General features: G+C 70.8%; 52 protein-coding genes and 1 riboswitch (2 of these 53 only partly in view). Of the genes, 35 read left to right on the top strand and 17 right to left on the bottom strand.

Annotated elements, in window-relative coordinates; genetic code table 11:
- The 4 genes in view from ACFWSK_RS06050 to ACFWSK_RS06035 are tightly spaced (at most 39 nt apart) and all read left to right on the top strand, a layout consistent with a single transcriptional unit that may run on beyond the window.
- On the top strand, positions 1-570 hold the 3' end of the coding sequence (locus ACFWSK_RS06050) for a CaiB/BaiF CoA transferase family protein (protein ID WP_383782475.1). It extends 585 nt beyond the left edge of the window; 570 of the gene's 1155 nt are visible here — the last part of the coding sequence; its start codon lies off the left edge, out of view; it ends in the stop codon at positions 568-570.
- Positions 571-579: 9 nt separating this feature from the next.
- Positions 580-1722, top strand: coding sequence for an acyl-CoA dehydrogenase family protein (locus ACFWSK_RS06045; RefSeq protein ID WP_383782473.1), 1143 nt, complete (start codon positions 580-582; stop codon positions 1720-1722).
- 36 nt (positions 1723-1758) lie between these two features.
- Positions 1759-2973, top strand: a complete 1215-nt coding sequence (locus tag ACFWSK_RS06040; RefSeq protein WP_383782471.1) for an acetyl-CoA C-acetyltransferase — start codon at positions 1759-1761, stop codon at positions 2971-2973.
- A gap of 39 nt (positions 2974-3012) precedes the next feature.
- Complete coding sequence (locus ACFWSK_RS06035; protein ID WP_383782469.1) at positions 3013-5184, top strand: 3-hydroxyacyl-CoA dehydrogenase NAD-binding domain-containing protein; 2172 nt, start codon at positions 3013-3015, stop codon at positions 5182-5184.
- A 31-nt stretch (positions 5185-5215) separates the two neighbouring features.
- On the opposite strand, the gene ACFWSK_RS06030 is transcribed toward ACFWSK_RS06035, so the two are convergent.
- A complete protein-coding gene (locus tag ACFWSK_RS06030) occupies positions 5216-5947 on the bottom strand; it encodes a MerR family transcriptional regulator (protein ID WP_383782467.1) in 732 nt (243 codons plus the stop codon).
- A gap of 341 nt (positions 5948-6288) precedes the next feature.
- Between ACFWSK_RS06030 and ACFWSK_RS06025 the strand changes: the two genes are divergently transcribed.
- The 4 genes from ACFWSK_RS06025 (at position 6289) to ACFWSK_RS06010 (ending at position 11270) form a co-directional block, all read left to right on the top strand.
- The gene (locus tag ACFWSK_RS06025) at positions 6289-6921 is read left to right on the top strand and encodes a TetR/AcrR family transcriptional regulator (protein ID WP_383782465.1); all 633 of its coding nucleotides are present in this window, start codon (positions 6289-6291) and stop codon (positions 6919-6921) included.
- Positions 6922-7024: 103 nt separating this feature from the next.
- Positions 7025-7930, top strand: a complete 906-nt coding sequence (locus tag ACFWSK_RS06020) for an oxygenase MpaB family protein (RefSeq protein ID WP_383782463.1) — start codon at positions 7025-7027, stop codon at positions 7928-7930.
- Between the two features lie 144 nt (positions 7931-8074).
- Positions 8075-9418 carry a M14 family metallocarboxypeptidase gene (locus ACFWSK_RS06015; protein ID WP_383782461.1) on the top strand — a complete coding sequence of 448 codons (1344 nt, stop codon included), beginning with the start codon at positions 8075-8077 and terminating at the stop codon, positions 9416-9418.
- Positions 9419-9491: 73 nt separating this feature from the next.
- Entirely contained in the window at positions 9492-11270 is a 1779-nt protein-coding gene (locus ACFWSK_RS06010) for a BCCT family transporter (RefSeq protein WP_383782459.1), read from the top strand.
- Positions 11271-11364: 94 nt separating this feature from the next.
- On the opposite strand, the gene ACFWSK_RS06005 is transcribed toward ACFWSK_RS06010, so the two are convergent.
- The gene (locus tag ACFWSK_RS06005; RefSeq protein ID WP_383782457.1) at positions 11365-12288 is read right to left on the bottom strand and encodes an FAD-dependent oxidoreductase; all 924 of its coding nucleotides are present in this window, start codon (positions 12286-12288) and stop codon (positions 11365-11367) included.
- A gap of 120 nt (positions 12289-12408) precedes the next feature.
- Here ACFWSK_RS06005 and ACFWSK_RS06000 point away from each other — a divergent pair, with 120 nt between their 5' ends.
- On the top strand, positions 12409-14046 hold the full coding sequence (locus tag ACFWSK_RS06000) for an ABC-F family ATP-binding cassette domain-containing protein (protein ID WP_383782455.1): 1638 nt from the start codon (positions 12409-12411) through the stop codon (positions 14044-14046).
- A gap of 90 nt (positions 14047-14136) precedes the next feature.
- On the opposite strand, the gene ACFWSK_RS05995 is transcribed toward ACFWSK_RS06000, so the two are convergent.
- The 3 genes from ACFWSK_RS05995 to ACFWSK_RS05985 all read right to left on the bottom strand — a co-directional run bounded on the left by ACFWSK_RS05995 (position 14137) and on the right by ACFWSK_RS05985 (position 17822).
- Entirely contained in the window at positions 14137-16605 is a 2469-nt protein-coding gene (locus ACFWSK_RS05995; RefSeq protein ID WP_383782453.1) for a Tex family protein, read from the bottom strand.
- Between the two features lie 152 nt (positions 16606-16757).
- Positions 16758-16886 carry an LPFR motif small protein gene (locus ACFWSK_RS05990; protein WP_362838937.1) on the bottom strand — a complete coding sequence of 43 codons (129 nt, stop codon included), beginning with the start codon at positions 16884-16886 and terminating at the stop codon, positions 16758-16760.
- Between the two features lie 72 nt (positions 16887-16958).
- On the bottom strand, positions 16959-17822 hold the full coding sequence (locus ACFWSK_RS05985; RefSeq protein WP_383782451.1) for a hypothetical protein: 864 nt from the start codon (positions 17820-17822) through the stop codon (positions 16959-16961).
- A 136-nt stretch (positions 17823-17958) separates the two neighbouring features.
- Here ACFWSK_RS05985 and ACFWSK_RS05980 point away from each other — a divergent pair, with 136 nt between their 5' ends.
- Together ACFWSK_RS05980 and ACFWSK_RS05975 are read left to right on the top strand one after the other, a co-directional pair.
- Positions 17959-18921: a GlxA family transcriptional regulator gene (locus ACFWSK_RS05980; RefSeq protein ID WP_383782449.1), complete on the top strand. Its 963-nt coding sequence runs from the start codon at positions 17959-17961 to the stop codon at positions 18919-18921.
- Positions 18922-18952: 31 nt separating this feature from the next.
- Complete coding sequence (locus ACFWSK_RS05975; protein WP_383782447.1) at positions 18953-19588, top strand: DJ-1/PfpI family protein; 636 nt, start codon at positions 18953-18955, stop codon at positions 19586-19588.
- Here ACFWSK_RS05975 and ACFWSK_RS05970 read toward each other — a convergent pair.
- Entirely contained in the window at positions 19575-20372 is a 798-nt protein-coding gene (locus ACFWSK_RS05970) for an enoyl-CoA hydratase/isomerase family protein (protein WP_383782445.1), read from the bottom strand. The genes ACFWSK_RS05975 and ACFWSK_RS05970 overlap by 14 nt on opposite strands.
- 80 nt (positions 20373-20452) lie before the next feature.
- Here ACFWSK_RS05970 and ACFWSK_RS05965 point away from each other — a divergent pair, with 80 nt between their 5' ends.
- Together ACFWSK_RS05965 and ACFWSK_RS05960 are read left to right on the top strand one after the other, a co-directional pair.
- On the top strand, positions 20453-21091 hold the full coding sequence (locus ACFWSK_RS05965; protein ID WP_383782443.1) for an HdeD family acid-resistance protein: 639 nt from the start codon (positions 20453-20455) through the stop codon (positions 21089-21091).
- A 136-nt stretch (positions 21092-21227) separates the two neighbouring features.
- Complete coding sequence (locus tag ACFWSK_RS05960) at positions 21228-21683, top strand: ATP-binding protein (protein WP_383782441.1); 456 nt, start codon at positions 21228-21230, stop codon at positions 21681-21683.
- Between the two features lie 21 nt (positions 21684-21704).
- Here the strand turns inward: ACFWSK_RS05960 and idi are convergent, their stop codons facing one another.
- The 4 genes from idi to galE form a co-directional block, all read right to left on the bottom strand.
- The gene (gene idi, locus ACFWSK_RS05955; protein ID WP_383782439.1) at positions 21705-22298 is read right to left on the bottom strand and encodes an isopentenyl-diphosphate Delta-isomerase; all 594 of its coding nucleotides are present in this window, start codon (positions 22296-22298) and stop codon (positions 21705-21707) included.
- 168 nt (positions 22299-22466) lie between these two features.
- On the bottom strand, positions 22467-23735 hold the full coding sequence (locus tag ACFWSK_RS05950) for a GNAT family N-acetyltransferase (protein ID WP_383782436.1): 1269 nt from the start codon (positions 23733-23735) through the stop codon (positions 22467-22469).
- Positions 23736-23967: 232 nt separating this feature from the next.
- Positions 23968-24909 carry a cation diffusion facilitator family transporter gene (locus ACFWSK_RS05945; RefSeq protein ID WP_383782434.1) on the bottom strand — a complete coding sequence of 314 codons (942 nt, stop codon included), beginning with the start codon at positions 24907-24909 and terminating at the stop codon, positions 23968-23970.
- A 201-nt stretch (positions 24910-25110) separates the two neighbouring features.
- Complete coding sequence (gene galE / locus ACFWSK_RS05940) at positions 25111-26094, bottom strand: UDP-glucose 4-epimerase GalE (protein WP_383782432.1); 984 nt, start codon at positions 26092-26094, stop codon at positions 25111-25113.
- 378 nt (positions 26095-26472) lie between these two features.
- Between galE and ACFWSK_RS05935 the strand changes: the two genes are divergently transcribed.
- From ACFWSK_RS05935 to ACFWSK_RS05850, 18 genes are all read left to right on the top strand, one after another.
- Positions 26473-28155, top strand: coding sequence for a DUF5941 domain-containing protein (locus tag ACFWSK_RS05935; RefSeq protein WP_383782611.1), 1683 nt, complete (start codon positions 26473-26475; stop codon positions 28153-28155).
- A complete protein-coding gene (locus tag ACFWSK_RS05930) occupies positions 28152-28889 on the top strand; it encodes a phosphocholine cytidylyltransferase family protein (protein ID WP_362838958.1) in 738 nt (245 codons plus the stop codon). The genes ACFWSK_RS05935 and ACFWSK_RS05930 overlap by 4 nt, the downstream gene beginning before the upstream one ends.
- Positions 28877-29938, top strand: coding sequence for an iron-containing alcohol dehydrogenase family protein (locus ACFWSK_RS05925; protein ID WP_383782430.1), 1062 nt, complete (start codon positions 28877-28879; stop codon positions 29936-29938). The genes ACFWSK_RS05930 and ACFWSK_RS05925 overlap by 13 nt, the downstream gene beginning before the upstream one ends.
- On the top strand, positions 29916-30695 hold the full coding sequence (locus tag ACFWSK_RS05920; protein ID WP_383782428.1) for a CDP-alcohol phosphatidyltransferase family protein: 780 nt from the start codon (positions 29916-29918) through the stop codon (positions 30693-30695). The genes ACFWSK_RS05925 and ACFWSK_RS05920 overlap by 23 nt, the downstream gene beginning before the upstream one ends.
- An 8-nt stretch (positions 30696-30703) precedes the next feature.
- The gene (locus ACFWSK_RS05915; protein WP_383782426.1) at positions 30704-31576 is read left to right on the top strand and encodes a glycosyltransferase family 2 protein; all 873 of its coding nucleotides are present in this window, start codon (positions 30704-30706) and stop codon (positions 31574-31576) included.
- Positions 31577-31683: 107 nt separating this feature from the next.
- Positions 31684-32613 (top strand): ABC transporter permease, encoded by a 930-nt coding sequence (locus tag ACFWSK_RS05910; RefSeq protein WP_383782424.1) that lies wholly within the window; start codon positions 31684-31686, stop codon positions 32611-32613.
- The gene (locus tag ACFWSK_RS05905) at positions 32606-33391 is read left to right on the top strand and encodes an ABC transporter ATP-binding protein (RefSeq protein ID WP_383782421.1); all 786 of its coding nucleotides are present in this window, start codon (positions 32606-32608) and stop codon (positions 33389-33391) included. The genes ACFWSK_RS05910 and ACFWSK_RS05905 overlap by 8 nt, the downstream gene beginning before the upstream one ends.
- Positions 33392-33810: 419 nt before the next feature.
- Positions 33811-34731 carry a squalene synthase HpnC gene (gene hpnC / locus ACFWSK_RS05900; protein ID WP_383782419.1) on the top strand — a complete coding sequence of 307 codons (921 nt, stop codon included), beginning with the start codon at positions 33811-33813 and terminating at the stop codon, positions 34729-34731.
- Positions 34732-34760: 29 nt separating this feature from the next.
- Entirely contained in the window at positions 34761-35681 is a 921-nt protein-coding gene (gene hpnD, locus ACFWSK_RS05895) for a presqualene diphosphate synthase HpnD (RefSeq protein ID WP_383782417.1), read from the top strand.
- A 139-nt stretch (positions 35682-35820) separates the two neighbouring features.
- Positions 35821-37209: a hydroxysqualene dehydroxylase HpnE gene (gene hpnE / locus ACFWSK_RS05890; protein ID WP_383782414.1), complete on the top strand. Its 1389-nt coding sequence runs from the start codon at positions 35821-35823 to the stop codon at positions 37207-37209.
- Complete coding sequence (locus ACFWSK_RS05885; protein ID WP_383782412.1) at positions 37206-38297, top strand: polyprenyl synthetase family protein; 1092 nt, start codon at positions 37206-37208, stop codon at positions 38295-38297. The genes hpnE and ACFWSK_RS05885 overlap by 4 nt, the downstream gene beginning before the upstream one ends.
- Before the next feature lie 107 nt (positions 38298-38404).
- Positions 38405-40405, top strand: coding sequence for a squalene--hopene cyclase (shc, locus tag ACFWSK_RS05880; protein ID WP_383782410.1), 2001 nt, complete (start codon positions 38405-38407; stop codon positions 40403-40405).
- A complete protein-coding gene (locus ACFWSK_RS05875) occupies positions 40405-41058 on the top strand; it encodes a 1-hydroxy-2-methyl-2-butenyl 4-diphosphate reductase (protein WP_383782408.1) in 654 nt (217 codons plus the stop codon). Before shc ends, ACFWSK_RS05875 begins: the two co-directional genes overlap by 1 nt.
- 6 nt (positions 41059-41064) lie before the next feature.
- The gene (hpnH, locus tag ACFWSK_RS05870) at positions 41065-42084 is read left to right on the top strand and encodes an adenosyl-hopene transferase HpnH (protein WP_383782406.1); all 1020 of its coding nucleotides are present in this window, start codon (positions 41065-41067) and stop codon (positions 42082-42084) included.
- 97 nt (positions 42085-42181) lie between these two features.
- Positions 42182-44092, top strand: coding sequence for a 1-deoxy-D-xylulose-5-phosphate synthase (gene dxs, locus ACFWSK_RS05865; protein ID WP_383782404.1), 1911 nt, complete (start codon positions 42182-42184; stop codon positions 44090-44092).
- Complete coding sequence (locus ACFWSK_RS05860) at positions 44089-45486, top strand: aspartate aminotransferase family protein (RefSeq protein WP_383782402.1); 1398 nt, start codon at positions 44089-44091, stop codon at positions 45484-45486. The genes dxs and ACFWSK_RS05860 overlap by 4 nt, the downstream gene beginning before the upstream one ends.
- A 63-nt stretch (positions 45487-45549) precedes the next feature.
- A complete protein-coding gene (locus ACFWSK_RS05855; protein ID WP_383782399.1) occupies positions 45550-46158 on the top strand; it encodes a helix-turn-helix domain-containing protein in 609 nt (202 codons plus the stop codon).
- Positions 46159-46184: 26 nt separating this feature from the next.
- On the top strand, positions 46185-46358 hold the full coding sequence (locus ACFWSK_RS05850) for a DUF6126 family protein (RefSeq protein ID WP_383782397.1): 174 nt from the start codon (positions 46185-46187) through the stop codon (positions 46356-46358).
- A gap of 14 nt (positions 46359-46372) precedes the next feature.
- On the opposite strand, the gene ACFWSK_RS05845 is transcribed toward ACFWSK_RS05850, so the two are convergent.
- Complete coding sequence (locus ACFWSK_RS05845) at positions 46373-47185, bottom strand: tyrosine-protein phosphatase (RefSeq protein WP_383782395.1); 813 nt, start codon at positions 47183-47185, stop codon at positions 46373-46375.
- A gap of 589 nt (positions 47186-47774) precedes the next feature.
- Positions 47775-47933: riboswitch (cyclic di-AMP (ydaO/yuaA leader) on the top strand.
- Positions 47934-47937: 4 nt separating this feature from the next.
- On the opposite strand from ACFWSK_RS05845, the gene ACFWSK_RS05840 reads away from it, so the two are divergent.
- Positions 47938-48918: a peptidoglycan DD-metalloendopeptidase family protein gene (locus ACFWSK_RS05840; RefSeq protein ID WP_383782393.1), complete on the top strand. Its 981-nt coding sequence runs from the start codon at positions 47938-47940 to the stop codon at positions 48916-48918.
- Between the two features lie 186 nt (positions 48919-49104).
- Complete coding sequence (locus tag ACFWSK_RS05835) at positions 49105-49959, top strand: SGNH/GDSL hydrolase family protein (protein WP_383782391.1); 855 nt, start codon at positions 49105-49107, stop codon at positions 49957-49959.
- Here the strand turns inward: ACFWSK_RS05835 and ACFWSK_RS05830 are convergent.
- Genes ACFWSK_RS05830 through ACFWSK_RS05810 form a run of 5 tightly spaced genes read right to left on the bottom strand, consistent with a single transcriptional unit; the run spans position 49945 to position 55153 of the window.
- Entirely contained in the window at positions 49945-50826 is an 882-nt protein-coding gene (locus tag ACFWSK_RS05830; RefSeq protein WP_383782389.1) for an STM4011 family radical SAM protein, read from the bottom strand. The genes ACFWSK_RS05835 and ACFWSK_RS05830 overlap by 15 nt on opposite strands.
- Before the next feature lie 7 nt (positions 50827-50833).
- Entirely contained in the window at positions 50834-52219 is a 1386-nt protein-coding gene (locus ACFWSK_RS05825; RefSeq protein ID WP_383782387.1) for an STM4012 family radical SAM protein, read from the bottom strand.
- Positions 52216-53028, bottom strand: coding sequence for an STM4013/SEN3800 family hydrolase (locus ACFWSK_RS05820; protein WP_383782609.1), 813 nt, complete (start codon positions 53026-53028; stop codon positions 52216-52218). Before ACFWSK_RS05820 ends, ACFWSK_RS05825 begins: the two co-directional genes overlap by 4 nt.
- A 34-nt stretch (positions 53029-53062) precedes the next feature.
- Positions 53063-54196 (bottom strand): STM4014 family protein, encoded by a 1134-nt coding sequence (locus ACFWSK_RS05815; protein ID WP_383782385.1) that lies wholly within the window; start codon positions 54194-54196, stop codon positions 53063-53065.
- A gap of 6 nt (positions 54197-54202) precedes the next feature.
- Entirely contained in the window at positions 54203-55153 is a 951-nt protein-coding gene (locus ACFWSK_RS05810) for an STM4015 family protein (protein ID WP_383782383.1), read from the bottom strand.
- Between the two features lie 174 nt (positions 55154-55327).
- On the opposite strand from ACFWSK_RS05810, the gene ACFWSK_RS05805 reads away from it, so the two are divergent.
- Together ACFWSK_RS05805 and ACFWSK_RS05800 are read left to right on the top strand one after the other, a co-directional pair.
- The gene (locus tag ACFWSK_RS05805) at positions 55328-55654 is read left to right on the top strand and encodes a hypothetical protein (RefSeq protein WP_383782381.1); all 327 of its coding nucleotides are present in this window, start codon (positions 55328-55330) and stop codon (positions 55652-55654) included.
- 82 nt (positions 55655-55736) lie between these two features.
- Positions 55737-56738: a DUF6745 domain-containing protein gene (locus ACFWSK_RS05800; protein ID WP_383782379.1), complete on the top strand. Its 1002-nt coding sequence runs from the start codon at positions 55737-55739 to the stop codon at positions 56736-56738.
- A 56-nt stretch (positions 56739-56794) separates the two neighbouring features.
- Here the strand turns inward: ACFWSK_RS05800 and ACFWSK_RS05795 are convergent, their stop codons facing one another.
- On the bottom strand, positions 56795-57099 hold the 3' end of the coding sequence (locus ACFWSK_RS05795) for a TetR/AcrR family transcriptional regulator (RefSeq protein ID WP_383782377.1). It continues 307 nt past the right edge of the window; the window shows 305 of its 612 coding nt (coding positions 308-612); its start codon lies beyond the right edge, outside the window — the gene reads right to left on this strand; the stop codon is at positions 56795-56797.

Genomic DNA, 57099 nt, shown 5'->3' with positions numbered 1-57099 from the left:
GACGCGGCGATCGTCGACGGCGCCGCCCATCTCGCCACGATGATCCACGGAATGCTGGCGGCCGGCAGCTGGCAGGACCGGCGCGGCTCGAACCTGCTGGACGGCGGCTGCCCCTTCTACGGCACCTACGAGACCGCCGACGGGCAGTTCATGGCGGTGGGACCGCTGGAACAGCGGTTCTACGAGGAGTTCATCGCGCTCCTCGGGATCGCGGAGAAGGCTCCGGACCGGGCGGACCCCACCCGCTGGGGCGAGCTGCGCACCGCTGTCGCCGAGCGGTTCCTGACCCGTACGCGTACGGAGTGGACCGAGGTCTTCGAGGGCACGGACGCCTGCGTCGCCCCCGTCCTGTCGCTCCGCGAGGCCCCGCACCATCCGCACCTCGCCGCCCGCTCCACCTTCGTCGAGCACGGCGGACTCACCCAGCCTGCGCCCGCACCCCGCTTCTCCGCCACACCGGTCTCCGTGCGCCGCGGGCCGGCCGTACCGGGCGCCGACACCGAGGACGTGGCCCGCGACTGGGACGTACCGGGCATCCGCACCAGCTCCACCGACGACGACCGGCTCTAGGGGGCCTCAGTGCAGCGGCAGATCTTCACCGAAGAACACGACGCGTTCCGCGAAACCGTCCGTACCTTCCTCACCAAGGAAGTCCTCCCGCACTACGAGCAGTGGGAGAAGGACGGCATCGTCTCGCGCGAGGCGTGGCTCGCGGCCGGACGGCAGGGACTGCTCGGTCTCGCCGTCCCCGAGGAGTACGGAGGCGGCGGCAACGCCGACTTCCGCTACAGCGCCGTCCTCGCCGAGGAGTTCACCCGGGCGGGTGCCCCCGGTCTCGCCCTCGGTCTGCACAACGACATCATCGGCCCCTACCTCACCGGGCTGGGCACCGACGAGCAGAAGCGGCGCTGGCTGCCCGGCTTCTGCGGCGGCGAGATCATCACGGCCATCGCGATGACCGAACCGGGCGCGGGCTCCGACCTCCAGGGCATCCGCACCACCGCCGAGGACAAGGGCGACCACTGGCTGCTCAACGGCTCGAAGACGTTCATCTCCAACGGCATCCTCGCCGACCTGGTGGTCGTCGTCGCCAGGACCACGCCCGAGGGCGGCGCGAAGGGGCTGTCCCTGATCGTCGTCGAGCGCGGCGCCGAGGGCTTCGAACGGGGACGCAACCTCGACAAGATCGGCCAGAAGTCCCAGGACACCGCCGAGTTGTTCTTCAACGACGTCCGGGTCCCCAAGGAGAACCTCCTCGGTGAGCGGGACGGCGCGTTCATCCACCTCATGACCAACCTGGCCCAGGAACGGATGGGCATCGCGGTCGCCGGGATCGCCGGCGCCGAACACCTCCTGGAGATCACCACCCGGTACGTCAAGGAACGCGAGGCGTTCGGCCGGCCGCTCTCCAAGCTCCAGCACATCCGGTTCGAGATCGCCGAGATGGCCACCGAATGCGCCGTCACCCGGACCTTCCTCGACCGCTGCATCGTGGACCACTCGGACGGCGTGCTCGACGCCGTACACGCCTCGATGGCCAAGTGGTGGGCCACCGAACTGCAGAAGCGCGTCGCCGACCGCTGCCTCCAACTCCACGGCGGATACGGCTATATGGCCGAATTCCCGGTCGCCAGGGCGTTCACCGACGGCCGCATCCAGACCATCTACGGCGGCACGACCGAGATCATGAAAGAGATCATCGGCCGCTCGATCCTCGCCTGACCTCCGCTGCGCAACCACCCTCGAAAGGCTGCTGTCTTGAGTACCGAAGCGTTCGTCTACGACGCGATCCGCACCCCGCGGGGCCGCGGCAAGGCCAATGGCGCCCTGCACGGCACCAAGCCGATCGACCTGGTCGTCGGCCTCATCCACGAGATCCGCGACAGGTTCCCGAACCTCGACCCTGCGGCCATCGACGACATCGTCCTCGGTGTGGTCAGCCCGCTCGGTGACCAGGGCTCCGACATCGCCCGCATCGCCGCCATCGCGGCCGGGCTCCCCGACTCCGTCGCGGGCGTCCAGGAGAACCGCTTCTGCGCCTCCGGCCTCGAAGCGGTCAACCTGGCGGCGGCCAAGGTGCGCTCCGGCTGGGAGGACCTCGTCCTGGCCGGCGGCGTCGAGTCGATGTCGCGCGTGCCGATGGGCTCCGACGGCGGCGCCTGGGCCATGGACCCGATGACCAACTACGAGACCGGCTTCGCCCCGCAGGGCATCGGTGCCGACCTCATCGCCACCATCGAGGGCTTCTCCCGCCGCGACGTCGACGAGTACGCGGCCCTCTCCCAGGAGCGCGCGGCCGAGGCGTGGAAGGCCGGCCGCTTCGGCCGCTCCGTCGTCCCCGTCAAGGACCGTAACGGTCTCGTCGTCCTCGACCACGACGAGCACATGCGGCCCGGCACCACCGCCGACTCGCTCGCCTCGCTCAAGCCGTCCTTCGCCACGATCGGCGAGATGGGCGGCTTCGACGCGGTCGCGCTCCAGAAGTACCACTGGGTCGAGAAGATCGACCACGTCCACCACGCGGGCAACTCCTCCGGCATCGTCGACGGCGCCGCCCTCGTCGCCATCGGCTCCAAGGAGGTCGGCGAGCGCTACGGCCTCACCCCGCGCGCCCGGATCGTCTCCGCCGCCGTGTCCGGCTCCGAGCCGACCATCATGCTCACAGGGCCCGCGCCCGCCACCCGCAAGGCGCTCGCCAAGGCCGGGCTGACCATCGACGACATCGACCTCGTCGAGATCAACGAAGCCTTCGCCGGCGTCGTCCTGCGCTTCGTCAAGGACATGGGTCTCTCCCTGGACAAGGTCAACGTCAACGGCGGCGCCATCGCGCTCGGCCACCCGCTCGGCGCCACCGGCGCGATGATCCTCGGCACGCTCGTCGACGAGCTGGAACGGCGCGACAAGCGGTACGGCCTCATCACCCTCTGCGTCGGCGGCGGCATGGGCATCGCCACCGTCATCGAGCGTCTCTGACCGTCCCCGGCCACCCCTGCTTACGGAGAAGACAAGCCAATGACCGAGAGCACGACCATCCGCTGGGAACAGGACGGGACCGGCGTCGTCACCCTCGTCCTCGACGACCCCGACCAGTCCGCCAACACGATGAACCAGGCGTTCAAGGACTCCATCGCGGTCATCGCCGACCGCGCCGAGGCCGAGAAGGACTCCATCCGGGGCATCATCTACACCTCCGCCAAGAAGACCTTCTTCGCGGGCGGCGACCTCAAGGACATGATCAAGGTCGGTCCCGGGAACGCCCAGCAGGCGTTCGACACCGGAACGGCCATCAAGCGCTCCCTGCGCCGCATCGAGACCCTCGGCAAGCCCGTCGTCGCCGCCATCAACGGCGCGGCGCTCGGCGGCGGTTACGAGATCGCGCTCGCCAGCCACCACCGCATCGCCCTCGACGTCTCCGGTTCCCGGATCGGGCTGCCCGAGGTCACCCTCGGCCTGCTGCCCGCGGGCGGCGGTGTCACCCGCACCGTACGGCTGATGGGCATCGCCGACGCGCTGCTCAAGGTCCTGCTCCAGGGCACCCAGTACACCCCGCAGCGCGCGCTGGAGAACGGTCTGGTCCACGAGCTCGCGGCCACCCCCCAGGACATGCTCGCCAAGGCACGCGCGTTCATCGACGCGCACCCCGAGTCGCAGCAGCCCTGGGACGTCAAGGGGTACAAGATCCCCGGCGGCACCCCGTCCAACCCGAGGTTCGCCGCCAATCTGCCGGCCTTCCCCTCCAACCTGAAGAAGCAGATCGCGGGCGCCCCCATGCCCGCGCCGCGCAACATCCTCGCCGCCGCGGTCGAGGGCTCGCAGGTCGACTTCGAGACCGCGCTGACCATCGAGGCCCGCTACTTCACCGAGCTGGTCACCGGCCAGGTCTCGAAGAACATGATCCAGGCGTTCTTCTTCGACCTCCAGGCCGTCAACTCCGGGGCCAGCCGCCCCAAGGGCATCGCGGAGCGCCCGGTCCGCAAGGTCGCCGTGCTCGGCGCGGGGATGATGGGCGCGGGCATCGCGTACTCCTGCGCGCGCGCCGGCATCGACGTCGTGCTCAAGGACGTCAGCACCGAGGCCGCCGCCAAGGGCAAGGCGTACAGCGAGAAGCTGCTCGCCAAGGCGCTCTCCCGGGGCCGTACGACCGAGGCGAAGCGTGACGAACTGCTGGCCCGGATCACCCCCACCGGCGACCCGGCCGACCTGGCGGGCTGCGACGCGGTGATCGAGGCCGTCTTCGAGGACACCTCGCTCAAGCACAAGGTGTTCCAGGAGATCCAGGACATCGTCGAGCCCGACGCGCTGCTCTGCTCCAACACCTCCACGCTGCCCATCACCGTCCTCGCCGAAGGCGTGTCGCGGCCGGTGGACTTCATCGGGCTGCACTTCTTCTCGCCCGTCGACAAGATGCCGCTCGTCGAGATCATCAAGGGCGAGCGGACCGGCGACGAGGCCCTGGCCCGTGCCTTCGACCTGGTGCGCCGGATCAAGAAGACGCCGATCGTCGTCAACGACTCGCGCGGCTTCTTCACCTCGCGCGTCATCGGCCAGTTCATCAACGAGGGCGTCGCCATGATCGGCGAGGGCGTCGAGCCCGCCTCGGTGGAGCAGGCCGCGGCGCAGGCCGGCTACCCGGCCAAGGTGCTCTCCCTGATGGACGAGCTGACGCTGACCCTGCCCCGTAAGATCCGCAACGAGACCAGGCGGGCCGTCGAGGAGGCGGGCGGCACCTGGGCCGGGCACCCCTCGGACGGGGTCATCGACCGGATGGTCGACGAGTTCGGGCGCCCGGGACGCAGCGGCGGCGCGGGCTTCTACGAGTACGACGAAGCGGGCAGGCGGACCAGGCTCTGGCCCGGCCTGCGCGAGCACTTCGCCAAGCCCGGTGCGGACGTCCCCTTCGCCGACATGCAGGAGCGGATGCTCTTCTCCGAGGCACTGGACAGCGTCCGCTGCCTGGAGGAGGAGGTCCTCATCACGGTCGCCGACGCCAACATCGGCTCCATCATGGGCATCGGCTTCCCCGCCTGGACCGGCGGAGTGCTCCAGTACATCAACGGATACGAAGGCGGCCTGCCCGGCTTCGTGGCGCGCGCACGGGAACTCGCCGAGAAGTACGGCGACCGCTTCCTGCCGCCCGCCCTGCTCGTGGAGAAGGCGGAGAAGGGCGAGACCTTCCACGACTGACCCGCTCCGTGCGGGCCGCGCTCGTCCGGTGCTACCGCGCCGTGAACGCGGCCCGCAGCTCTTCCTTCAACGAACGCCGGAACGCGGTCACCAGGGCCTGCACCACCATGGGCTGCATATGGGCCGACAGCGACTTCATCGCCGCGACGTGCTCCGGATCGGACTCCCGCTCCCGGTACGGGCTCCACACCTCGTCCCGGAACAGCCGGGTCAGCTCCTGCGCCGCCGAGCGGGTGTGCTCCAGCAGCACCGTGCGCGCGGCGAGGATCGTCTCGTGCGCGATCGGTACGTCCAGGAGTTCCACCCCGAGCCGGAGCAGCCCCGGATCGACCCGGTAGCCGTCCCCGCCGGCCTCGGGCCGCTCCAGCACGGCCATCGCCGTCAGCAGATCCAGATCCGGCTCCGAGAGCGCCCGCCCCGCGCGCCGTTCCAGCTCGGCCCGCGTCATGTCCTCGGGCTTGTCCGGAGCCCAGGACGCCACCAGCGCCCGGTGGATCGCCAGGTCCCGCGCGCTCAGATCGGGCGGCAACTGCTCCAGATACCGTTCGATCGCGGCCAGCGTCATGCCCTGGTGCTGGAGCTCCTCGATCAGGGCCAGCCGCGCGAGGTGGTCGCGCCCGTAGTGTCCGACCCGGCGCGGTCCGATCACCGGCGGCGGCAGGAGCCCCCGGGTGCTGTAGAAACGCACGGTGCGGACAGTGACCCCGGCGCGCGCCGCAAGCTCGTCGACGGTGAGCGTCGGCTCCTCGGTCCCGGTCGCCATGTCTGCTCCTCGCTGCTCACGCTCGTACCGCCGGGTAGCACATGACCTGCGTACCCATAGGTTCAACAGTATTGCTGTCTCACCACTGTTGTGAAAGTGCGCGGCGGTATTCGGCGGCCCGCGGGCGACGACGGAGGGGCCGGCTGTCAGAGGCACCCCCTACCGTGGTCCAGGATCGAGCCGCTGATCGGGCAGCGCCTGGTGAAGCGGGGCATATCCGTCACCGTGTACGACTACGACTGACGCACCCGGCGTACGCCACCTGGTGTCCGAATGTCTCCATGTCCATGTGTCGACCTGGCTATCGTGGAGAGAACCTGGGGCGAATCGGGGGAGGGCCCATGGCGCGACGGAGTACGAACGAGGAGTTGCTCGCCCGCGCGCTCACGGAGACGCCGCCGTCCGACGCCCTGAGCGAGCAGATACTCGACGCGGCCCGTGAGCAGTTCATGAACCACGGCGTCCGGCGCACCACCGTCGACAGGATCGCCGCACGTGCCAGGGTTTCCCGGCTCACCGTCCTCCGCCGGATCGGTGGCCGCGACGACCTGCTGGCAGCCTGTCTGCTGCGCGAGTACCGCCGTTTCGTCGTGGACGTGGACGAGGTGATCACCGCCCTGCCCACCCGGGAGGAGCGGCTCGTGGAGGGCTTCGTCGCCGTCCTGGAACACGTCCGCGAACACCCGCTCGTCGCCGGGTTGCTGCGGATCGAGCCGGAGACCGTGCTCCCCCTCCTCACCGCGGAGCACGGCCCCGTCCTGCTCGCCCTGCGGGGCTACCTGGCGGACCGGCTGCGCCACGGCGAGTGTGCGGCGCGGGGGCGGCCGGAGACCGATACCGCACCTGCCGCCGAGCTGGCGGTGCGGATCATCGTCTCCTTCCTGCTCAACCCGGCGGGTTCCTTCGCCATCGACGACGACGCGCAGCTCCGGCTCCTCGCGCGCCGCTGTCTGGTGCCCCTGCTGGCCGGCTGACGGACAGGGGCGGCCCTGCCCCGGCGCACCCGCGATCGCATACTGGAACACATACGGGCCGGTCACGGGGACCGTACGCCCGTCGAGTGCCAGGAGCCCCCGCATGGACAGCGCGGCAGCCGAGGTGTCGGACGAGGGCGAGGCCCCCGCGCCGCCCCCGCCCGGCGGAGTGCTGTGGAGCCTGACCGGTGACATCCGCTCCCTGCTGATCCTGCCCGCCGCCCTCACCCTCCAGGTCGCCCACCCGGCGGTCGGCGCGGGCGTCGACGAACACTCCGTCTTCCGCACGGACCCGTGGGGGCGCGGCGAGCGCTCCCTGCGCTCGCTCCAGCTCTGGGTGTACGGAGGGGACGCGGCGGCCGAGGAAGGACGCCGGCTCCGCCTGTTGCACCGGACCATCCGGGGGACCGACACCCGGGGCCGCCGCTACCACGCGCTGACCCCCGCGAACTACGCCTGGGTGCACGCCACCGGCTTCCCCGTGTACCGGCACGCGGCGCGCTATCTGGTCCGTCCCATGACCGAGGCGCAGGAGCGGGCCCTGTACCGCGAATGGCTCCAGGTGGGCCGGATACTCGGCATCCACGACCGGGACATGCCGCAGACGGTCGAGGAGTTCTGGCCGTACTACCGCAGGATGCTCGCCGAGGAGGTCGAGGCGACCGCCGTCGTCCGCGAACTGGTGGCCTCCGACGCGACCGTCCCCCCGCCGGACCGCGGCCCCCTGCCCGTACGGCTCCTGCTCCGGGTCCTGTGGCCCGTACTGCTGCCTCCCCTGGCCCGGTTCCGCGGCTTCGTCACCGTCGGCCTCATGCCTCCGGAGGCCCGGGCGGCGATCGGACTGGAGTGGACACCGCGGGACGAGCGGAGGCTGCGTCAGTTCTGCGGCGTCGTCCGCACGGTGGTCCCCGTCCTTCCCGAGCGACTGCGTTACCTGCCGCTCGCCCGCAGGGCGCGGGCGGCGCACCGGCGGGCGGACGGCGGACGGCCGGCCCCGTCGGGCCGGTAACCGACCGGCTTCACCGGCGCCCCGGCACATCGCCGGGTGATCGCCCCCTGTTGCACAGGAGTTGACCGAGGTACCTTCCGCACACGCTGATACGTGCGCGGGCACCGTCGTGCCCGCCCACCGCATCCCGGGAGGCAGTCGCAGATGACCCCTCGCATCGCCCGTGCACTCCGCAGCACCCGAACCAGGGGCGTGACCCGCAGTCGCCGCACCGGAGTGCGCGGCTTCGCCCTGACCGTCGCCGCGGCGGCTCTAGCCGTACCGTTCGCCACCGTCCCCGCCGAGGCCGCGCACTCCGAGCCCCGGACCGGATTCGAGACGAGCAACGGGGCCCGCTGGACGGGGCAGCCGGAGGAGCAGGAGTTCCTCGCCGCGGTCGACCGGGCGAGCGACCGCGTCGCGATCGAGCGCATCGGCACGACGAAGCAGGGCCGCCCCCTGCAACTGGTCCGCATCGGCGCCCACCGCCCGGCGGCCCACACGATGCTGCTGATCTGCAGTCAGCACGGCGACGAACCGTCCGGCCGCGAGGCGTGCCTCTCGACCGTCCGGGATCTCGCCTTCGCGCGGGACCGGGCGACCGGCACCTTCCTGTCCCGTACGAACGTGCTGGTCCTGCCCACCGCCAACCCCGACGGACGGGCGGCGAACACCCGCGGCAACGCGGACGGCGTCGACATCAACCGTGACCACATCGCGCTGCAGACCGTCGAGGGCCGGGCCATGGCCGGGGTCATCCGCGACCAACGGCCGGATGTGATCTACGACTTGCACGAGTACGGGGCCACCCCGCCGTACTACGACAAGGACCTCTTCGTCCTCTGGCCCCGCAACCTCAACGTCCACGACGGGGTGCACGACGCCTCGCAGACCCTGTCCGACCGGTACGTCAGGCCGGTGGCGGGGGAGGCGGGCTACAGCAGCGGTATCTACGGAATCTGGACCGACCCGGTCACCGGGGACCCCATCAAGCAGACCGCGGGCGACGGGCAGGAGCGCATCCTGCGCAACGCCTCGGGCATCAAGCACGCGGTGGGCCTGCTCATCGAGTCCCGCGTCGACGCGCTCTCCGCCGCCGAGAAGGCCGACCAGGCCCTCAACCAGCGGCGCAGGGTCGAATCCCAGCAGGCCGCACTCGACGGCCTGTTCGCCTTCGACGACGAGCGGCGCGGCCGGATCGAGGCAGCCACCACGGCATCCCGTCTCGCGGGCTTCGCCGACCGGGGACCCGTCCACCTCGCCGGCGCGGACAACGACCCGGCCGAGCCGGACGAGATCCTCCAGGACCCGCCCTGCGGCTACCGGCTCACCGCCGCCCAGTACGCCGAGGTGGGGGACGAGCTGGCCCTGCACGGGGTCGCTTCCCGGTCCGAAGGTGACGGAGCGTACGTACCGCTGCGGCAGCCGGCACGCAATCTCGTTCCGCTCCTCCTCGACGAGCGGGCGACATATCACCTCACAAGCGGTCAAGCCGTTACGGCTTGTTGATCCCGGAAGATGCCCGTCCTGTGTGGTACTGCCTACGGAGAGCGATTTTCGGACTCCGTGAAAGGTGCCATTTGTGTCGCAGGACGATCAGAGAACGGATGGGCGGGGGGAGCTGCCGGTCACGGCAGACCTCCCCGCCGAACCGCACCACGGCCGGAGTCCCACGACCGACCGGGTGGTCTTCGGAGTCACCGCGGTATTCACCCTCGCATTCGTGGTCTGGGGTGCCGCGGCCACCGATTCGCTGGAGAGCGTCTCCAGCACGTTGCTCAACGGGCTGATCCACAACGGCGGCTGGGCCTTCATGCTCGCGGCCTCCGGGTTCGTCGTCTTCGCCCTGTGGCTCGCGGTCAGCCGGTACGGGAAGATCTCGCTCGGACAGGAGGGCGAGGAACCCGAGTTCCGGACCGTCTCCTGGGTCGCGATGATGTTCAGTGCCGGTATGGGCATCGGTCTGATGTTCTACGGAGTGAGCGAGCCGCTCGCCCACTTCGTCAATCCACCGCCCGGCACCCACCCCACCGACGACGCCGAAGCGATGCAGACGGCGATGGCCACCACCCTCTTCCACTGGACGCTGCACCCCTGGGCGATCTACGCGGTGGTCGGCCTCGCCATCGCGTACAGCACCTACCGGCGGCGCAGGCGCCAGACGATCAGCGCGGTCTTCGAGCCGCTCATCGGCGAACGGCGAGCTCGCGGTGCCCTGGGCCGGGTCATCGACATCCTCGCCATCTTCGCCACGCTCTTCGGCTCCGCGGCCTCGCTGGGGCTCGGCACCCTCCAGATCGGCAGCGGCTTCCAGGAGCTGGACTGGATGGAGAAGACGGGCACCGGCCTGCTCGTCGCGATCATCGCCGTCCTGACGGTCGCCTTCGTCGCCTCGGCGGTCTCCGGCGTGGAGAAGGGCATCCAGTGGCTGTCCAACATCAACATGGTGCTCGCGCTGATTCTCGTCCTCTTCGTCTTCATCGCCGGTCCCACGATCATCGTGCTCGACCTGCTGCCGACCTCGATCGGCGCGTACTTCGGTGATCTGGCGCAGCTCGCAGGCCGCACCGAGGCCACCGGCAAGGGCGAAGTGGCCGACTGGCTGGCGAGCTGGACGGTCTTCTACTGGGCCTGGTGGATCTCCTGGACGCCCTTCGTGGGCATGTTCATCGCCAGGATCAGCCGCGGCCGGACCATCCGTCAGTTCGTCGGCGGCGTGATCCTCGTGCCCAGCACCGTCAGCCTGGTCTGGTTCGCGGTCTTCGGCGGTTCGGCGATCAGGCTCCAGGAAGCCGGCAGGCTGGGCGAGGCCGACACCCCGGAGGCCCAGCTCTTCGGCGTGCTCCAGGAGTTCCCCATCCCCACGGTCATGAGCATCCTGGTGATGATCCTGGTCGGGATCTTCTTCGTCTCCGGCGCCGACGCCGCCTCCATCGTGATGGGCACGCTCTCCCAGAAGGGCGTCCTCGAACCCGCCACCTGGGTCGTGGTCTTCTGGGGCGTCGTCACCGGCGCCGTGGCCGCCATCATGCTGCTCATCGGCGACGGCAAGGGCGACGCGCTCGCCGGGCTCCAGAACCTCACCATTCTGGTGGCCGCCCCGTTCACCGTCGTCATGGTCGGCATGTGCGTCGCCCTCATGCGGGACCTGCGGCAGGACCCGCTGATCGTCCGGCGCGAATTCGGGGTCGAAGCGGTCGAGTCGGCGGTCATCGAGGGCCACGCCAAGTACGACGGCGACTTCGAGATCCGGATCGGTCCCGGCACCAGCCAGATCACCACGGAGCGCATGAACAAGGGGGCCGCCACCGGCACGGCGGACAGGCCCGGCACGGCGGACAAGACCGACCCCGACGCCTGACGCCCCCAGCCGTGGCCCGTCGCGGAAGCGGAAGCGGAAGCGGCCCGGCACACCGGGACGCGGAAGCGGCCCGGTACGCCACCCCGGCGGTGGCTCAGCCCACCAGCCGGGCCGCCTCCCGCGCGCAGCCCCAGGCGACCGTCACCCCGGCGCCTCCGTGCCCGTAGTTGTGCACGAGGCGCCCGCCCCCGGGCATCGGCCCGGCCTCGATTCGCACCCCGGCGTCCCGGGAAGGCCGCAGCCCCACCCGGTGTCCGATGATCCGGGCCCCGGCGATCTCCGGCCTGATCCGGGCACATCGCGCCACGATCTCCTCGGCCGTGCGGGCATCCGGTTCCGTGCGCCGGTCGTCCACCTCGGCCGTGCCCCCGAGCACAAGGCCCCAGGGCTGGGGAAAGAAGTACGTCGTGGCGCTCGACGCGGGGTCCGCCTCCGTGAACCACTCGTCGATCCCCGGGTTCTCCACCACGGTCAGCTGACCTCGCACCGGCCGCACCCCGGCATCCGGAACCAGGTCGCGCGCGCCCAGTCCGGTGCAGTTGACGACGGCCGGCGCCTCGGCCGCCGCCTCCTCGAAGCTCGACGCCGACCGCCGCTCGACCGTGCCCCCGGCAGCCGCCAGACGCCGCTCCAGCCAGCCCAGATGCGCCGGCATGTCGAGGAGCGGCAGTGTCGCCCGCAGCCCGTCCGCCACCTCGGCCGCGGCCCGGAGCTGCCGGGCCCACGGCCCGAGCCCGGCGAACCGCTCGCCCCGGTGCACCCCGGCGACCAGGCGTACGCCGGTCTCCCCGGGTTCGGCGGCCAGTTCCTCGTACACCCGCAGGGTCGCCAGTGCCCAGTCCCCGACCAGCGCCTCGGGCTCGATCCGGTAGGGCCACCACAGCGCGCCGGCCACCGAGGAGGTCGTCGTCGCGGCCGGTTCGCGCGACCAGACCCGGACCCGGCGGCCGGACTCCGCGAGGACCACCGCGGTGGTCAGCCCGATCACCCCGCTCCCCACCACGATCACGTCCGCCATCGCTGTCACCCCTGCCGCTCCGGTTCCGACCGCACTCCTGGGCCGGGACGCTAGCGGATCTCCGCGTAAACCGGTCGGGCTGGTCGGACCTCCGCGGACGCCGATTAGGATCGAGCCCTGATGACTGCCACTCTCGTCGCCAAGGATCTCGCCGCCGGACACGGCGACCGCACTCTCTTCGCAGGGCTCGACCTCGTCGTCGCGCCCGGCGACGTGATCGGTCTCGTCGGAGTCAACGGTGCCGGTAAATCGTCCCTGCTCCGTCTCCTCGCCGGGCTCGACCGCCCGGAGGAGGGTGAGCTGCGCCTCTCCCCGCCCACCGCCACCGTCGGGCATCTCCCGCAGGAGCCCGAGCGGCGCCCGGACGAGACGGTGCGGGCGTTCCTCGCCCGCCGTACCGGGGTCGCCGATGCCCAGGAGGCGATGGACGCCGCGACCCAGGCCCTCGTCGACGGAGCGCCGGGCGCGGACGACGCGTACTCCGAGACGCTGGAGCGCTGGCTCTCCCTCGGCGGCGCCGACCTGGACGAGAGGGCCGAGGAGGTCGCCGCCGACCTCGGCCTGACCGTCGGCCTGGACCTCCCGATGACGGCGCTCTCCGGCGGCCAGGCCGCCCGCGCCGGACTCGCCTCGCTCCTGCTGTCCCGGTACGACATCTTCCTGCTGGACGAGCCCACCAACGACCTGGACCTGGACGGCCTGGAGCGCCTTGAGCGCTACGTCGCGGGACTGCGCATGGGCACGGTCGTCATCAGCCACGACCGCGAGTTCCTGATGCGCACGGTCACCAAGGTCCTGGAGCTGGACCTGGCCCAGCAGGAGATCAACCTGTACGGCGGCGGCTACGCGGCCTATCTGGAGGAGCGCGACCGCGCCCGCAGGCACGCCCGCGAGGAGTTCGACGAGTACGCCGACAAGCGGTCCGCCCTGGAGAACCGCGCGCAGACGCAGCGGTCCTGGATGGACAAGGGCGTCAAGAACGCCCGCCGCAAGGCCACCGACAACGACAAGATCGGCCGCAAGTTCCGCAGCGAGTCGAGCGAGAAGCAGGCCGCCAAGGCCCGGCAGACGCAGCGCATGATCGAGCGCCTCGACGTCGTCGACGAGCCCCGCAAGGAGTGGGAGCTCCGGATGGAGATCGCCTCCGCACCGCGCTCCGGTTCGGTCGTCGCCTCCCTCCGCGACGCCGAGGTGGTCCTGGGCGACTTCGCGTTCGGCCCGGCGACGCTGCAGATCGACTGGGCGGACCGGGTCGCCATCACCGGAGCCAACGGGGCGGGCAAGTCCACCCTGCTCGCCGCCCTGCTCGGCAGACTTCCGCTCGACTCGGGCCATGCCACGCTGGGCTCGGGCGTGGTGGTCGGAGAGGTCGACCAGGCCCGCAAGCTGTTCCACGGTTCGGAGAGCCTGCTCGACGCGTTCTGCGCGGCCGTTCCGGAGACCGAACCCGCCGAAGTGCGCACCCTGCTCGCCAAGTTCGGCCTCCGCGCCGACCATGTGACGCGCCCCGCGACGACCCTCTCCCCGGGCGAGCGCACCCGCGCGGCACTCGCTCTCCTCCAGGGCCGGGGCGTCAACCTCCTGGTCCTGGACGAGCCGACGAACCACCTGGACCTGCCGGCGATCGAACAGCTGGAGTCGGCACTCGACTCCTACACGGGCACGCTGCTGCTGGTCACGCACGACCGCCGGATGCTGGAGGCCGTCCACACGACGCGTCGCCTGGAAGTGGCGGACGGCAAGGTCTCGGAGATCTGACAGGGCTGAGACACCGCTTCGCGAAGGCGCGAAGGAAGGGGCGGGGGCAGCGCCGCGCAGCGGCCGCCCCCGCCCCATCCCGTTTCCCGCCTACCGCTTCTTGCCGCCCTGCTTGGGGTCCACCAGCCCCGCCCGCCGCAGCGCGTCCGCCATCGCACTGTTGCCGGGCGCGGCAGTCGGCGCCTGGCGTGCACCGCCGCCACCGCTGCCGCCCCGCCGGTCACGCCCCTGGCCGCCCTGGGCCGCCTGACCGCCGCCCTGGCTGCTGCCGCCGCCCTGACGAGGCCGGGGCGGCCGGCCGGTGCGCGCACCGCGCTCGCCGCCTTCGCCCCGCTCCCGCCTCTGGCCGCCGTCCTGCCCCGCCTGCCCGGCCGGTACCGCCTCGTCGTCCAGCCGCAGCGTCAAGGAGATCCGCTTGCGCGGAATGTCGACGTCCATGACCTTGACCTTGACGATGTCACCCGGCTTCACGACATCCCGCGGGTCCTTCACGAAGGTCCTGGACATCGCCGACACATGCACCAGACCGTCCTGGTGCACACCGATGTCCACGAACGCGCCGAACGCCGCCACGTTCGTGACGACTCCCTCCAGCACCATGCCGGACGCCAGATCGCCGATCTTCTCGACGCCGTCCTTGAAGGTGGCCGTCTTGAACGCCGGGCGCGGGTCACGCCCCGGCTTCTCCAGCTCCTTCAGGATGTCCGTGACCGTCGGCAGTCCGAACTTGTCGTTCACGAAGTCGTCGGCCCGCAGCGTCCGCAGCACTTCCGCGTTGCCGATCAGCGTCGCCACCTCGCTGCCCGCCGTCTTCACCATCGCCCGCACCACCGGGTACGCCTCGGGGTGCACGCTCGACGCGTCCAGCGGGTCGTCGCCGCCCCGGATGCGGAGGAAGCCCGCGCACTGCTCGTACGCCTTCGGGCCCAGCCGGGCGACGTCCTTCAGCGCCCGGCGCGAACGGAACGGCCCGTTGGTGTCCCGGTGCGCGACGATGTTCTCGGCGAGGCCGGAACCGATGCCGGACACCCGTGAAAGCAGCGGCGCGGAAGCGGTGTTGACGTCGACGCCGACCCCGTTCACACAGTCCTCGACGACCGCGTCCAGCGAGCGCGACAGCTTCACCTCGGACAGGTCGTGCTGGTACTGACCGACTCCGATCGACTTGGGGTCGATCTTCACCAGCTCGGCCAGCGGGTCCTGGAGGCGACGGGCGATCGAGACCGCTCCGCGCAACGACACGTCCATGTCGGGGAGTTCCTGCGAGGCGAAGGCGGACGCCGAGTACACCGAGGCGCCGGCCTCCGAGACCATCACCTTGGTGAGCTTCAACTCCGGGTGTTTCTCACACAGTTCACCGGCAAGCTTGTCGGTCTCGCGGGACGCCGTGCCGTTGCCGATCGCGATCAGATCGACGGAGTGCGCCTTCGCCAGCCGCTCCAGCTTGGCCAGCGACTCGTCCCACCGGTTGGCGGGGACGTGCGGGTGGATGACGTCGGTGGCCACCACCTTGCCGGTCGCGTCGACGACGGCGACCTTCACGCCCGTACGGAAGCCGGGGTCGAGCCCCAGCGTCGCCCGTGTCCCGGCCGGCGCGGCGAGCAGCAGATCCCGCAGGTTCGACGCGAAGACGCGTACCGCCTCGTCCTCCGCCGCCGTACGCAGCCGCAGCCGCAGGTCGATCCCGAGGTGGACCAGAATCCTGGTCCGCCAGGCCCAGCGCACGGTGTCGCCGAGCCACTTGTCGCCCGGGCGCCCGCGGTCGTTGACGCCGAAGCGCCGGGCGATCATGTTCTCGTACGCCGAAGGGCCCGGCCGTTCCGCCGCCTCGGGCTCCTCCGGTTCCAGTACGAGGTCGAGCACGTCCTCCTTCTCGCCCCGCAGCATGGCCAGCACGCGGTGCGAGGGCAGTGCGGTGAACGGCTCCGTGAAGTCGAAGTAGTCGGCGAACTTCGCGCCGGCCTCCTCCTTGCCGTCCCGGACCTTCGCCGTGAGGCGTCCGCGCGACCACATGCGCTCCCGCAGCTCGCCCGTGAGGTCGGCGTCCTCGGAGAACCGTTCGGCGAGAATGGCGCGGGCGCCGTCCAGCGCCGCCGCCCCGTCCGCCACGCCCTTGTCCGCGTCGACGAACGCGGCGGCCGCCACGAGCGGATCGACCGACGGGTCGCCGAGCAGCCCGTCCGCCAGCGGTCCGAGCCCCGCCTCGCGGGCGATCTGTGCCTTCGTCCGGCGCTTCGGCTTGAACGGGAGGTAGATGTCCTCCAGCCGTGCCTTGGTGTCGGCGGCCCGGATCCGAGCCTCCAGCGCCTCGTCGAGCTTGCCCTGCTCGCGTACGGATTCGAGGATCGCCGCACGGCGGTCCTCCAGCTCCCGCAGATAGCGCAGCCGTTCCTCGAGCGTGCGCAGCTGCGCGTCGTCGAGCATCTCGGTGGCTTCCTTGCGGTAGCGCGCGATGAACGGCACGGTCGACCCGCCGTCCAGCAGCTCGACGGCCGCCTTCACCTGACGCTCACGTACGCCGAGCTCCTCGGCGATCCTGCCTTCGATGGACGTCGTCACGGTTTTCCCGACTCGCCTTCCCGTACTGGCTGTGCTGGCTGTGTGCCACGGAGTGGTCCACAGCCGGGGTGGTCCCCTTCGCCTGCATTGTGCCGGGTGGGCGGGTGCCGTGTCGCGTGACCTCGTCGGATGCCGCGCCGCGGACCGTTCACTCAGGCGCGCCGGGTCCGGCCGCCGCGCGACGCGCCGCCGAAGAGCTTTGCCACCAGCCGGAAGGGGAGCGTCACCACAGTGGCCACCGCCGAGCCGATGGTGCGGAAGATGTCTGCGATCGTGCGCATGGTGTTCTCCTTCGTCGCGGTGTGTTGTGTGTTCTGCGCCTGACCCCCGCCGCGGTTCGTAAACGTCCCGGCTCAGCCCTTTCCGACGAGGTCGTCCGGGAACGCTCCGGTGGACGCCGCCGCGAACAGGTAGCCGCGCCCGAGCTCGGTCAGCCGCTCGACGCCCTCCGCGCCCAGGTGTTCGTACGGCGCGGCGTCCATCCGGTCCGTCGCCTCCTCCAGGCCGGCCCGCAGCGCCACGCCCGCCTCCGTCAACTCGCCCTCGCCGTCCAGGAGCCCGCGTACGCGCAGCCGCTCGGCCGCCGCGTCCCAGTCGGCGCGGCGCCAGCCGCGGGTGGCGAGGATCCAGCGCGGAGCCATGCCCTTGCCGGTCGCGGTGTGGCTGACCATGGCCTCGACCGGGTCGAGACCGGCGGCGATGAGCGCGGCGAGATGGGCGTCGCCGCGGTGTTCACGCAGGAGGGTCGCCGCGTGCCAGTACGCCAGGTGCGGCTCGTCGGGGACCGGCAGATCGGCGTGGGCGGCGTACAGCGGCCGGGCGTGGCGGGTGCAGCCCTCGGTGGCGCGCAGCGCCAGCTGTGCGGCCTCGGCGAGCTCGGCCGATGCGATCGTCTCCTCGCCGAGCAGCCGGCGGAGCGTCGAGTCGGCCGCGCGCAGACGGGCGTCGAGAACCGCCTGCGGGGAGGCGACGGACCACACGGCGGGCAGATGGCGGGCCACCAGCTCGTGGTTGAAGTTGTAGAAGGTCGCGCTGACGGTGCCCGCTCCGACCGCGCCCATCGCGGCGCTGCGCGCGGCGAAGTAGGCGGCGTTGGAGTCGTCGATGCCCAGCCCGCCCATCTCCTTCCCGAGGTCGGGGGAGAAGTAGACGGTGGAGTGCAGCGGGTTGAGGGCGTTGTGACAGCGGCGTCCGGCGCGGGGAGGAAGAGTACTCATGCCCCGCACGTTACCGACTGGTCGGTACGTCACGGAAGCCGTACGGCGGGGGATTCCAGTGGGCGCACCGCCCATGGCAGGAAAGGTGGGGTACTCGTCATTGCGGCCATCGGCCGGGCCGCCCAGGATGAGCGGCATGAAGCAGCGATCCGTACTCGTCGTCCTCTTCGACGGCGTCCAGAGCCTCGATGTCAGCGGCCCGATGGAGGTCTTCGCCGGTGCCTCGCGGTTCCCCGGGGCCACGTACGAGCTGCGCACCGCCTCCCTGGACGGAGCTCCGGTCCGCAGCACCAGCGGACTCACCCTCGTCCCCGACAGCGCACTCGCCGACGCCCGGCCGCCCCATACGCTCCTCGTCCCCGGCGGCCAGGGCACGCGCGCCCCCGACCCCGCACTGGTCGACTGGCTCCGCGACCGCGCCCCGCACGCCGACCGGCTCGTCTCCGTCTGCACCGGCGCACTGCTGCTCGCCGGGGCGGGGCTGCTGGACGGCCACCGCGTCACGACGCACTGGGCGGTCTGCGAGCACCTCGCCCGCACGTATCCGGCCGTCGAGGTCGACCCGGACCCGATCTTCGTCCGGGACGGAAAGCTGGCCACCTCCGCCGGTGTCACCGCGGGCATCGATCTCGCCCTCGCGCTCGTCGAGGAGGACCACGGCCGCGACGTGGCGCTCACCGTGGCCCGTCATCTCGTCGTGTTCCTGCGGCGGCCGGGCAGCCAGGCCCAGTTCAGCGCCCAGCTCACCGCGCAGACGGCCCGCCGTGAGCCCCTGAAGGACGTCCAGCACTGGATCAGCGAGCACCCCGAGGACGACCTCTGCGTGGAGGCGCTCGCCGCGCGGGCCGGGCTCTCGCCCCGGCACTTCGCCCGCGCCTTCCAGGCGGAGACCGGCATGACACCGGGTCGCTTCGTCGACCGCGTACGCCTCGAACAGGCCCGCCGACTGCTGGAGGACACCACGGACGGGGTCGCCCGGATCTCGCGGTCCAGCGGCTACGGCACCCCCGAGGCGATGCGCCGCGCCTTCGTCAGGGCACTCGGCACCGCGCCCGCCGAATACCGGCGCCGCTTCCGCCCCTCCCACCCCGCGCCCTGACCCACAGGACGCCGAACCCCAAGGAGTCATCGTGCAGATCGCCCTCGTGCTCTTCGACCGTTTCACCGCACTGGACGCCGTAGGCCCGTACGAAATGCTGAGCCGGACCCCTGGTGCCGAGACCGTCTTCGTCGGCGAGCGGACCGGACCCGTCCGCAACGACAGCGGAAGCCTCTCGCTCGTCGCCGACCGGACGCTCGCCGACGTGCCGTCACCGGACGTGGTGATCGTGCCGGGCGGCCCCGGCCAGAGCGACCAGATGGAGAACGAGGCGCTGCTCGGCTGGCTGCGCTCGGCCGACGCCACGAGCACCTGGACGACCTCCGTGTGCAGCGGTTCGCTCCTGCTGGCGGCGGCCGGACTGCTGACCGGCCGCCGTGCCACCTCGCACTGGCTCGCCCTCGACAGCCTGAAGGCTTACGGCGTCGAGCCGACCGGCGAACGCGTCGTCACCGACGGCAAGTACGTGACGGCCGCGGGTGTCTCGTCCGGCATCGACATGGGCCTGACGCTACTCGGCCGGATCGCGGGCGACGAGCACGCCCAGGCGGTGCAGCTCCTGACGGAGTACGACCCGCAGCCGCCCTACGACTGCGGATCGCCGGCCAAGGCCCCGGCGGCCCTGGTCGAGGAGTTCCGCACGAGGAACCGCTTCATCCCCCGGTAGTCGCGCCGTCCACGGGCCCCGTCGTCCAGGTGAAGACGGGCGCGCGCCGCTCCAGGAAGGCGGCGACCCCCTCCGCGGTGTCGCCGCTGCGGCGCGCCTGATCCGCCCAGTACGGGTCCCGGTCCTCGCGCCCCGAGGCGAATTCCTTCGCCGCCGCCTGCGTCAGCTGCGAACGGGAAGCGAGGACGCGTACGAAGGCATCGACCCGCTTGTCCAGCTCCCCGGACGGCAGCACCTCGTCGACCAGCCCGGTGCGCAGCGCCCGGTCCGTACCGATCAGCTCGCCCGAGAACAGCAGGAACTTCGCCGTGGCCGGTCCCACCAGATCGACCAGGCGCCGGGTGGACGACGAGGGATAGACGATGCCGAGCTTGGCCGGGGTGATCCCGAAGGAGGCTCCCTCCTCGGCGAACCGCAGATCACAGGCGGCCGCCAGCTGGCTGCCGCCCCCCACGCAGAAGCCGCGTACGGCGGCGAGCGTCGGCCGGGGGAAGGCGGCCAGCGCCTCCTCGGCCCGCACCGCGAGGGTCTGCGGGCTGCCGTCCGGTTCCTGGAGGGAGGACCGGAGCGAGGAGATGTCAGCGCCCGCGCAGAAGGTGTCACCCGCCCCCGTCAGTACGAGCGCGCGCACCGTGCGGTCGGCGGCCAGTCGCTCCAGCAGGGCGGGCAGCGCCTGCCACATCCGCGCCGTCATGGCATTGCGCTTGGCGGGGTTGCTGATGACGACGGTGGCTATGCCGTCCACCACGGTGTGCATCAGCCCGGGCTGATCCGTACGGTCCATGCGCCGGATGCTATCCGGACCGTTCGAACCTATGATCAAGAAGGGGTCGCGAAGCCGACACGCACGGTGAGGAGCTGTCGATGGCCGGTCCCGCAGCCGAGGGCAAGAAGCTCAGCCGCAGTTTCAGCCGGCTGGTCCTGCTCGGCGTTCTGCTCGTCATCGCGGGTCTGGTGGGTCTCGTCTACACGGGCGTGGCCACCCTGACCTCGATGCTCCTCTTCGGCTGGCTGCTGCTGATCGGGGGCCTCGTCGGACTGCTCCACGCGATCCAGTCCAGGGGCACCGGCTTCTTCTGGCTCGGTGTGGTGGTCGCCGCGCTGAACATCGCCGCCGGAGTCGTGGTGATCCGTCACCCGGAGGGCACCGCCGAGGCCCTGACCATGTTCGCCGCGCTGCTCTTCCTCACCGGTGGCGTCTTCCGTCTGGTGGGCAGCGTCGTCGTACGCGGCCCGCAGTTCGGCTGGACGCTGCTGCAGGGCGCGTTCGGTCTGCTGCTCGGTCTGCTGGTGCTCTTCGACTGGCCGCACAGCAGCCTCTACGTGCTGGGCTGCTTCTTCTCGCTCGCGCTGCTGTTCGACGGTCTCGGCCTGATCGCGTTCGGCCTCGGCGGTCGGCACATCGTCGGTATGGTCTCGGACCAGAGGGCGTCGGAGAAAAAGCTCGACGAGCCTGCCACGGGCAAGGCATCAGAAGGCCACCAGAAGCGGTCCAACAACTGACGCTGTCATACTCACTCTGATCAAATGTCGTCGATAAGTGACTATTTGTGATCAGTGGTAGGGAGCGGACCAGGCGGTTCCCAACACTCTTTACTCGACGGTCAGTGATGTGCGAGTCGAGAGCGGGTACCCGATTATGGAGAGCCTCGGGAGTGTCCCGGCCCATACCGTGTCGTACGAGGGGGTGTGGCGTTTCACCGCCCCCGCGGTGGACGTCTCGGTGCCCCGGGCGCGGCACGCCGTCCGGGATCTGGTGAACCGCCAAGGTGTGCCCGTCGAGGACGACATCCTCCAGGGCCTGCTGCTGATCGTCTCGGAACTGGTCACCAACGCGGTGAAGCACGCGGTCCTGCTCTCGCCCGAGCTCGCGGTCGAGGTGGCCATCGGCGCCGACTGGATCAGAGTCTCGGTCGAGGACAACCATCCGTACCGCCCCACCGCCCTGGAGACCGACTACGCCCAGACGGGCGGCCGGGGTCTGCTGCTGGTCCGGGAGGTCACCGCGGAGGCGGGAGGCACCTGCGACGTGGAGCACACCGCGAGCGGCGGGAAGATCATCTGGGCGGCGCTGCCGTTGAAGACGCAGCTCTGACCGCCCCGTACGACCGCGGCGTCACCAGCCCGCGGACGGCCCCGTCAGCTCTCTGATCGCCGGCCGCGCGGCGTCCAGCACGGTCATGAACCACGCCGAGAACGGTGCCTGGGCATGACGCTCGGCCAGCTCCCGCGCGGTCACGAAGGCCGTCTCGCCGACCTCCTCCGCATCCGGCTTCAGCTGCTCCTGGGCCATGCCCACGAAGAGATGGTTGAACTCCTGCTCCACCAGGCCCGATGCCGGGTCCGGGTGGTTGTAGCGGACCGTGCCCGCCGCGGCGAGCAGCGAGGGAGAGATCCCCAGCTCCTCGAACGTACGCCGGGCGGCGGCGGCGAAGGGCGCCTCGCCCGGATAGGGGTGGCCGCAGCAGGTGTTCGACCAGACGCCGGGGGAGTGGTACTTGCCGAGTGCGCGGCGCTGGAGCAGGAGCCGGCCCTGCTCGTCGAAGAGGAACACGGAGAACGCCCGGTGCAGCTGACCGGGCGCCTGATGGGCAGCGAGCTTCTCCGCGGTGCCGATGGTGGTGCCGCTCTCGTCGACCAGTTCGAGCATGATCGCTTCTGCAGTGCCATTCGACGAACTGTGCGCCGCGGTGGCTGGTGTGGTCGGCATACCCATCCTTCGCATTGGTCCCCGGCCCCGTGCGCCGGGCCCCTGGAGTCCGGTCAAGTCTGCCGCACAAAAGCCGCTTGTCAGTACTTCGGCTCCGGGCATGTCCCCCCGCCGCGCCGTCGCGGCGCGGCGGGGGGCCCGGACCCGGCCGGAAGCGGAACGCGAGGCTCAGACTCCGAAGGCCGCCGGGTACTGGATCATGCCCGTCGGCACCGGCAGGGAATCGTCGAGGACCAGGGCCATCATCGCCTCGTCGGGCACCTCGAAGCCGGGCCGGATACCGAACCGCGACGCGGGCACGAAGCCGAACGCCGGGTAGTACTCCGGATGACCGAGAACCAGAACCAGTGGCTCGCCCCGCAGCCGGGCCGCGTCCAGCGCCGCCCGCACCACCGCCCGGCCCGCGCCCTGCCGCTGGTGCGCGGGGGCGGTGGCCACCGGGGCCAGCGCGAGCGCCGGGGCGCCCCCGACCCGGCACCGGGTCAGCAGGGCGTACGCGGCCACGGAACCGTCCGGCGCCTCCGCGACGTACGACAGGCCCGGCAGCCACGCCTCGGGGTCGTCCCGCAGCGCGTCGACGAGACGGGCCTCGTCGGGCGTCGGGAACGCCGCCGCGTTCACGGCGTGCACGGCGGCCCGGTCCGCTTCCGTCTCCGGCCGGGCCGGCCAACGCGGATCGGCCGGGCGCAGCACATAGCCGGCATAGCCGTACTCCGCGCCGTGCTCGCGCCGCATGGCCAGCTCCTCACGGGTGGACGCGAGCGCCCATTCCATACCGGGAGCCGAGGGATCGGCGGCGGCCACGTGCTCGGCGAGCGGGACGTAGTACTCGTCCCAGTCGCTGTCGGGCTGCACCAGCACCCCGAGCACGTGGCACCCGGCAGCGACGGCCGCCGCCGTGTTCGCGGCCACCGGACGCAGTGAACCGTGCCGCTCCCAGAAGGCGCGGGCCTCGTCGGTGGGGGCGTCCGTCGTCCAGACGCATTCGGTGATCACCAGCGAGCCGCCCGGGGCGAGCAGCCGCTGCCAGTCACGCAGCGCGGTGTCGAAACCGATGATGTACGCGGAACCCTCGGCCCAGATCAGATCGAACGATCCGTCCGGGAAGTCGGGACCGGTGAGGTCGGCCATGTCGGCCCTGACCGTACGGATACGGTCGCCGAGCCCCCGGGACTCGGCGGCCTCGCGCAGTTCGTCGAGGAACGGCTCGTGCAGATCGACGGCCGTCACCTCGGCGCCCGCCTCCGCCGCGAGCAGCAGAGCGGCCCGGCCGGGGCCGCAGCCCAGGTCGAGGACGCGCGGACGGGCCGGCTGCGGACCCGCGAGAGCGAGCAGCCGCCGGGTGGTGGCATCGGAGCCTGGGCTCTGCCGGGGAAGGTGGTGGTGCAGGGAGAAGAACGCCTCGTGACGTACGGCGGCGTCGGAGTGGTCGGTCAACGTGGGAAACCCTTGTGTACGAGGGCTCCGGCCAACGCGGCGACGGTGAGTCGGAAGCTAGCCGAGAACCCTGTGGATGAGGAAGGACCGCGTGCTGCGCCGGGCAGCAGTCGCCGTGACCGTCATCAACCTCAACTCCTCATCCGTACAGGGTGTCGCACCACGGGAAGACCCGCAGAACTCGGGGAACCCTAGCACTGGACGCCCGCCGCGTCACCGGCCGTCCACGGCTTCAGAGGCAGAGTTTCGCCTCGTGCTCGGCATGCCCCGCCGGTTCCAGCTGGAAGGTGCAGTGCTCCACGTCGAAGTGGTCGCCGAGGCAGCCCTGGAGCTCGTGGAGCAGCTTCTCGTGCCCTATCGAGTCCAGCACCTCCTGGCTGACCACGACATGTGCGGAGAGGACCGGCATTCCCGAAGTGATCGTCCAGGCGTGCAGATCGTGGACGTCCAGCACCCCCGGCAGCGCCGTGATGTGCGCCCGGACCTCGCCCATGTCGACGCCCTTGGGGGCCGCCTCCAGCAGCACGTTCAGGGTCTCCCGCAGCAGTTTGACCGTACGGGGAACGATCATGAGGCCGATCACCAGCGAGGCGATCGGGTCGGCGGCCTGCCAGCCGGTGGCCATGATGATGCCCGCCGCCACCAGGACGGTGACGGAGCCGAGCGTGTCCGCCAGCACCTCCAGATAGGCGCCCCGCACATTGAGGCTGTCCTTCTGCCCGCGCATCAGGAGGGACAGGGAGACCAGGTTGGCGACCATGCCCACGGCGGCGAAGGCGATGGCGAGTCCGCCCTTGGTCTCGGCCGGCGTGATGAAGCGGTCGACCGCCTCGAAGACCAGATAGCCGCCGACGCCGAGCAGCAGCAGACAGTTGGCCAGCGCGGCAAGGATCTCGGCGCGGGCGAAGCCGAAGGTCCGGTTGAGTCCGGCCGGCCGGTTGGCGAAGTGGATGGCGAGCAGGGCCATGCCGAGCCCCAGCGCGTCGGTCGCCATGTGGGCGGCGTCCGCGATCAGGGCCAGCGAGTCGGAGAGCACACCGCCGATGATCTCCAGGACCATGACGCCGAGCGTGATCCCGAGGGCGATCCGCAGTCGTCCCTTGTACGCGGCGGCCGCCGTACCCGAGGGGGGCGGCCCGCCGTGCGTGTGCCCGTGGTCGTGGCCAGCCCCCATGAAAACCCCTCCGGTCCGGTGGAACGACATGGGCGTGGTCCGCCCGATGGAAGCCAGTCAACTACGGGTGGGGGGTATCGGGCAACACGGCACTGAACACCGTTGTCATATGCTCTGACCTGCGGAAACGTTCGCAGGTCAGAGCGTTGTGGTGTCGCGTACGGTGCGCGGAGCGAGTCACGTGCACGGGCATGCGTACGGTCAGATGACGCGTGCCTCCGGGTGGCGCAGGCACCAGCCCTCCCAGGCCGACTCCACCATCTCGCGCACCCCGCGACGGGCGCTCCAACCCAGTTCGTCCGACATCCGGGCGGCCGAGGCGACGGCCCTGGCCGCGTCACCGGCCCGGCGCGGCTCGACGACGGGTTCCACCGGACGGCCGGTGACCTCGCCCACCATGTCGGCCAGCTCGCGCACCGAGACGCCTTCGCCCCGGCCCACGTTCACCGTGAGATCCCCGGCGCCCGTCCCCTCGCCGAGCTTCCGGGCGACCGCGAGGTGCGCGTCGGCGAGGTCGGCGACGTGGATGTAGTCCCGGACACAGGTGCCGTCCGGCGTCGGATAGTCGTCGCCGAAGATCCGGGGGGCCTCTCCGCGCGTGAGCCGGTCGAAGAACATCGGGACGACGTTGAAGACGCCGGTGTCCACCAGCCCGGGCTCTGCCGTGCCCGCCACGTTGAAGTAGCGCAGGCAGGCGGTGGACAGGGAGTGCGCCCGGCCCGTCGCGCGCACCAGCCATTCGCCGGCGAGCTTCGTCTCACCGTACGGATTGATGGGGGCGCACGGGGTGTCCTCGGTGATGAGATCCACATCGGGCACGCCGTAGACGGCGGCGGAAGAGGAGAAGAGGAAGCGCCGCACCCCGGCGGCGACGACGGCTTCGAGCAGTACGGTCAGCCCCGTCACGTTCTCCCGGTAGTAGAGCAGCGGCCGCTCCACGGATTCGCCGACCTGCTTCTTCGCCGCGAGATGCACCACACCGGTCACCGCGTGCCCGGCGAGCACCCGGTCGAGCAGTGCGCGGTCCGAGGCCGAGCCCCGCACCAGCGGGATGTCCGCGGGCAGCCGCCCCGGCATGCCCGTGGAGATGTCGTCGAGCACGACGACCCGTTCCCCGGCCGAGGCCATGGCCTTCGCCACATGCGCCCCGATGTAACCCGCTCCGCCCGTAATCAACCACGTCATGGGCGCCAGCCTAGGCGCTGCCCCCACCGCGGTTTGTGGGCCGAGGTGTTGATCGACGATGATGATCGCGAACGGCGCCGGATAGTGCCCGACCGTCCCGAACGGGGCTTGAACGGGCGGTGAACTCGGCCTTCCGTTCATCCGATAGCCTCAGCCGACGCGCCGCGGGCCCACCTCCGGGCCGCACAGTCGCGCGCCGTTTCCGTCAGCGCCAAGGAGTGAGTTCGTCTGTCGACCGCCATCCTCACCGGTGCGCCGGTACCCGGATCGTCGCTCGAGGACGATCTGCGGTCACTGGGCTTTGACGTACGGGCCGCCACCGACGCCACCGAGGCCGCCGAACTGCTCGCCGCGGTTCCCGCCGGCGGCCGCGTCGCGCTGGTCGACCCCCGGTTCGTCGGTCACGTCCACGCCCTCCGGCTCGGACTGACCGACCCCCGGTTCGCCGCCGCCACCGTGCCCGGCGCGCTCACCGCGCAGCCCGAGGCCCGGGCGGCACTGGTGCGCGCCCTGAACAGGACCGTGGCCGCTGTCGGCGCGGGCAGCCCCGTCGGGCCCCCGCCCGCCGACCCGGACGCCGAGGACCGTACGGTGCCCGGCCGTCTCGCGGTGGCCCTGGAGACCGAGGGCACCCCGGTGCAGCGCCCCGAACTCGGTTCGCTCACCGCGGCCGTCCCCACCGGGCCCGAGGCACGGGCCGCCGCCCAGGGAGCCGTCGCCGCCGTCGACGACGAGGCGGTACGGCTGCGCAGTGCGGTGAAGGCCCACGACGGTTTCGTCACCACCTTCTTCATCAGCCCCTACTCCCGCTACATCGCCCGCTGGTGCGCGCGGCGCGGATTCACCCCGAACCAGGTCACCACCGCCTCGCTGATCACCGCGCTGATCGCGGCGGGCAGCGCGGCGACGGGCACCCGCGGCGGCTACATCGCCGCCGGAGTGCTGCTGCTCCTCTCCTTCGTCCTGGACTGCACGGACGGGCAGCTCGCCCGCTACTCGTTGCAGTACTCGACGATGGGCGCCTGGCTGGACGCCACGTTCGACCGGGCCAAGGAGTACGCGTACTACGCCGGCCTCGCACTCGGAGCGGCCCGCGGCGGCGACGACGTATGGGTCCTCGCCCTCGGCGCGATGGTGCTCCAGGCATGCCGCCACATCGTCGACTTCTCGTTCAACGAGGCCAATCACGACGCGGTCTCCAACACGAGCCCCACGGCGGCCCTCTCCGACCGGCTCGACAGCGTCGGCTGGACGGTCTGGCTGCGCCGGATGATAGTGCTGCCGATCGGCGAGCGCTGGGCCATGATCGCCGTGCTGACCGCGGTGACCAGCCCCCGGATCGTCTTCTACGCCCTGCTCGTCGGCTGCTCCCTGGCCGCCTGCTACACCACCGCCGGCCGCCTGCTGCGCTCGCTGACCCGCAAGGCGCGGCGCACCGACCGGGCCGCCCGGGCGCTCGCGGACCTCGCGGACTCCGGCCCGCTCGCCCGGGCCGTCGCCGCCGTGATCCCGCGTCCGCCCGGAGGCTTCACCGCCCCGCTGGTCGCGCTCACCGGCGCTGCGGTGATCATCGCGGCGGCCCTCTTCCTGCCGTACGGAAGCCCTCTGACCGTGGCCGCGGCCGCGCTCTACGCGGTCCTCTCCGGCATCGCGGTGGCGCGACCGCTCAAGGGCGCTCTCGACTGGCTCGTACCCCCGGTCTTCAGGGCCGCGGAGTACTGCACGGTGCTCGTGCTGGCGGCCCGCAGCGACGTCCCGCATGCCGTTCCCGCGGCTTTCGGACTGGTCTCGGCCGTCGCCTACCATCACTACGACACGGTGTACCGCATTCGCGGCGGCACCGGCGCGCCGCCCCAGTGGCTGGTGCGGACGATCGGTGGACACGAGGGCCGGACCGTTGTGGTGGCCGTGTTCGCCGCCGTACTGACTCAGCATTCAGGTTTCACCACGGCTCTCACCGCACTCGCGGTGGCCGTGGCTCTGGTGGTGCTCGTGGAGTCCATCCGCTTCTGGGTGTCCTCCTCGGCCCCCGCCGTACACGACGAAGGAGAACTCGCATGATCGGCCTCGTACTGGCAGCCGGTGCAGGACGACGTCTGCGCCCCTACACGGACACGCTGCCCAAGGCGCTCGTCCCTGTCGACGGTGACACGACGGTCCTCGACCTCACGCTCGCCAACTTCGCCGAGGTCGGACTCACCGAGGTCGCGATCGTGGTCGGCTACCGCAAGGAAGCCGTCTACGCACGCAAGGCGGAACTCGAGGCGAAGTACGGCGTGACGCTCACCCTGATCGACAACGACAAGGCCGAGGAGTGGAACAACGCCTACTCCCTGTGGTGCGCGCGTGAGGTCCTGAAGCAGGGCGTCATCCTCGCCAACGGCGACACCGTGCACCCGGTCTCCGTCGAGAAGACCCTCCTGGACGCCCGCGGCAAGGGCCAGAAGATCATCCTCGCCCTCGACACGGTGAAGAACCTCGCCGACGAGGAGATGAAGGTCATCACGGAGGGCGACAAGGGCGTCCGCCGGATCACCAAGCTGATGGACCCGGCCACCGCGACCGGCGAGTACATCGGTGTCACGCTGATCGAGCCCGAGGCCGCCGAGGAGCTCGCCGACGCGCTGAAGACCACGTTCGAGCGCGACCCGGACCTCTACTACGAGGACGGCTACCAGGAGCTCGTGAACCGCGGCTTCACCGTCGACGTGGCCCCCATCGGCGAAGTGACGTGGGTCGAGATCGACAACCACGAGGACCTCGCGAAGGGCCGGGAGATCGCGTGCCAGTACTGACCCGGCTCATTCCGTCCCCGGTCGTCGTCGACATCAGCCGGGGGGCGATAGGAGACCTCGCCGGCCTCCTCGCCGACCAGCGGATCTCCTCCTCCGGCAAGCTCGCCTTCGCCGTCAGCGACGGCTCGGGACAGAAGCTCCGGGAGAAGCTGTCGCCCCTCCTTCCGGGCGCCGACTGGTACTCGGTGTCGGACGGCACCATCGACTCCGCGGTGAAGCTCGCCGACGGCATCAAGGGCAAGCGGTACGACGCCGTGGTCGGCCTCGGCGGGGGCAAGATCCTCGACGTGACGAAGTACGCCGCGGCCCGGGTCGGTCTGCCGATGGTGGCCGTCGCGACGAACCTCTCCCACGACGGCATCTGTTCCCCGGTGTCCACCCTGGACAACGACAACGGACGTGGCTCCTACGGAGTCCCCACGCCCATCGCCATGGTCATCGACCTCGATGTGATCCGTGCGGCCCCGGCCCGCTTCGTCCGGTCCGGCATCGGCGACGCGATCTCCAACATCTCCGCGATCGCCGACTGGGAGCTCTCGCGCCAGGTCACCGGCGAAGCGGTCGACGGACTGGCCGCCGCCATGGCCCGTACCGCGGGCGAAGCCGTGCTCCGCCACCCCGGTGGCGTCGGCGACGACGAGTTCCTCACGGTTCTCGCCGAAGGGCTCGTCCTCTCCGGCATCGCGATGTCGATCAGCGGTGACACCCGCCCCTCGTCGGGCGCCTGCCACGAGATCAGCCACGCCTTCGACCTGCTGTTCCCGAAGCGCGCGGCGAGCCACGGCGAGCAGGTCGGCCTCGGCGCCGCCTTCGCGATGCATCTGCGCGGGGCGGTCGAGGAGTCCGGTCTCTTCGCCGACGTGCTGCGCAGGCACGGGCTGCCCGTACTGCCGCACGAGATCGGCTTCAGCGCCGACGAGTTCGTGCAGGCCGTCGAGTACGCCCCCCAGACGCGGCCGGGACGCTTCACCATCCTGGAACACCTCAACCTCTCCACCGACCAGATCAAGGACGCATACGCCGACTATGCAAAAGCCATCGGTAGCTGAGCTCCGACCGGTCGTCCACCCCCCGGGTGTGAAGGACCGGCGCAGCGGCGAGCACTGGGCCGGCCGTCTCTACATGCGCGAGGTCTCCCTGCGCATCGACCGGCATCTGGTGAACACCAGGGTCACGCCCAACCAGCTGACCTACGTGATGACCGTCGCGGGCGCACTCGCCGCTCCGGCGCTGCTCGTCCCGGGCATCACGGGCGCCCTGCTCGGCGTGCTGATGGTCCAGCTCTATCTGCTGCTCGACTGCGTCGACGGCGAAGTGGCCCGCTGGAAGAAGCAGTACTCGCTCGCCGGGGTCTACCTGGACCGGGTCGCCGCCTATCTGTGCGACGCCGCGGTCCTGGTCGGCTTCGGTCTGCGCGCCGCCGACCTGTGGGGCGAGGGGCGGATCGACTGGCTGTGGGCCTTCCTGGGCACCCTGGCCGCGCTCGGAGCGATCCTGATCAAGGCCGAGACCGACCTCGTCGGCGTCGCCCGTCATCAGGGCGGGATGCCGCCGGTGCAGGAATCCGCGTCCGAGCCGCGCTCCTCCGGAATGGCGCTGGCCCGCAGGGCCGCCGCCGCGCTGAAGTTCCACCGGCTGGTCCTCGGGGTCGAGGCGTCCCTGCTGATCCTGGCCGCGGCGATCGCGGACAGCATCAGGGGCGACCTGTTCTTCACGCGCCTGGGCGTCGCGGTCCTGGCCGGGATCGCGCTCCTGCAGACACTGCTCCACCTGGTGTCCGTGCTCGCGTCCAGCAGGCTGAAGTGAGCCTTCCCATGAAACTCGGCGCAGTCATCATCACGATGGGGAACCGGCCCGCCGAGTTGCGTGCCCTCCTCGATTCGGTCGCCAAGCAGGACGGCGACCGGATCGAGGTGGTGGTCGTCGGCAACGGAGCCCCCGTCCCGGACGTGCCCGCAGGGGTACGGACGGTGGAACTCCCGGAGAACCTGGGCATCCCCGGCGGCCGCAATGTCGGCATCGAGGCGTTCGGCCCGTCCGGCGCCGACGTCGACGCCCTGCTGTTCCTCGACGACGACGGCCTCCTCCCGAACACCGACACGGCCGAGCTCTGCCGGCAGGCGTTCGCCGCGGACGACAAGCTGGGCATCGTCACCTTCCGGATCGCCGACCCGGACACCGGAGTCACCCAGCGCCGGCACGTGCCCCGGCTCCGCGCGTCCGATCCGATGCGCTCGTCCCGGGTGACGACCTTCCTCGGTGGCGCCAACGCCGTACGCACACAGGTCCTCGCCGAGGTCGGCGGGCTGCCGGACGACTTCTTCTACGCCCACGAGGAGACCGATCTGGCCTGGCGGGCCCTGAATGCCGGCTGGATGATCGACTACCGCGCGGACATGGTGCTCAACCATCCGACCACCGCTCCTTCGCGGCACGCCGTATATCACCGTATGGTTGCCCGCAACAGGGTCTGGCTGGCACGCCGCAACCTTCCCGCGCCCCTGGTTCCCGTCTACGTCGGTGTCTGGCTGCTGCTGACCCTCGTCCGCAGGCCGTCCGGTCCCGCACTCAAGGCATGGTTCGGCGGTTTCCGGGAAGGCTGGGCAAAGCCCTGCGGACCTCGGCGTCCGATGAAGTGGCGTACGGTGTGGCGGCTGACCAGACTGGGCCGCCCTCCCGTGATCTGAGAAGCTCGCCTCTGAGAGCATGAGGCGTACTTTTTCTTTTCCGGGACCTGTCCGCCTGAGCCGCGCCCGCGACTGGCTGCGCATCTTGAAGACGAGAGTTTCAACTTGTGAGTGACACAACCCATGACGGCTCGGTCGCGTTGAGCGCCCAGCCGTCCGCCGACGAGGGCCTCAGCGCGGCCCAGGTGGCCGACAAGTACGGCCTGACGGTGAGCGGCGCCCGGCCGGGGCTTACCCAGTACATCCGGCAGCTCTGGGGCCGGCGCCACTTCATCATGGCGTTCTCCAGGGCGAAGCTGACGGCGCAGTACAGCCAGGCCAAGCTCGGCCAGCTGTGGCAGGTGGCGACACCGCTGCTGAACGCCCTCGTCTACTACTTGATCTTCGGGCTGATCCTGGGGACCAGGAAGGGGATGAGCCAGGAGGTCTTCATCCCGTTCCTGGTAACCGGCGTCTTCGTGTTCACCTTCACGCAGAGCTCGGTCATGGCGGGAGTCCGCTCCATCTCGGGCAACCTCGGGCTGGTCCGGGCGCTGCACTTCCCGCGCGCCTCCCTGCCCATCTCCTTCTCGCTCCAGCAGCTCCAGCAGCTGATGTTCTCGATGATCGTGCTGGTCGCCGTGGCCGTGGGCTTCGGCAGCTATCCGACGCTCTCCTGGCTGCTGGTCCTGCCCGCGCTGTTCCTGCAGTTCTTCTTCAACACGGGTCTGGCGCTCGCCATGGCCAGACTGGGCAGCAAGACGCCCGACCTGGCCCAGCTGATGCCGTTCGTGATGCGGACGTGGATGTACGCGTCGGGTGTCATGTTCTCCATCCCGGTGATGCTCGCGGACAAGCCGCAGTGGATCGCCGACGTGCTCCAGTACAACCCGGCGGCCATCTACATGGACCTGGTGCGCTTCGCGCTCATCGACGGTTACGGCTCCGAGAACCTGCCGCAGCACGTCTGGGCCGTCGGGCTCGCCTGGGCGCTCTTCGTGGGCGTCGCGGGCTTCGTGTACTTCTGGAAGGCAGAGGAACGGTACGGCCGTGGCTGAGGACAAGATCCAGGGGAAGATCCCCACCGTCATCGCCGACGACGTGCACATCGTGTACCGCGTCAACGGTGCGGCCGGGGGCAAGGGCAGCGCCACCGCGGCACTGAGCCGGATGGTGCGCCGCGGCAAGGGCGAGTCGCGCGGCGTCCGCAAGGTCCACGCCGTACGCGGTGTCACCTTCACCGCCTACCGGGGCGAGGCCATCGGCCTCATCGGCACCAACGGTTCCGGCAAGTCGACGCTGCTCCGGGCCATCGCAGGACTCCTTCCGACGGAGCACGGCAAGGTCTACACCGACGGCCAGCCCTCGCTGCTCGGCGTGAACGCGGCGCTGATGAGCGATCTGACCGGTGAGCGCAACGTCGTCCTCGGTGGTCTGGCCATGGGGATGAGCCGCGAGGAGATCCGCTCGCGCTACGACGAGATCGTCGAGTTCTCCGGGATCAACGAGAAGGGCGACTTCATCACGCTGCCGATGCGGACGTACTCCTCCGGTATGGCCGCCCGGCTGCGCTTCTCGATCGCCGCCGCCAAGAACCACGATGTCCTCATGATCGACGAGGCGCTGGCCACCGGTGACCGCAAGTTCCGCATCCGTTCCGAGGAGCGGATCCGCGAACTGCGCAAGGAGGCGGGCACCGTCTTCCTCGTCAGCCACAACAACAAGTCGATCAGGGACACCTGCGACCGCGTGCTGTGGCTGGAGAAGGGCGAACTCCTGATGGACGGACCCACCGAAGAGGTACTGAAGGCGTACGAGCGGGAGACGAGCAAGTAGTCGTTCGCCGTTCCTGTGGCCTCCGCCCGAGCACGCCCGGGCGGAGGCCACAGCGGTGCGTGGGGCCGGTGCGCGGAGCGCGGTACGGCCCGGGGCCGGTCTCCTCCCGCCGGATGACGTCAATTGCCCTGGCGCAGGGGAGGGTTGGCTGGGATCGCAGCATTCTTGTAACGCGCGGAACACCCCGCCGGGGCCGTGTGAGCTGTACAACGTAAGCTGTACCGGTGCTGATTCGTGGCAAGTGGGGCGATACGGCCCAGGGCTGGCGGCCCTGCGGCTCCCCCGCACTGGGGAGAGCGAGCGGCGTGTCCGAAAAGGGATGTTTTGGGTCAGCAGTGTAGAACGGGAGATGTGACGGCAATGACGGAAAATCTCCAGCTCCGACGTGGTCTCGCCGTCCCCGCGCCGGGCGGTACGCAGTGACCCGTACCCATCAGGCACGTCCCGACGCGGCGGCGACCGGCACGCTCGGCAAGGCCGCGGACGAGAACTTCCCCGTGGCCCCGTTCTTTCTGCCCCGGGCCTGGCGCGACGATCTGATGGCCGTCTACGGATTCGCCCGCCTCGTCGACGACATCGGTGACGGCGACCTCGCCCCCGGCGGCACCGACGCCCGCCACCTGGGCCTCGAGCCGGCGCAGACCGACGACCGGCTGGCCATGCTCGACGCCCTCGAAGCCGACCTGCACCGTGTCTTCACCACCACCGGTGACGGCCCGCACCACCCCCTGCTGCGCGCACTGCGCCCCACCGTGCGCCACTGCGCGCTCACCCCGGAGCCCTTCCTCGGGCTCGTCGAGGCCAACCGGCAGGACCAGAGGGTCCGCCGCTACGGGACGTACGGAGAACTGCTCGCCTACTGCGAGCTCTCCGCCAACCCCGTCGGCCGGCTGGTCCTCCAGATCACCGGCACCGCAAGCCCCGAGCGCATCCGCCGCTCCGACGACGTCTGCACGGCCCTGCAGATCGTCGAGCACCTCCAGGACGTCGCCGAGGACCTGGGACGCGACCGGATCTACCTGCCGGCCGAGGACATGGCCCGTTTCCACGTCGGCGAATCCGACCTGGCCGCACCGTCCGGGGGCGCATCGGTGCGCAGCCTCGTCGCGTACGAGGCCGAACGCGCTCGTGATCTGTTGAATGAAGGCACCCCACTCGTGGGTAGCGTCGACGGCAGACTCAAGCTGCTGCTCGCCGGATTCGTCGCCGGAGGGCGCGCCGCCCTCACCGCGATCGGGGCCGCCGGGTTCGACGTGCTGCCCGGACCGCCCAAAGCCACCACGCCCAGCTTGCTGCGCGAAGTGGGAGTTGTCTTGCGAAGAGCGCGTAGAGAGGGGTGAGCCCGACCGTGGAGGGACAGACGACGTACATGTCGGCACCGGTACAGGCCGCATACAGTTACTGCGAGGCCGTCACCGGACAGCAGGCCCGTAACTTCGCCTACGGCATCAGGCTGCTGCCGTACGAGAAGCGCCAGGCCATGTCGGCGCTGTACGCCTTCTCCCGTCGGGTCGACGACATCGGCGACGGTGAGCTGGCCCCGGAGATCAAGCGGACCCGGCTGGAGAGCACCCGGGAACTGCTCGACCGGATCAGGGGCGGTGCGGTCGACGAGGACGACACCGACCCGGTCGCCGTCGCGCTCGCCGATGCCGCCCGGCGCTTCCCCCTGCCCCTCGGTGGGCTCGACGAGCTCATCGACGGCGTGCTGATGGACGTGCGCGGCGCGACGTACGAGACCTGGGACGACCTCAAGACGTACTGCCGGTGTGTCGCGGGTGCCATCGGCCGTCTCAGCCTGGGCGTTTTCGGTACGGAACCGGGCACATCCGGCGCCGACCGCGCCGCCGGGTACGCCGACACCCTCGGCCTCGCCCTCCAGCTCACCAACATCCTGCGCGACGTCCGCGAGGACGCCGCCAACGGCCGCACGTACCTGCCCGCCGATGACCTGGCCAAATTCGGCTGCTCCGCCGGATTCCAACGGGCCACCCCGCCGCCCGGCTCCGACTTCGCCGGCCTGGTGCACTTCGAAGTACGGCGCGCCCGCGCCCTGTTCGCCGAGGGGTACCGGCTGCTGCCGATGCTCGACCGCCGCAGCGGGGCGTGCGTGGCCGCGATGGCCGGGATCTACCGCCGGCTCCTCGACAGGATCGAGCGCGACCCCGAGGCCGTGCTGCGCGGCCGGGTCTCGCTGCCGGGACACGAGAAGGCGTACGTGGCGGTGCGCGGCCTGTCCGGCCTCGACGCGCGCCACATCTCGCGCCTCACAGCGAGGGGACGGGCCTGATGCCTTCCACCGGCCGCACCCCGTGGTGCCGCGAAGCGGAAACGGCCCCCGGTGTCGGACCGCGGGCAACCTTCCAGTGGCCTGTCGCGTCCCTGACTGCGACGATCTGGGTGGCGGAGAACCGGCGAGAGGGGGACGCATGAGCGACGAGAGCCTGCGCTCATCGCGTGCGGTGGTCGTCGGCGGCGGCCTCGCCGGCATCACGACGGCCCTGCGCCTCGCGGACGCCGGCGTCGGTGTGACCCTGCTCGAAGGACGGCCCCGGCTCGGCGGACTCGCCTTCTCCTTCCGCCGCGGAGAGCTCAGCGTCGACAACGGCCAGCACGTCTACCTGCGCTGCTGCACGGGCTACCGGTGGTTCCTCGACCGGATCGGCGGTGCCCGTCTCGCCCCGCTCCAGGACCGCCTCGACGTACCCGTTCTGGACGTGGGGCGCGCCGCGGGGCCGCGCCTCGGCAGGCTGCGCCGTAACGGCCTCCCCGTACCCCTGCACCTGGCGGCGGGACTCGCCGCCTACCCGCACCTCTCGCTGGCCGAGAAGGCGAGCGTCGGGCGGGCCGCACTCGCGCTCGGCCGTCTCGACCCGGCCGACCCGGCACTCGACGGCATCGACTTCGGGACCTGGCTCGGCCGGCACGGGCAGTCGCCCCGCACCATCGAGGCCCTGTGGGACCTCGTCGGCGTGGCCACGCTCAACGCCACCGCCGAGAACGCCTCCATGGCGCTGGCCGCCATGGTCTTCAAGACGGGGCTGCTCTCCGAGCCCGGCGCCGCCGACATCGGCTGGGCGGCCGTGCCGCTCGGCGAGCTCCACGACACCCTGGCCCGCAAGGCGCTCGACTCCGCCGGTGTGCGCACGGAGCTGCGGACACGGGTCGAGTCCCTGGCCCGTACCGAGGACGGCCGCTGGGCCGTCGAGACGGACAGCGAGCGGATCGAGGCGGAGACCGTCGTCCTCGCCGTCCCCCAGGGCGAGACCCACGGCCTGCTGCCCGAGGGCGCGCTGCACGACCCGGACCGGCTGCTCGACATCGGCACCGCGCCCATTCTGAACGTGCACGTGATCTACGACCGCAAGGTGCTGCGCAGGCCCTTCTTCGCCGCACTCGGATCGCCGGTGCAATGGGTGTTCGACCGCACCGAATCCTCCGGACTCCAGGGAGGCGGGCAGTACCTCGCGGTGTCCCAGTCGGCGGCCCAGGACGAGATCGACCTGCCCGTCGCCGAGCTGCGCAGGCGCTATCTGCCCGAGCTGGAGCGGCTTCTTCCGGCCGCCCGCGGGGCAGGCGTCCGCGACTTCTTCGTCACCCGGGAACGCACCGCGACGTTCGCTCCCACCCCCGGCGTCGGCCGGCTCCGGCCGGGCACCCGTACCAGCGCACCCGGCCTCCACCTGGCCGGCGCATGGACCGCAACCGGCTGGCCCGCGACGATGGAGGGCGCGGTGCGCAGCGGTTTCAGCGCTGCGGACGCCGCCCTCGGCGCTCTCGGCCGCCCCCATGAACACCCGCTGCAGGAGGCGGCATGAGCAGTGCCACCGGAACAAGAGGAGAGTCAGTGACCCCGGCGAATCCGGCTATCGACACCGCGGACGTCACCGCGCTTCTGGAGCGGGGACGGGCCATGTCAGCGCCGGTGCTGCGGGCTGCCGTGGACCGGCTCGCGCCGCCCATGGACACCGTCGCCGCCTACCACTTCGGCTGGATCGACGCCCAGGGCCGCCCCGCCGACGGTGACGGAGGCAAGGCGGTGCGCCCCGCGCTCGCCCTGCTGTCCGCCGAGGCGGCGGGTGCCCCGGCCGAGACCGGTCTGCCCGGTGCCGTGGCCGTCGAGCTCGTGCACAACTTCTCGCTGCTGCACGACGACCTGATGGACGGTGACGAGCAGCGCCGCCACCGGGACACCGTGTGGAAGGTGCACGGCCCGGCCCAGGCGATCCTCGTCGGCGACGCGCTGTTCGCGCTGGCCAACGAGATCCTGCTGGAGCTCGGCACCGTCGAGGCGGGCCGGGCGGCCCGCCGGCTGACCACGGCCTCCCGCAAGCTGATCGACGGCCAGGCCCAGGACATCTCCTACGAGCACCGCGAGCGGGTCACCGTCGAGGAGTGCCTGGAGATGGAGGGCAACAAGACGGGTGCCCTGCTCGCCTGCGCCGTCTCCATCGGCGCCGTCCTCGGCGGGGCCGACGACCGGACCGCCGACACGCTGGAGGCGTACGGCTACCACCTCGGCCTGGCCTTCCAGGCCGTCGACGACCTGCTCGGCATCTGGGGCGACCCGGAGGCGACCGGCAAGCAGACGTGGAGCGATCTGCGCCAGCGCAAGAAGTCCCTGCCGGTCGTGGCCGCGCTCGCCGCGGGCGGACCGGCCTCGGAGCGACTCGGCGAGCTGCTCGCCGCCGACGCGAAGAGCACCGACTTCGACAGCTTCTCCGAAGAGGAGTTCGCCGCCCGCGCGGCGCTCATCGAGGAGGCGGGCGGCCGGGAGTGGACCGCCCAGGAAGCCCGTCGGCAGCACGCGGTCGCCATCGAGGCACTGCACGGTGTCGACATGCCCGCGCAGGTGCGGGCGCAGCTCACCGCGCTCGCCGACTTCGTAGTCGTACGAAAGAGATGATGACCATTCGCTCCATATGACTCGCAGTCGCCGGCCGGCGCCCGGACCGGGGGCCGGCCGACGGAGACCCCAGCACAGCAGAGGACCAACTGCACGAAGGGGAAGCCATGACAGCGACGACCGACGGAAGCACCGGAGCCGCGAACCTCCGCGCAGCCTCGGCCAGCGAACCGACCGACACAACCATCGCCGCGGACGACGTTCTCGCCGCCGCGCGGCGGGCCGCGGAACGCTCGGTGGAGCACCTCCTCGGCAGGCAGGACGAGCAGGGCTGGTGGAAGGGCGACCTCGCCACCAACGTCACCATGGACGCCGAGGACCTGCTGCTGCGGCAGTTCCTCGGGATTCAGGACCCCGCCACGGTCGAGGCCACCGCCCGCTTCATCCGGGGCGAACAGCTCGGCGACGGCACCTGGGCGACCTTCTACGAAGGGCCCGGCGACCTCTCCGCCACCATCGAGGCGTACGTGGCACTGCGGCTGGCCGGAGACCGGCCGGAGGACCCGCACATGGCCCGGGCGGCCGGCTGGGTCCGGGAACAGGGCGGCATCGCCGGCGCCCGCGTCTTCACCAGGATCTGGCTCGCCCTCTTCGGCTGGTGGAAGTGGGACGATCTGCCGGAACTGCCACCCGAGTTGATGTTCTTCCCCAAGTGGGTTCCGCTCAACATCTATGACTTCGGCTGCTGGGCCCGGCAGACCATCGTTCCGCTCACCATCGTCTCGGCCAAGCGCCCGGTACGCCCCGCCCCCTTCGCCCTGGACGAGCTGCACACCGACCCGGACTGCCCCAACCCTCCCAAACCGCGTGCTCCGACGGTGAGTTGGGACGGAGTCTTCCAACGGCTCGACAAGGCGATGCACCTGTATCACAAGGTCGCACCGCGCAAGCTGCGGCGCATCGCCATGAACGCGGCGGCCCGGTGGATCATCGAGCGCCAGGAGAACGACGGCTGCTGGGGCGGAATCCAGCCGCCCGCCGTCTACTCCGTGATCGCCCTGCACCTGCTCGGCTTCGACCTCGACCACCCGGTCATGCGGGCCGGACTCGCTTCGCTCGACCGGTTCGTCGTCCGGCGCGAGGACGGCGCCCGCATGATCGAGGCGTGTCAGTCCCCGGTCTGGGACACCTGCCTCGCGACCATCGCTCTTGCCGACGCCGGGCTCCGCCCCGACCACCCGGCCCTCGTGAAAGCCGCCGACTGGATGCTCGGCGAGGAGATCGTCAGGCCCGGCGACTGGTCGGTGCGCAAGCCCGAACTGGCCCCGGGCGGCTGGGCGTTCGAGTTCCACAACGACAACTACCCCGATATCGACGACACCGCCGAGGTCGTCCTCGCGCTCCGCCGGGTCCGCCATCCCGACCCCGCGCGCGTCGAAGGCGCCATCGAGCGGGGCGTGCGCTGGAACCTGGGGATGCAGTCGCGCAACGGGGCCTGGGGGGCCTTCGACGCGGACAACACCAGCCCGTTTCCCAACCGGCTTCCGTTCTGCGACTTCGGCGAGGTCATCGACCCGCCGTCCGCCGACGTCACCGGCCACGTCGTGGAGATGCTGGCCGTCGAAGGCATGTCCCACCACCCCGGCACCCGGCGGGGAATCGAGTGGCTGCTCGCCGAACAGGAGGCGAGCGGCGCCTGGTTCGGGCGCTGGGGCGTCAACTACATCTACGGCACCGGGTCGGTGGTGCCCGCGCTGATCGCCGCGGGGCTCCCCGCACACCACCCCGCCGTCCGGCGCGCCGTGAGCTGGCTGGAGTCCGTCCAGAACGACGACGGCGGCTGGGGGGAGGACCTGCGCTCCTACCAGGAGGAGAAGTGGATCGGGCACGGCTCCTCGACCGCGTCCCAGACGGCCTGGGCGCTCCTCGCGCTCCTCGCCGCGGGGGAGCGTGACGGCAGGGCCGTGGAGCGGGGCGTGACCTGGCTGGCGGAGGCCCAGCAGCCGGACGGCTCCTGGGACGAGCCGTACTTCACCGGGACCGGATTCCCCTGGGACTTCTCCATCAACTACCACCTCTACCGGCAGGTCTTCCCGCTCACCGCGCTCGGCAGGTATGTGCACGGCGACCCGTTCGCCGACCGCGTCCCCGTCCGTAAGGGGGCCTGATGGGCCATACGCAGGGGCCGCCCCGCCCCGCGAGCCCGCTCCTGATCGCCTGCGCGCTCTCCATCGAGCACCTCGCGCTGCGCAGCGGCAGGGGCGGCGGGTCCTCCGGCCCGGTGACCGTCATCAGGACCGGAATGGGTCCGAAGGCCGCGGAGGCGGCCGTCGGGCGGGCCCTCGGGCTGGAGCGGGCCACCGGCGCCGCGGTCATCGCCTCCGGCTTCTGCGCGGGCCTGGCCCCGGGGATGCACCCCGGCGACCTGGTGGTGGCCGAGGAGACCCGGGACACCGGCGGCCGGTCGGCCTGCACGGGCACGGACGTCCTCGTCGACGCCCTGTCCAGGGCGGTGCCCGGCCGTACCGTCCACACCGGTCCGCTGACCGGGTCCGACCATGTCGTACGCGGACCCGAGAGGGCCCGGCTGAGGGCCACGGGAGCCATCGCGGTGGACATGGAGTCCGCCGCCACGCTGCGTACCGCCCTGCGCGAGGGGCCACGCCCGGTTGCGGCCGTACGGGTGGTCGTGGACGCTCCGGAGCACGAGCTCGTCCGTATCGGCACAGTTCGCGGTGGAATATCGGCTTTCCGTGTTCTTCGTGCTGTCCTGCCGGCTTTCCATGAATGGCACCGATCTTTGCTGCTCCCCAGGAGGTGAGCCCAGATGGCCATGCCGCTCCGTCAGTCCATCAAGGTTGCGACGTATCTCATCGAACAAAAGCTCCGAAAGCGGAAGAAATTCCCGCTGATTGTTGAGCTGGAGCCCCTGTTCGCCTGCAATCTGGCGTGCGAGGGCTGCGGGAAGATCCAGCATCCGGCAGGTGTGCTCAAGCAGCGCATGCCCGTGGCCCAGGCCGTCGGCGCGGTGCTCGAATCAGGTGCGCCGATGGTGTCCATCGCCGGTGGCGAACCGCTGATGCACCCTCAGATCGACGAGATCGTGCGTCAGTTGGTGGCGAGGAAGAAGTACGTCTTCCTCTGCACCAACGCGATGCTGATGCGTAAGAAGCTCGACAAGTTCACGCCGTCGCCGTACTTCGCGTTCGCGGTGCACATCGACGGGCTGCGCGAGCGGCACGACGAATCCGTTGCCAAGGAAGGGGTCTTCGACGAGGCGGTGGCGGCGATGAAGGAAGCCAAGCGCCGCGGCTTCCGGGTCACCACCAACTCGACCTTCTTCAACACCGACACCCCGCAGACCATCATCGAGGTACTCAACTTCCTCAATGACGACCTCAAGGTCGACGAGATGATGATCTCGCCCGCCTACGCCTACGAGAAGGCCCCCGACCAGGAGCACTTCCTGGGTGTCGAGCAGACCCGGGAGCTCTTCAAGAAGGCGTTCGCGGGTGGCAACAGGGCCCGCTGGCGCCTCAACCACTCGCCGCTCTTCCTGGACTTCCTGGAGGGCAGGGCCGACTTCCCGTGTACGGCGTGGGCGATCCCCAACTACTCGCTCTTCGGCTGGCAGCGGCCCTGCTACCTGATGAGCGACGGGTACGTACCGACGTACCGGGAGCTCGTGGACGACACCGACTGGGACAAGTACGGACGGGGCAAGGACCCGCGCTGTGCCAACTGCATGGCGCACTGCGGTTACGAGCCGACCGCCGTCCTCGCCACCATGGGGTCGCTGAAGGAGTCCCTGCGTGCCGCACGGGAGACGATCGGCGGGAACAGGTGACGTCATGACCGCTGCAGGACCGGTCGCACTGGGTCTCCCCGTGCTGCCGGCCCGGCCGTGACCGTGAGCTGAAACCGGACCACAGAGGGGGCCGAGCGTGACGCTTCTGGAATCCATCAAGGGGCCACAGGACCTCAAGGCGCTGAGCGGACCGGAACTCGACGAACTCGCCGCCGACATCAGGACGTTCCTGGTGCACGCGGTGTCCAGGACAGGTGGTCACCTCGGACCCAACCTCGGGGTGGTGGAACTCTCCATCGCCCTGCACCGGGTCTTCGACTCGCCCGTGGACCGCATCCTGTGGGACACCGGGCACCAGAGTTACGTGCACAAGCTTCTCACCGGACGCCAGGACTTCTCGAAACTGCGCGGGAAGGGCGGCCTGTCCGGCTACCCGTCCCGCGAGGAGTCCGAACACGACGTCATCGAGAACTCCCACGCCTCGACCGTCCTCGGCTGGGCCGACGGCCTGGCCAAGGCCAACGAGGTCCTCGGGCGCCCGCACCATGTCGTCGCGGTCATCGGGGACGGTGCCCTCACCGGCGGGATGGCCTGGGAGGCGCTGAACAACATCGCGACCGCCGAGGACCGCCCGCTGATCATCGTGGTGAACGACAACGAGCGCTCGTACGCCCCGACCATCGGTGGCGTGGCCGACCACCTCGCCACTCTCCGTACGACCGACGGCTACGAGCGTTTCCTTTCGTGGGGCAAGGACGTGCTCCAGCAGACCCCCGTCATCGGGCAGCCGCTCTACGGATCGCTGCACGGCGCCAAGAAGGGGTTCAAGGACGCCTTCGCCCCGCAGGGCATGTCCGAGGACCTGGGCCTCAAGTACGTCGGCCCGGTCGACGGACACGACACCGCCGCCGTCGAGTCCGCGCTGAGGCGCGCGAAACGTTTCCACGGGCCGGTGCTCGTGCACTGCATCACCGAGAAGGGCCGGGGCTACCCGCCCGCCCTCGGTGACGACGCCGACCGCTTCCACACCGTCGGGGTGATGGACCCGTTCACCTGCGAACCCCTCGTGATGCCCGCCGGCCCTTCCTGGACCTCTGTCTTCGGTGACGAGATCGTCGCGATCGGGGCCGAACGGCCCGACATCGTCGCCGTCACCGCGGCCATGCTGCACCCCGTCGGACTCACCAGGTTCGCCGAGGCGTTCCCCGGCCGGATCTGGGACGTGGGCATCGCCGAGCAGCACGCGGCCGTCTCGGCTGCGGGCCTGGCCACCGGCGGGCTTCACCCCGTCGTCGCCGTCTACGCGACCTTCCTCAACCGGGCGTTCGACCAGCTGCTGATGGATGTCGCCCTGCACCGGTGCGGGGTGACCTTCGTCCTCGACCGGGCCGGAGTCACCGGGGCCGACGGCCCCTCGCACAACGGCATGTGGGACATGTCGGTGCTCCAGGTCGTCCCCGGCCTGCGGATCGCCGCACCGCGCGATGCCGACCAGCTCCGCGCGCAACTGCGCGAAGCCGTCGACGTGGACGACGCCCCGACCGTACTGAGGTTCCCCAAGGAGTCGGTGGGGGACCCGGTTCCGGCCATCGGGAGGATCGGCGGCATGGACCTCCTGCACCGCGCCGACGATCCCGACGTCCTCCTGGTGGCGGTCGGTGTGCTCGCAGGGGTCTGCCTCCAGGCCGCCGACCTGCTCGCCGGGGCCGGCGTCCGCTGCACGGTCGTGGACCCGCGCTGGGTGAAGCCGGTCGACGAGCAGCTCGCCCCGCTCGCCGCGGACCACCGGCTGGTCGCCGTCGTGGAGGACAACAGCCGCAGCGGCGGCGTCGGCTGGGCCGTCGGTCAGGCGATGCGCGATGCCGGGATCGACGTACCGCTGCGCACCTTCGGCATCCCCGAGCAGTTCCTCGCGCACGGCAAACGAGGCGAGGTGCTCGCCGACGTCGGACTCACCCCGGTGGAGATCGCCGGACAGATCAGCGCCGTCCTCGCCGCCCGGCGGGCGAAGGCGGAGCATCCGGCACCGAAGGAGAGCGGGGCATGAAGGACGACGGGACCGAGAGCTTCGATCTGAGGCGGCTCCTCGCCGAACGGGGCGGCGAACGCTACGAGTTGCACACCAGACATCTCAACCACCAGTTGCCCCGCATGCTGCGCACGATCGGCTTCGACAAGGTCTACGAACGGGCCGAGGGCGCGTACTTCTGGGACGCGGAAGGTAACGACTACCTCGACATGCTCGCCGGGTTCGGGGTGATGGGTCTCGGCCGGCACCACCCCGTCGTACGCAAGGCGCTGCACGACGTCCTCGACGCCTCACTGGCCGACCTCACCCGGTTCGACTGCCAGCCGCTCCCGGGACTGCTGGCCGAGAGGCTGCTCGCCCACAGCCCGCATCTGGACCGGGTGTTCTTCGGCAACAGCGGTACGGAGGCCGTGGAGACGGCCCTGAAGTTCGCCCGGTACGCCACCGGGAAGCCCAGGATCCTGTACTGCACGCACGCCTTCCACGGGCTGACCACCGGCTCCCTCTCGGTCAACGGGGAGGCGGGCTTCCGGGACGGCTTCGCCCCGCTGCTCCCGGACACCGCGATCGAGCTCGGCGATCTCGGCGCACTGCGGCGCGAGCTGAAGCGCGGAGATGTCGCGGGACTCGTCGTGGAACCCATCCAGGGCAAGGGGGTGCACGCCTCACCGCCCGGCTTCCTGCGTGCCGCGCAGGAGCTGCTGCACCAGCACAAGGCGCTGCTCATCGTCGACGAGGTGCAGACGGGCCTCGGCAGGACGGGTGACTTCTACGCGTACCAGCACGAGGAGGGCGTCGAGCCCGACCTGGTCTGTGTCGCCAAGGCGCTCTCCGGCGGCTATGTGCCGGTCGGGGCGACGCTCGGCAAGGACTGGATCTTCAAGCGCGTCTACTCGTCCATGGACCGGGTCCTCGTCCACTCGGCGAGCTTCGGTTCCAACGCGCAGGCCATGGCGGCCGGTCTCGCCGTACTCGCGGTGATGGAGGACGAGGAGACGGTGGCGAACGCCCGCCGCACCGGTGATCTGCTGCGCGAGCGGCTGGCCGCGCTCGTCGACCGCTACGAGCTGCTGCACGAGGTGCGCGGACGCGGACTGATGATCGGGATCGAGTTCGGCCGGCCGTCCTCCCTCAAGCTCCGCAGCCGCTGGACCATGCTCCAGGCGGCCCGCAAGGGGCTCTTCGCGCAGATGGTCGTGGTGCCACTGCTGCAGAAGCACCGGATCCTCACGCAGGTGTCCGGGGACCACCTGGAAGTGATCAAGCTGATCCCACCGCTGGTCATCGGTGAGCCGGAGGTGGACCGGTTCGTGAGCGCCTTCACGGCGGTGATGGACGACGCGCACAGCGGGGGCGGGCTGATGTGGGACTTCGGCAGGACCCTGGTGAAACAGGCAGTCGGCAACCGCTGAGCGGAGGTTTGCCTCAGAGGCAAAAAGTTTGCCTCTGAGGCAGGATCCTGGCCCAATGGAGACATGAATCCTCCTGACGGAGGGGCGGCCGACGAACTGCCCGGGGTCGCTCCGCGCTTGCGCGACCTGCGCCGCAGCCGTGGCCTCACCCTGGAGACCGCCGCCCAGCGGGCGGGGCTCTCACCCGCCCACCTGTCCCGGCTGGAGACCGGCCGCAGGCAGCCGTCGCTGCCCATGCTGCTGGGGCTGGCCCGTGTCTACGGTACGACGGTTTCCGAGCTCCTCGGGGAGGCTCCGGCCCAACGTGACGCGATCGTCCGCGGCGGAGCGTTCACGGGCGCCGAGGCCGACGGCTGGATGTACCGCCGGGCCGGCGGCTCCGGCCGGGCCATGCAGGCGCTCCGCGTCCGCGTCCCGTACGGCGCCCAGGGCGATCTCGTGCGCGTCCACCCCGGCGAGGAATGGCTGTACGTGCTGGAGGGCCGGCTGAGGGTCGGTCTCGGCGAGAGCGTGCACGACCTCGAACCCGGAGACAGCGCGCACTTCGACTCGCTCACCCCGCACCGGATCGCCGCCGCCGACCGCGACGGCGCGGAGCTGCTCTTCGTCCACACGCTGCTGCAGAGTCCGGCGGCCGAACTCTGTCTGGGCAGCGGCCTCCACCGCCGCTGACACCCGACACCGAAGGAAGGACTGTCATGTCCGATTCAGAGCACTACGATCCGCTCAGCCCGAGGTCCCGGAAGGGCTACGAGGCGCAGGAACGCAAGTTCCCGCGCGGTGTGGTGATCAGGCTCGTCGCCTACCTGGTCGCCGGGCACGTCTTCGCGGCCTTCCTCTATCTGCTGTTCGAGGTGGCCGGCAAGGGCTGACGCCGAGGAGCTGGTCACGCCTCCTCGGTGAGGCGCTCCCGCAGCCGCTCACGGGTCTCGGGGGACAGCTTCAGCCCCTCGGTGAGGTAGCGCTCAGTGCCGCCCCAGGTCTCCTCGATGGTGCTGAAGGCCGCCGCCAGGTATTCGGCGCGCGCACCGAAGAGCGGGTTCAGGAGCTCCATGACCTCGTCGGACATACCGACCGCGGAGGTGTCGCTGCGCTTCACCTTGTACCGGCGGTGGGCGTCGTTGGACATCAGGTAGTCCGCCTCGATGGCCTCGCGCTCCACGCCGACGGCGAGCAGTGACACCGCTATGGACAGCCCCGCACGGTCCTTGCCCGCGGCGCAGTGCATCAGGGCGGGGACACTGTCCTCGGCCAGCGCGTGCAGCACCTGGCTGTGCTCGCCTGTGCGGTCCTTGATGATCGAGCGGTACGAGGCGATCATGCGGTCCGCCCCCTTGCCGTCCGCGAGGATCGAGCGCAGCTGCTCGATGTTGCCGTCGCGGACCAGCCGCCAGAACTCGGCGCCGTCGGCCGGGTCGGAGAGCGGAATGTTGACGTTGCGTACGCCTGTCAGCTCCACGTCGTGGCCGTCGAGCTTGTGGTCGGCGGCGTTGCGGAAGTCGAAGATCGTGTGCAGGCCCAGTCCGTCGAGGAACGCCGTGTCCTGCTCCGTGGCCTGCGCCAGGTGACCGCTGCGGTAGAGCCGGCCGAACCGCACCCGGCGGCCGTCCGTGGTCGGCAGGCCCCCGACGTCACGGAAGTTGCGTACACCGGTCAGCTCGGTGTGCGTCGGCGGGACCTGCGGCAGCTGCTGCGTCACAGTGGCTCCTGGAGTGTCTGGTGTCGGCGCTGCTCGCCGACGAGGGCACGGTCGTGACGATACGACATTGATTCCCCAGGCAATCATCTTGCCCCGGAGGCTGCCGTTCCGTGCGGCACCGTTCCTCGTGCGGCGCCCACGGTCGATGATGTGCGGAACTGTGTGGATCTGTGGGGCGGCGTGATCGAGTCAGGCGGCAAGGGTCGGACCTGGCTGCTCGTCGGGGTCAGGGGCGCGCGGTGGGTTTTCGCGGACGCGGTGTCTGGACGCGAGGGTGCTGAGGCTCCGTCGTACACGGTGACCAACGCGTGTCCGTATTGATGCATTTAGCGGAACATGCCCTACTTATGGGGGAGATGGCGGTCGGCTGGTGAGCGGGATCATATCCGTGACGGTGTGTGGCGGCCCGCCCTGCGGGAATTCCGCGTACCGCACGGAATGACAAGATCCGTAATCCACGGAGTGTGACCGCAAATCCGCGCCGGAATTGAATCGCGCATTCCGGTGCTTCGGACGCGGCTTGTTCCGGCCGTCCTTACTCGCTTACGGTCACCGTCAATCCGGACGGACCGCCTAATCCTGCCGCCGCCCGGAATCCGCACCCACTCACGCGTGGCAGGAGCGGGGGACCCAGGTAAGCCGCCGTTCCGGAGGAATCCGGAACGGCTCGGGGTGAAGTCGCGCCAGCGCGACCGGGCATCTCCAGCCCGAACCCGACAGCTCACCTCGTAGGCGCCGGAGAGGAATTCCCCATGCCCGCAAAGGGTAAGCACCGTCGTACGAAGTCCAGCCCGATCGTCCGTGGCATCTTCGCCGCCGGGACCGGTGGCGCCGTCCTCGCCCTTCCGCTGATCGGTGCCACCGGAGCGCACGCCGCGGAGCAGGCCGCGCCGTCCGCCAAGTCCACGGCCGCCTCGGTCGCCGCGGCGCACACCGCGCCCGCCGCAGTGTCCAAGGCCGCCCCGAAGACCTACTCCGTGGTCTCCGGCGACTATCTGTCGAAGATCGCCGCCGAGCAGAAGATCAAGGGTGGCTGGGAGAAGCTGTACAAGGACAACCGTGAGGTCGTCGGCGACGACCCGAGCCTGATCTTCCCCGGCACCGAACTCACGCTCGGCGCCAAGGCGTCCGGCTCCGCCGGGGCCGCTCCTTCGAAGGCCGCAGCCCCCAAGGCGGCCGCGCCGAAGGCCGCGGCCCCCAAGGCCGCCCCGTCCAAGGCCGCGGCCCCGAAGGCGGACACCTCCGCCAACTCGGCCTCCTCCTCCGCCGAGTCGGTCACCTCGACGAACGCCAGCACCTCCACCGCTGCCTCGGAGAGCACCGACTCCGGCTGGGCGGCCCCCGTGGCCGACGCCACCGTCACCACGCCGTACCGCGCCTCCGGCTCCATGTGGTCCAGCGGTTACCACACGGGTGCGGACTTCCAGGCCGCCTCCGGCACCAGCGTCCGGGCCATCGGCCCCGGCACCGTGGTGTCGGCCGGCTGGAGCGGTTCGTACGGCAACGAGGTCGTCATCAAGCACGAGGACGGCATGTACTCCCAGTACGCCCACCAGACCTCGCTGAACGTGTCGGTCGGCGAGACCGTCACCGGCGGCCAGCAGATCGGTCTCTCCGGTTCCACCGGCAACTCGAGCGGTCCGCACCTCCACTTCGAGGTCCGCACCGGCCCGAGCTACGGCTCGGACGTCGACCCGATCTCGTACCTGCGTCAGCACGGCGTCTCCCTCTGAGACGAGCGGCAGTGAGGAAGGGCGGTGCGCGGCGGCGCACCGCCCTTCCTCGCGTTCTCACCGGTGCCGCGAGGGCCGCCACTTATTCCGGCTTTACCAAAAACTGACCGGGTGGTCTATCTCACCACCCGTCAACCCCGTATTACGGTCGCGTAGGTCACATTCGCAGGTGCAGGATAAGGGCTTGTGGCAGACGATTCGAAACTCAATCAGCGCGGTGTCCAGGGCGTCATGGGCGTCAAGAGCGTCATAGGTTCGTACGCGGCGATTGGCGACAGCTTCACCGAAGGCGTCGGCGACCCCGGCCCCGGCGGGACCTTTGTCGGCTGGGCGGACCGTTTCGCGGTGCTGCTGGCGGATCAGCTCGCGGTCACCTACGAGGAGACAGCTGTCATCGCGCCACGGCACGGCCGTTTCCGGTACGCCAATCTCGCCGTGCGCGGGCGGCTCCTCGACCAGATCGTCGAGGAACAGGTCCCGCGGGCCAAGGAGCTGGCACCCGACCTCGTGACCTTCTGCGCGGGCGGCAACGACATCCTCCGGCCGGGAAGCGACCCCGACGACGTGGCCGAGCGCTTCGAGCGCGCCGTCGCCGAACTGACCGGTGCGGTCGGCACCGTCATGGTCACCACCGGCTTCGACCCCCGTCACATGCCGGTGCTGCGGCACCTCCGGGGCAAGATCGCCACCTACACCGCCCATGTGCGCTCCATCGCCGACCGCTACGACTGCCCGGTCCTCGACCTGTGGTCGCTGCGGCCCGTGCAGGACCGCCGGGCCTGGGACAACGACCGGCTGCATCTGTCACCCGAGGGACACATCAGGGTCGCGCTCCGCGCCGCCCAGGTCCTCGGCCTCGACGTGCCGGCCGACCCCGACCAGGCATGGCCGCCGCAGGCCCTGCGCCGCCCGTTCGACGACCGGCGAGACGACATCCACTGGGCCCGCGAGTACCTGGTCCCCTGGATCGGGCGACGGCTGCGCGGTGAATCGTCCGGCGACCACGTCGAGGCCAAGCGCCCGGACCTACTGCCGCTCTAGGGCACGCTCCGGGAGGGGGAGAGCGCCCGGGGACGGTATCCGCTCCAGCACGCCGCCCGCGAAGACGTCGTACAGCGGCAGCGTCTCCAGGTGCACATAGCCGATATGGCAGTCGCAGACGGCGAGGGGACAGCCGCGCGGGCCCAGGGCCCGGCGGTAGCTCCCGTCGTAGAGGTTGCCGAGCTCCGCACGGACGAAATGGCATCGCCGCACGGTGCCGTCGCCGTCCACCGAGATGACCGACTCACCGGTCCGGCAGGGCAGCCCGGCCGAGGTGTGGGGGTGCCGGCTGTAGGGGAACAGGGGGTCCAGGGCCGTCCAGCGGTCCGCCTCCTCGTCCGTGTACGTGTGCCCCTCGGCGGCATTGACCCAGAGGTAGACCTCGTCGGGCAGCGCCGCCCGCAGCCGCCGTGCCTCATCGAGGTGATCGTCGAGTCCGACGATCCCGACGCTGTGACGGACACCGAGCTCCGCCAGGTCACGGCACGTGCCGAGGAACCGGTCGTACGGAGTCTGACCCGGGTGGTACGTGCACCACAGCGCCACCTTGGCGAGATCGGCGTCCGCCAGCCAGCTGGTGCGGCAGCTGAGATTGGTCTGGATCGCGACCCGGCCGATGTGCGGCAGCCGCGAGAGTTCGACCAGCGCCCGGCGGTACCAGGAGCGGACCAGCCCCTCGCCCCACGGCGTGAAGAGCACCGAAAGCCGGTCGCCCGTCTGATCCGCCGCCCACGCGGTGAAGCGCTCCAGGGCGGCGCGGTCGCCGCGCAGTTGCCCGGGAGTGTCGCGCCGCTTGGCGAACGGGCAGTACGGACAGGCGTAGTCGCACGAGGCCAGCGGGCCCCGGTAGAGGATCGTCAGGTCCATGGCAGGCTCACTTCACTTCGTACGCGGCCATCGCGGCCCGTACAGCGGGGGAGAACAGCTCCGGGCCCAGCGCGTCCGAATGCGCCAGTCCCTCCGGGGAGAGGCGGAGCGGACCGCGGCCGGCCGGCCCGGCCAGCCAGCCACGCGCCGCGAAGCGCTCCAGCTCCGAGGAGAAGTCGTCGTACGGGTCGGTGCCGAACCGGGCGCGGTACTCCACGCTCTCCAGGCCGTCCGCCTGGAGAAGGGACTGCAGCAGATGGCGCCTGCGCGCCTCGTCGCCGTCCACGTACCGCCCCACCTCGGCCCGGGAGAAGTCCTCCGTCGTGGTGAAGCCGTCGATGATGCCCCGGATCTGCCGCATCTCCACCGCGTAGTCGAAGGAGTAGTGCAGCGAGGAGGTGTACGAACGGGCGCCGCAGCCGAGACCGATCATCCCGTCGGTCTGGCAGGCGTAGTCGTCGGGGCCCTCGTGCGGGGCGCCGGCACGGCGGAACATCCGCATCGACACCTGCTCGTAGCCCTCGGCGAGGAGATGATCGCGCCCCGTGCGGTAGAGCCGCAGCCGCTGCTCGTCCCACGCGGCGTCCGCCGCGGTCCCGGTCCCGGCCGGGGAACCGGGCGGTGTTCCGGCGCCGAGACGGCCCAGCCCCGTCAGCGGGCGCACGTACAGCGGATAGAGGTACAGCTCCTCGGGACTCCAGGCCAGCGCCGCGTCCAGTGAAGCGCGCCAGGTGTCCTCCGTCTGGCCGTCTATGCCGTAGATCAGATCGATATTGAGGACCGGGACGCGGGCATCACGGATGCGGCCGAGGGCCGCCTCCACATCGGCCCGGCGCTGCGGGCGGACAGCGGCGCGGGCCTCGTCGTCCACGAAACTCTGCACACCGATGCTCACACGCGTGGCTCCCCGGTCGGCGAGGACGGCCAGCCGGTCCGCCGTAGCCGTGGAGGGCGAGGTCTCGACACTCAGGGGGACGGACCGGAGGTCCGCGCCCATCCGCTTCTCCGCGATGTCGCAGAGCCGCTCCAGCTCGGCCGCGGTCAGGAACGTGGGTGTACCGCCACCGAACGCCGCAGCGGCGAAACGCACCGGACCCTCGTCCCCCAGGGCGTCTCGTACCGCCGTGGCCTGACGGTCCAGCGCGTCGAGATAGCGCGTCGTCAACTCCTCCGGCGCGCCGATCCGCGTGAACAGATTGCAGAAACCGCAGCGGACCTCGCAGAACGGAATGTGGACGTACAGGGAGAGCGCGTCCTTGCGCTCCGCCGCCCACAGCTCGCTCAACAGGGGCCGCCCGGCGGGGTGTCCGCCGAGGGGGCGGTACGCCGTCTTGTGCGGGTAGGCGTAGACGTAACTCTGATACGGCCTGACGGCGGGTGTGGCGATGGTCATCGGGCGGCCCCCGGTTCGAGGAGGAAATGGGCGTAGGGGACGGTCCAGACGGCTTCGTGACCGAGGCGGTGACCGGTGTAGCCGTCGTCGCCATAGGCCGTGCCGTGGTCCGAGCAGACGATGGCGAAACACCTGCGGCGGCTGCTCGCCGCGGCGAAGAGCCGGCCGATGTGACGGTCGACGTACTCCAGCGCGGCGGCGTGGGTGTCCCGCGAGTCACCCGCGTCGGGCGTGGCACCGTCCTGGTGGAACCAGTTGGGCTGGTGCAGGGCTGCCACATTGACGAAGAGGAACAGCCTCTGCTCTTCGGGGAGTTCCGCGACCACCTGCTCGGCGCGGGCCACCTGCTCCTCGAACGAGGTGGGGGAGGCGACACCGAAGGCGGGCTCCCAGTGGCTCTCCTGGAACAGGTCCGGGAGTACGGAGCCGAGCGGCCCCCGCTTGTTGAAGAAGCCGACGCCGCCGATGCACACCGTGCGGTAGCCGGCACCGGCGAGCCCGGAGACCAGATCGGGGGTGTCGAAGACGAAGGTGCCGTCCGCCGTGGTCTCGCTGCCGGCGAAGCGTGCCGCGAACAGGCGTGGATGAGGGCCCGGAGCGGCGGGAGTCGGGAGGAACCCGGCGAACATCGCCTGGTGGGAGGCGTAGGTGAAGCTCCCCGGTGCATGCCGCTTCTCCCATGCGCCGCCGGGCAGATGGCGGGCCAGGTTCGGGATGCGTCCGGCCGCTGCCAGCTCCGCCGCTACATCGTGACGCAGGGTGTCCAGGGTCACGAGCAGCAGATCGTGGATGCCCACGATCCGGCTCATGTCGGGTTCGGCTTCCGGCCGGTGCGGGGTGGGGTCAGGGGGCAGCGTCGGCACGGTGGTTCCTTGATCGGTTCGGTACGGCGGCGACCTGCGCCGCATAGGTGTCCAGGTTCTCGGCGCCGCTGCCCGGCAGGCCGGTCAGACGCGGCAGCAGATCACCGAAGGCGTTGACCTCGCACACGGCGAAGCGCCGCCAGCCTGTGGCGGGCAGCAGATCGACGCCCACGCACAGGGTGTCGGGGAAGCAGGCGGCGGCGCGCTCGCACACGGCCAGGGCGGCGGCCCAGCTGCCGCCCGCGGCCTCGACCGAGGCCCTGACCGCGTCGAGGTCGCCGCGCTCGCCGCCGAGATGAAGATTGGTCATGGGGGAGCGGCTGGTCCGTACGACCGCGTGCGTCGCCCGGCCCGCCACCACCACGACCCGTAGGTCTGCTGCGCGGCCGTGCTGCGACGCCTTCGGCAGCCAGCGCTCGATGTGCAGGCCGTCCGGCGCGAGGGCGTCGACGACCGCCGCGACCTCGGCCTCCGTCGTACAGCGGCGCACCCGCAGCGAGTTGAAGAGGCGCCCTGCCGCGTCCCGCTCGACCGAGGTGGTCGCCCGAACCCGGCCGTCGCCGGCGGTCTCCACCGCCAGCACCCCGGAGGCGGACGAACCGTGGGCGAGCTTCACGAAGGCCCGCCGCATGCCACGCTCCCGCATCAGCGCACGCACATCTACCCACCCCCGCACGGCGGGCGCTGCGTGCCCTGACGTCGGTGACTCCGGTACGGGCACTCCGGCGCCGCTCAGCACGGCGTGGCACAGCCGCTTGTCGAACAGCACCGCGATGTCCCCGGGATCGTCGAGCAGGACCGCGCCCGCCGCGGAGGCCGCCCAGGCCACGTCCCGCACGGCGGCGGTGAACGCCGCGTACCACCGTGCGGAACCCTCCACCCTCGTGGGATCGTCGACCCCGCGCAGAAGCCGCTCCACCTCGGCGTCCTCGCCGGGCGAGTCGATCCGGACGGACTCTCCCGGGAGGAAGACCGCCTCGCCGCGCAGCACCGCCCGCCAGGGCACCACACGCGCCTCGGGCAGCCCGGCGGCGCGCACGGCGTCCTGGAAGAGGGTGACGCGGCGATTCCCCGGAATACCGACAACCGCGAAGCGCGGCGCCCGGCTGCGCATGTCAGCTCACTCCGCCACGGTCGTGTAGCGGCCCTCGGCACCTCGGTCGCCCCACGGCGTATTGCGCTCCGACAGGTCGACCTTCACACCGTGCGGTTCAAGGGCCTCGCGGACGCGGCGCTCCATCGGTTCGGTGAGGAAGTGGTGATGCAGATCGAGCGCGCCGAGGTGTGTGAGCGGCTGACCTTCGAGGAGAGCGGCAGCGCCCTCGTCACCCAGCGTGCCGGAGGACAGGTCGAGCGTCTGGAGCTGGGCGACGACCGGGGCCGAGGCGATCGCCGTCGCGATCTCGTTCTGCAACTCGCTGTTGCGCAGGCCGAGGTGGCGCAGTGCCGGGAAACGGGTGCCGGTCAGCAGCGGCTGGAGATCGGCCGTCGCGGCATCGCCCCCGTACGCCGAAACGCCCAGCCAGAGCTCCAGCCGTTCCAGCGCGGGCAGTTCGCTGTCCAGCACACCGCGGACCACCTCCACGGGCAGACCGCCGGACTCGATGGTCAGTCCGCGCAGGCTCTCGTGCTTGAGCGGCGGGAACCGCATGCCCGCGCCCCCACGCACACCCAGGGCCACAAGACGGGGGAAGGCGGTGAGCAGCGGAGTGACGTCTCCGTGTTCGATCCAGGAGATCTCCGCCTCCTCCTGCACCAGATCCCCGACGAAGACAGCCTCCAGCGAGGTCAGCCGGTCGGCGGCCGCGACGACGAGACCGATCGGGTACGAGGAGTCCTTGTCGTACGACTCGCCCCACTGCCCGATGATCAGGGCACGGACCCCGGCCGGATCGACCTCGTCGAGGAAGGCGTTGAACTCCTCCTCCCACGTACGGTCCTCGTCCTCGTACGGCTCGACGCCGATGCGCCAGGCCGCGGCGTCGGCGGCGGGGCGGACCGCAGCGGTCCCGCTCTCGAAATCGACGGCGGGAAGGCCGATCAACTCTTGCAGGTGGTCGACATCGGGCATGGTCCTGAGCTCCTGTCGCAGGGGCGGCTGATGTCCGCAAGGTCTATCAAGGCCCACTGACAGCCCCGCGACCGGGGACGCGGTGCGGCTGCGCCGCCGCCGATTGTCAGACCCTCGCCGTAGCGTTTTCCACGTGGTCGGCACAGTGGGTGCCGAGCCGGAGGGGAGACGTCTGTGTACCGGCAGGGCGATGTGCTGATCGTGGAGTTGGAGGAGTCGGCGGTGCCCGCGCACCTGTTGGAGGCGCCGGGAGAACTGCGTGACGGGCGGGGGCGCCTGGTGCTCGCGCTGGGCGAGGTGACGGGCCACGCGCACGCGGTTCTGGGTCCGGGCCGGCTGATGCGGGAGGCGGGGGCGTTCGGCCCGATGCTGCTCCATCTGCCGGAGGGCGGACGTGTGGTGCACGAGGAGCACGCGGTGATCCCGCTGCCGAAGGGCTGGTTCCGCGTCGTGCGCCAGCGGGAGTACGCACCGGGCGCGGTCCGCATCGTCGCGGACTGACCGGCGCTCAGGAGCGTGCTCCTGAGACCAGCGGCCGGCGAACAGAAGTCAGGGATCAGAGAACAGGGGACGGGGACAACCGATGCAGTATGTGAACTCTTGGCGGGCCGTGGCGGCGGCGACGGGCGCGGCGGACCGGTCGGCGGCGGAGGACGGCGTACGGCTCGCCTACCGCGGTGCGGGGCTCGACGAACCGGAGACGATCGTCTGGGCCGATTCGCCCAGGGCGGGCGTCGAAGCGGTGGAGAAGCTCATCGACGCGGGCCGCTCGGTGCGCGACGACGTCCGCACCCGGCCGTGGGCGGACGAGCGGCGCAGGATGTACGACGAGTTGGGCCCGGCGGGCTGGTCGGCGCTCTGGTCCGCCACCGGGGCGCAGCTCTGGGAAACCACCGCGGCGCTGGCGGAACGGATACGGGCCGGAGTGGTCGCGGACCTCTCCGAGAGCCCACAGGACGAGTCCGATGTGCGGCTCGTGCTGCTCGACGCGGTCCTCGGACAGCACGACGCGGCCTGGCTGGCCGCCTTCGACGGCCGGGGGGACCGGCTGGCCGGGCCGGCGGCGGTCGCCAGGAACGCCGGGTGGTGGTGGCCGTACGAGCGCGCCGTGGTGATCAGTGAGCGCCCGGTGTCCCTGCACCGGGACGAGGCGGGACGCCTCGACCACGGGGACGGCCCTGCGCTGTCCTACCCCGACGGTTTCGCGCTGCACGCCTGGCGGGGCATGCCGGTGCCGGCCGAGTTCCTGGCGGGCCTGGCGACCCTGACTCCTGAACGGATACGTGGCGAGGAGAACGCGGAACTCCGCCGCGTGATGCTGGAGTACTACGGCTACGACCGCTACCTCACGGAGTCGGGTGCCGAGCCGGTGCACCGCGACGAGACGGGGATCCTGTGGCGGATCGCCCTGGACGGCGACGAGGACGTGGTGATGGTCGAGGTGGTCAACTCCACCCCGGAGCCCGACGGCACGCACCGGACGTACTGGCTCCGGGTACCGCCCAGGACGAAGACCGCGAAGGAGGGCGTGGCCTGGACCTTCGGGCTGGACGGCCAGGCGTACGCCCCGGTCCGTCAGACCTGATCCGACGAGGCGAGGCGAGGGGAGCAAGCGGGAGAGCGGGCGCAGGGGAAGCCCGCTCAGGCGGTCAGCGCGGTGTGCTCCAGGCCCAGTTCGCGGGCGAGTGCCTCGTCGGTCCACTGAAGCATCGTGGCCCGCGAGAGCGGACCCGCGTACGAGGTCATCTGGACGGCCAGACCGTCGAGCAGGGCGGTCAGCCGCCAGGCCACGGACATCGGGTCGTCGCAGTGGAACTCACCGGCGGCGGCGCCCTCCTCGATGACCTCAGCCAGCTCCGCCTTCCACTGCTGGTCGAGATCGCCGGCGACATTGCGCAGCGCGGGATCGCGCAGCGATGCCGCCCAGCCCTCGATCCACAGACGCC

It is taken from the genome of Streptomyces sp. NPDC058620 (assembly GCF_042717135.1).
Taxonomy (GTDB): Bacteria; Actinomycetota; Actinomycetes; order Streptomycetales; family Streptomycetaceae; genus Streptomyces.
Note: the sequence above shows the minus strand (reverse complement) of the source record. Positions and strands in the feature narration are given on the sequence as shown.

Excerpts from the sequence above, each read along its gene's own strand:
- ACFWSK_RS06035 (WP_383782469.1), top strand. The coding sequence starts at position 3,013 with ATGACCGAGAGCACGACCATCCGCTGGGAACAGGACGGGACCGGCGTC.
- ACFWSK_RS06030 (WP_383782467.1), bottom strand. The coding sequence starts at position 5,947 with ATGGCGACCGGGACCGAGGAGCCGACGCTCACCGTCGACGAGCTTGCG.
- ACFWSK_RS06025 (WP_383782465.1), top strand. The coding sequence starts at position 6,289 with ATGGCGCGACGGAGTACGAACGAGGAGTTGCTCGCCCGCGCGCTCACG.
- ACFWSK_RS06020 (WP_383782463.1), top strand. The coding sequence starts at position 7,025 with ATGGACAGCGCGGCAGCCGAGGTGTCGGACGAGGGCGAGGCCCCCGCG.
- ACFWSK_RS06015 (WP_383782461.1), top strand. The coding sequence starts at position 8,075 with ATGACCCCTCGCATCGCCCGTGCACTCCGCAGCACCCGAACCAGGGGC.
- ACFWSK_RS06005 (WP_383782457.1), bottom strand. The coding sequence starts at position 12,288 with ATGGCGGACGTGATCGTGGTGGGGAGCGGGGTGATCGGGCTGACCACC.
- ACFWSK_RS06000 (WP_383782455.1), top strand. The coding sequence starts at position 12,409 with ATGACTGCCACTCTCGTCGCCAAGGATCTCGCCGCCGGACACGGCGAC.
- ACFWSK_RS05990 (WP_362838937.1), bottom strand. The coding sequence starts at position 16,886 with ATGCGCACGATCGCAGACATCTTCCGCACCATCGGCTCGGCGGTGGCC.
- ACFWSK_RS05985 (WP_383782451.1), bottom strand. The coding sequence starts at position 17,822 with ATGAGTACTCTTCCTCCCCGCGCCGGACGCCGCTGTCACAACGCCCTC.
- ACFWSK_RS05980 (WP_383782449.1), top strand. The coding sequence starts at position 17,959 with ATGAAGCAGCGATCCGTACTCGTCGTCCTCTTCGACGGCGTCCAGAGC.
- ACFWSK_RS05970 (WP_383782445.1), bottom strand. The coding sequence starts at position 20,372 with ATGGACCGTACGGATCAGCCCGGGCTGATGCACACCGTGGTGGACGGC.
- ACFWSK_RS05965 (WP_383782443.1), top strand. The coding sequence starts at position 20,453 with ATGGCCGGTCCCGCAGCCGAGGGCAAGAAGCTCAGCCGCAGTTTCAGC.
- ACFWSK_RS05960 (WP_383782441.1), top strand. The coding sequence starts at position 21,228 with ATGGAGAGCCTCGGGAGTGTCCCGGCCCATACCGTGTCGTACGAGGGG.
- idi (WP_383782439.1), bottom strand. The coding sequence starts at position 22,298 with ATGCCGACCACACCAGCCACCGCGGCGCACAGTTCGTCGAATGGCACT.
- ACFWSK_RS05945 (WP_383782434.1), bottom strand. The coding sequence starts at position 24,909 with ATGGGGGCTGGCCACGACCACGGGCACACGCACGGCGGGCCGCCCCCC.
- galE (WP_383782432.1), bottom strand. The coding sequence starts at position 26,094 with ATGACGTGGTTGATTACGGGCGGAGCGGGTTACATCGGGGCGCATGTG.
- ACFWSK_RS05930 (WP_362838958.1), top strand. The coding sequence starts at position 28,152 with ATGATCGGCCTCGTACTGGCAGCCGGTGCAGGACGACGTCTGCGCCCC.
- ACFWSK_RS05920 (WP_383782428.1), top strand. The coding sequence starts at position 29,916 with ATGCAAAAGCCATCGGTAGCTGAGCTCCGACCGGTCGTCCACCCCCCG.
- ACFWSK_RS05915 (WP_383782426.1), top strand. The coding sequence starts at position 30,704 with ATGAAACTCGGCGCAGTCATCATCACGATGGGGAACCGGCCCGCCGAG.
- hpnD (WP_383782417.1), top strand. The coding sequence starts at position 34,761 with ATGTCGGCACCGGTACAGGCCGCATACAGTTACTGCGAGGCCGTCACC.
- hpnE (WP_383782414.1), top strand. The coding sequence starts at position 35,821 with ATGAGCGACGAGAGCCTGCGCTCATCGCGTGCGGTGGTCGTCGGCGGC.
- ACFWSK_RS05885 (WP_383782412.1), top strand. The coding sequence starts at position 37,206 with ATGAGCAGTGCCACCGGAACAAGAGGAGAGTCAGTGACCCCGGCGAAT.
- shc (WP_383782410.1), top strand. The coding sequence starts at position 38,405 with ATGACAGCGACGACCGACGGAAGCACCGGAGCCGCGAACCTCCGCGCA.
- ACFWSK_RS05875 (WP_383782408.1), top strand. The coding sequence starts at position 40,405 with ATGGGCCATACGCAGGGGCCGCCCCGCCCCGCGAGCCCGCTCCTGATC.
- hpnH (WP_383782406.1), top strand. The coding sequence starts at position 41,065 with ATGGCCATGCCGCTCCGTCAGTCCATCAAGGTTGCGACGTATCTCATC.
- ACFWSK_RS05860 (WP_383782402.1), top strand. The coding sequence starts at position 44,089 with ATGAAGGACGACGGGACCGAGAGCTTCGATCTGAGGCGGCTCCTCGCC.
- ACFWSK_RS05855 (WP_383782399.1), top strand. The coding sequence starts at position 45,550 with ATGAATCCTCCTGACGGAGGGGCGGCCGACGAACTGCCCGGGGTCGCT.
- ACFWSK_RS05850 (WP_383782397.1), top strand. The coding sequence starts at position 46,185 with ATGTCCGATTCAGAGCACTACGATCCGCTCAGCCCGAGGTCCCGGAAG.
- ACFWSK_RS05840 (WP_383782393.1), top strand. The coding sequence starts at position 47,938 with ATGCCCGCAAAGGGTAAGCACCGTCGTACGAAGTCCAGCCCGATCGTC.
- ACFWSK_RS05830 (WP_383782389.1), bottom strand. The coding sequence starts at position 50,826 with ATGGACCTGACGATCCTCTACCGGGGCCCGCTGGCCTCGTGCGACTAC.
- ACFWSK_RS05825 (WP_383782387.1), bottom strand. The coding sequence starts at position 52,219 with ATGACCATCGCCACACCCGCCGTCAGGCCGTATCAGAGTTACGTCTAC.
- ACFWSK_RS05820 (WP_383782609.1), bottom strand. The coding sequence starts at position 53,028 with ATGAGCCGGATCGTGGGCATCCACGATCTGCTGCTCGTGACCCTGGAC.
- ACFWSK_RS05815 (WP_383782385.1), bottom strand. The coding sequence starts at position 54,196 with ATGCGCAGCCGGGCGCCGCGCTTCGCGGTTGTCGGTATTCCGGGGAAT.
- ACFWSK_RS05810 (WP_383782383.1), bottom strand. The coding sequence starts at position 55,153 with ATGCCCGATGTCGACCACCTGCAAGAGTTGATCGGCCTTCCCGCCGTC.
- ACFWSK_RS05800 (WP_383782379.1), top strand. The coding sequence starts at position 55,737 with ATGCAGTATGTGAACTCTTGGCGGGCCGTGGCGGCGGCGACGGGCGCG.